Annotated in this window: 48 protein-coding genes (2 of these 48 running past the window's edge); 25 read left to right on the forward strand and 23 right to left on the reverse strand. The window is 68.1% G+C overall.

The features are described from left to right. Positions 1-622: the 5' portion of a GntR family transcriptional regulator gene (locus CAL12_RS14790; protein ID WP_086065180.1), read on the reverse strand. It extends 113 nt beyond the left edge of the window; the window shows 622 of its 735 coding nt (coding positions 1-622); its start codon is at positions 620-622; its stop codon lies beyond the left edge, outside the window. Between the two features lie 196 nt (positions 623-818). On the opposite strand from CAL12_RS14790, the gene CAL12_RS14795 reads away from it, so the two are divergent. The 6 genes from CAL12_RS14795 (at position 819) to CAL12_RS14820 (ending at position 7516) form a co-directional block, all read left to right on the forward strand. Beyond that, entirely contained in the window at positions 819-1787 is a 969-nt protein-coding gene (locus CAL12_RS14795) for a tripartite tricarboxylate transporter substrate binding protein (RefSeq protein WP_086065182.1), read from the forward strand. Positions 1788-1794: 7 nt separating this feature from the next. Next, positions 1795-2937: a mandelate racemase/muconate lactonizing enzyme family protein gene (locus CAL12_RS14800; protein ID WP_086065184.1), complete on the forward strand. Its 1143-nt coding sequence runs from the start codon at positions 1795-1797 to the stop codon at positions 2935-2937. 7 nt (positions 2938-2944) lie between these two features. Beyond that, on the forward strand, positions 2945-3838 hold the full coding sequence (locus CAL12_RS14805; protein WP_086065186.1) for a fumarylacetoacetate hydrolase family protein: 894 nt from the start codon (positions 2945-2947) through the stop codon (positions 3836-3838). Further along, positions 3838-4794 (forward strand): NAD(P)-dependent oxidoreductase, encoded by a 957-nt coding sequence (locus CAL12_RS14810; protein WP_086065189.1) that lies wholly within the window; start codon positions 3838-3840, stop codon positions 4792-4794. Before CAL12_RS14805 ends, CAL12_RS14810 begins: the two co-directional genes overlap by 1 nt. 71 nt (positions 4795-4865) lie before the next feature. Continuing rightward, a complete protein-coding gene (locus CAL12_RS14815; protein ID WP_086065191.1) occupies positions 4866-6008 on the forward strand; it encodes a mandelate racemase/muconate lactonizing enzyme family protein in 1143 nt (380 codons plus the stop codon). Between the two features lie 107 nt (positions 6009-6115). Beyond that, positions 6116-7516, forward strand: coding sequence for an MmgE/PrpD family protein (locus CAL12_RS14820; protein ID WP_086065193.1), 1401 nt, complete (start codon positions 6116-6118; stop codon positions 7514-7516). A 33-nt stretch (positions 7517-7549) separates the two neighbouring features. Here CAL12_RS14820 and CAL12_RS14825 read toward each other — a convergent pair whose 3' ends face one another. Continuing rightward, entirely contained in the window at positions 7550-8254 is a 705-nt protein-coding gene (locus tag CAL12_RS14825; protein ID WP_232464520.1) for an IclR family transcriptional regulator, read from the reverse strand. Positions 8255-8407: 153 nt separating this feature from the next. On the opposite strand from CAL12_RS14825, the gene CAL12_RS14830 reads away from it, so the two are divergent. From CAL12_RS14830 to CAL12_RS14850, 5 genes are all read left to right on the forward strand, one after another. Beyond that, positions 8408-9847, forward strand: coding sequence for an FAD-binding oxidoreductase (locus CAL12_RS14830; protein WP_086065195.1), 1440 nt, complete (start codon positions 8408-8410; stop codon positions 9845-9847). 43 nt (positions 9848-9890) lie between these two features. Continuing rightward, positions 9891-11258, forward strand: a complete 1368-nt coding sequence (gene purB / locus CAL12_RS14835; protein WP_086065197.1) for an adenylosuccinate lyase — start codon at positions 9891-9893, stop codon at positions 11256-11258. A 27-nt stretch (positions 11259-11285) separates the two neighbouring features. Then, positions 11286-12308: a Bug family tripartite tricarboxylate transporter substrate binding protein gene (locus CAL12_RS14840; protein WP_232464521.1), complete on the forward strand. Its 1023-nt coding sequence runs from the start codon at positions 11286-11288 to the stop codon at positions 12306-12308. A 22-nt stretch (positions 12309-12330) separates the two neighbouring features. Beyond that, on the forward strand, positions 12331-13197 hold the full coding sequence (locus CAL12_RS14845) for a sulfurtransferase (RefSeq protein ID WP_086065199.1): 867 nt from the start codon (positions 12331-12333) through the stop codon (positions 13195-13197). A 95-nt stretch (positions 13198-13292) separates the two neighbouring features. Further along, positions 13293-15644 carry a molybdopterin guanine dinucleotide-containing S/N-oxide reductase gene (locus CAL12_RS14850; protein ID WP_086065202.1) on the forward strand — a complete coding sequence of 784 codons (2352 nt, stop codon included), beginning with the start codon at positions 13293-13295 and terminating at the stop codon, positions 15642-15644. On the opposite strand, the gene CAL12_RS14855 is transcribed toward CAL12_RS14850, so the two are convergent. Continuing rightward, positions 15541-16287, reverse strand: coding sequence for a TetR/AcrR family transcriptional regulator (locus tag CAL12_RS14855; RefSeq protein WP_198298248.1), 747 nt, complete (start codon positions 16285-16287; stop codon positions 15541-15543). The two genes, CAL12_RS14850 and CAL12_RS14855, sit on opposite strands and share 104 nt — an antisense overlap. Before the next feature lie 211 nt (positions 16288-16498). On the opposite strand from CAL12_RS14855, the gene CAL12_RS14860 reads away from it, so the two are divergent. From CAL12_RS14860 to CAL12_RS14870, 3 genes are read left to right on the forward strand one after another with little or no spacing between them, the layout of a single operon-like run. Beyond that, on the forward strand, positions 16499-17272 hold the full coding sequence (locus CAL12_RS14860; RefSeq protein WP_086065206.1) for an enoyl-CoA hydratase/isomerase family protein: 774 nt from the start codon (positions 16499-16501) through the stop codon (positions 17270-17272). A 1-nt stretch (position 17273) separates the two neighbouring features. Then, positions 17274-18557, forward strand: a complete 1284-nt coding sequence (locus tag CAL12_RS14865) for a CaiB/BaiF CoA transferase family protein (protein WP_086065208.1) — start codon at positions 17274-17276, stop codon at positions 18555-18557. Positions 18558-18582: 25 nt separating this feature from the next. Further along, positions 18583-19569 (forward strand): tripartite tricarboxylate transporter substrate binding protein, encoded by a 987-nt coding sequence (locus CAL12_RS14870; protein WP_157793004.1) that lies wholly within the window; start codon positions 18583-18585, stop codon positions 19567-19569. 2 nt (positions 19570-19571) lie between these two features. Here CAL12_RS14870 and fahA read toward each other — a convergent pair whose 3' ends face one another. The 14 genes from fahA to CAL12_RS14940 form a co-directional block, all read right to left on the reverse strand. Next, positions 19572-20891 carry a fumarylacetoacetase gene (gene fahA / locus CAL12_RS14875; protein WP_086065212.1) on the reverse strand — a complete coding sequence of 440 codons (1320 nt, stop codon included), beginning with the start codon at positions 20889-20891 and terminating at the stop codon, positions 19572-19574. 107 nt (positions 20892-20998) lie between these two features. After that, on the reverse strand, positions 20999-21328 hold the full coding sequence (locus tag CAL12_RS14880) for a cytochrome C oxidase subunit IV family protein (protein WP_086065214.1): 330 nt from the start codon (positions 21326-21328) through the stop codon (positions 20999-21001). Further along, the gene (locus tag CAL12_RS14885; protein ID WP_157793005.1) at positions 21325-21957 is read right to left on the reverse strand and encodes a cytochrome c oxidase subunit 3; all 633 of its coding nucleotides are present in this window, start codon (positions 21955-21957) and stop codon (positions 21325-21327) included. Before CAL12_RS14885 ends, CAL12_RS14880 begins: the two co-directional genes overlap by 4 nt. Further along, positions 21957-23612, reverse strand: a complete 1656-nt coding sequence (ctaD, locus tag CAL12_RS14890; RefSeq protein WP_086065219.1) for a cytochrome c oxidase subunit I — start codon at positions 23610-23612, stop codon at positions 21957-21959. Before ctaD ends, CAL12_RS14885 begins: the two co-directional genes overlap by 1 nt. After that, the gene (gene coxB, locus CAL12_RS14895; RefSeq protein ID WP_086065222.1) at positions 23609-24580 is read right to left on the reverse strand and encodes a cytochrome c oxidase subunit II; all 972 of its coding nucleotides are present in this window, start codon (positions 24578-24580) and stop codon (positions 23609-23611) included. Before coxB ends, ctaD begins: the two co-directional genes overlap by 4 nt. Beyond that, entirely contained in the window at positions 24577-25383 is an 807-nt protein-coding gene (locus CAL12_RS14900) for an SCO family protein (RefSeq protein ID WP_086065224.1), read from the reverse strand. Before CAL12_RS14900 ends, coxB begins: the two co-directional genes overlap by 4 nt. Then, positions 25380-25709 (reverse strand): hypothetical protein, encoded by a 330-nt coding sequence (locus CAL12_RS14905; protein WP_086065227.1) that lies wholly within the window; start codon positions 25707-25709, stop codon positions 25380-25382. The genes CAL12_RS14900 and CAL12_RS14905 overlap by 4 nt, the downstream gene beginning before the upstream one ends. Further along, positions 25702-26841 (reverse strand): hypothetical protein, encoded by a 1140-nt coding sequence (locus CAL12_RS14910; RefSeq protein WP_157793006.1) that lies wholly within the window; start codon positions 26839-26841, stop codon positions 25702-25704. Before CAL12_RS14910 ends, CAL12_RS14905 begins: the two co-directional genes overlap by 8 nt. Next, entirely contained in the window at positions 26838-27602 is a 765-nt protein-coding gene (locus tag CAL12_RS14915; RefSeq protein WP_086065232.1) for a c-type cytochrome, read from the reverse strand. The genes CAL12_RS14910 and CAL12_RS14915 overlap by 4 nt, the downstream gene beginning before the upstream one ends. Then, the gene (locus CAL12_RS14920; protein ID WP_086065234.1) at positions 27599-28147 is read right to left on the reverse strand and encodes a DUF3341 domain-containing protein; all 549 of its coding nucleotides are present in this window, start codon (positions 28145-28147) and stop codon (positions 27599-27601) included. Before CAL12_RS14920 ends, CAL12_RS14915 begins: the two co-directional genes overlap by 4 nt. Beyond that, a complete protein-coding gene (gene nrfD / locus CAL12_RS14925) occupies positions 28144-29568 on the reverse strand; it encodes an NrfD/PsrC family molybdoenzyme membrane anchor subunit (protein WP_232464523.1) in 1425 nt (474 codons plus the stop codon). Before nrfD ends, CAL12_RS14920 begins: the two co-directional genes overlap by 4 nt. After that, positions 29558-32551, reverse strand: coding sequence for a 4Fe-4S dicluster domain-containing protein (locus tag CAL12_RS14930; RefSeq protein ID WP_232464524.1), 2994 nt, complete (start codon positions 32549-32551; stop codon positions 29558-29560). The genes nrfD and CAL12_RS14930 overlap by 11 nt, the downstream gene beginning before the upstream one ends. Beyond that, complete coding sequence (locus CAL12_RS14935) at positions 32530-33180, reverse strand: cytochrome c3 family protein (protein ID WP_086067898.1); 651 nt, start codon at positions 33178-33180, stop codon at positions 32530-32532. The genes CAL12_RS14930 and CAL12_RS14935 overlap by 22 nt, the downstream gene beginning before the upstream one ends. Positions 33181-33350: 170 nt before the next feature. After that, on the reverse strand, positions 33351-34547 hold the full coding sequence (locus CAL12_RS14940; RefSeq protein ID WP_086065238.1) for a fumarylacetoacetate hydrolase family protein: 1197 nt from the start codon (positions 34545-34547) through the stop codon (positions 33351-33353). Between the two features lie 374 nt (positions 34548-34921). On the opposite strand from CAL12_RS14940, the gene CAL12_RS14945 reads away from it, so the two are divergent. From CAL12_RS14945 to CAL12_RS14960, 4 genes are read left to right on the forward strand one after another with little or no spacing between them, the layout of a single operon-like run. Beyond that, positions 34922-35446 carry a Csu type fimbrial protein gene (locus CAL12_RS14945; RefSeq protein ID WP_086065240.1) on the forward strand — a complete coding sequence of 175 codons (525 nt, stop codon included), beginning with the start codon at positions 34922-34924 and terminating at the stop codon, positions 35444-35446. 20 nt (positions 35447-35466) lie between these two features. Further along, positions 35467-36252 carry a fimbrial biogenesis chaperone gene (locus tag CAL12_RS14950; RefSeq protein WP_232464527.1) on the forward strand — a complete coding sequence of 262 codons (786 nt, stop codon included), beginning with the start codon at positions 35467-35469 and terminating at the stop codon, positions 36250-36252. A 1-nt stretch (position 36253) separates the two neighbouring features. Next, the gene (locus CAL12_RS14955) at positions 36254-38617 is read left to right on the forward strand and encodes a fimbria/pilus outer membrane usher protein (protein ID WP_232464529.1); all 2364 of its coding nucleotides are present in this window, start codon (positions 36254-36256) and stop codon (positions 38615-38617) included. Further along, positions 38614-39588, forward strand: coding sequence for a Csu type fimbrial protein (locus CAL12_RS14960; RefSeq protein ID WP_086065241.1), 975 nt, complete (start codon positions 38614-38616; stop codon positions 39586-39588). Before CAL12_RS14955 ends, CAL12_RS14960 begins: the two co-directional genes overlap by 4 nt. Before the next feature lie 15 nt (positions 39589-39603). On the opposite strand, the gene CAL12_RS14965 is transcribed toward CAL12_RS14960, so the two are convergent. Both CAL12_RS14965 and CAL12_RS14970 read right to left on the reverse strand, forming a co-directional pair. Beyond that, entirely contained in the window at positions 39604-39933 is a 330-nt protein-coding gene (locus CAL12_RS14965) for a hypothetical protein (protein WP_086065242.1), read from the reverse strand. Positions 39934-40032: 99 nt separating this feature from the next. Further along, a complete protein-coding gene (locus CAL12_RS14970; protein WP_086067901.1) occupies positions 40033-40368 on the reverse strand; it encodes an STAS domain-containing protein in 336 nt (111 codons plus the stop codon). Between the two features lie 91 nt (positions 40369-40459). On the opposite strand from CAL12_RS14970, the gene CAL12_RS14975 reads away from it, so the two are divergent. Beyond that, the gene (locus CAL12_RS14975) at positions 40460-40921 is read left to right on the forward strand and encodes an ATP-binding protein (RefSeq protein ID WP_086065243.1); all 462 of its coding nucleotides are present in this window, start codon (positions 40460-40462) and stop codon (positions 40919-40921) included. Positions 40922-40925: 4 nt separating this feature from the next. Beyond that, the gene (alr, locus tag CAL12_RS14980; protein ID WP_086065244.1) at positions 40926-42071 is read left to right on the forward strand and encodes an alanine racemase; all 1146 of its coding nucleotides are present in this window, start codon (positions 40926-40928) and stop codon (positions 42069-42071) included. On the opposite strand, the gene CAL12_RS14985 is transcribed toward alr, so the two are convergent. Continuing rightward, entirely contained in the window at positions 42025-44505 is a 2481-nt protein-coding gene (locus CAL12_RS14985) for an MFS transporter (protein ID WP_086065245.1), read from the reverse strand. The two genes, alr and CAL12_RS14985, sit on opposite strands and share 47 nt — an antisense overlap. A 126-nt stretch (positions 44506-44631) precedes the next feature. Here CAL12_RS14985 and CAL12_RS14990 point away from each other — a divergent pair, with 126 nt between their 5' ends. Both CAL12_RS14990 and CAL12_RS14995 read left to right on the forward strand, forming a co-directional pair. Beyond that, positions 44632-46632: a SpoIIE family protein phosphatase gene (locus CAL12_RS14990; protein ID WP_086065246.1), complete on the forward strand. Its 2001-nt coding sequence runs from the start codon at positions 44632-44634 to the stop codon at positions 46630-46632. Then, a complete protein-coding gene (locus CAL12_RS14995) occupies positions 46629-47825 on the forward strand; it encodes an ABC transporter substrate-binding protein (RefSeq protein ID WP_232464530.1) in 1197 nt (398 codons plus the stop codon). The genes CAL12_RS14990 and CAL12_RS14995 overlap by 4 nt, the downstream gene beginning before the upstream one ends. Positions 47826-47884: 59 nt before the next feature. Here CAL12_RS14995 and CAL12_RS15000 read toward each other — a convergent pair whose 3' ends face one another. Further along, positions 47885-49381: a glutamate-cysteine ligase family protein gene (locus CAL12_RS15000; protein ID WP_086065248.1), complete on the reverse strand. Its 1497-nt coding sequence runs from the start codon at positions 49379-49381 to the stop codon at positions 47885-47887. A 135-nt stretch (positions 49382-49516) separates the two neighbouring features. On the opposite strand from CAL12_RS15000, the gene CAL12_RS15005 reads away from it, so the two are divergent. Beyond that, positions 49517-51325, forward strand: a complete 1809-nt coding sequence (locus CAL12_RS15005) for a uracil-xanthine permease family protein (protein WP_086065250.1) — start codon at positions 49517-49519, stop codon at positions 51323-51325. Here the strand turns inward: CAL12_RS15005 and CAL12_RS15010 are convergent. Next, on the reverse strand, positions 51322-51729 hold the full coding sequence (locus CAL12_RS15010) for a GFA family protein (RefSeq protein WP_086065252.1): 408 nt from the start codon (positions 51727-51729) through the stop codon (positions 51322-51324). The genes CAL12_RS15005 and CAL12_RS15010 overlap by 4 nt on opposite strands. A 163-nt stretch (positions 51730-51892) precedes the next feature. Here CAL12_RS15010 and CAL12_RS15015 point away from each other — a divergent pair, with 163 nt between their 5' ends. Further along, on the forward strand, positions 51893-52930 hold the full coding sequence (locus CAL12_RS15015; protein WP_086065254.1) for a Bug family tripartite tricarboxylate transporter substrate binding protein: 1038 nt from the start codon (positions 51893-51895) through the stop codon (positions 52928-52930). Between the two features lie 42 nt (positions 52931-52972). Then, complete coding sequence (locus CAL12_RS15020) at positions 52973-54115, forward strand: mandelate racemase/muconate lactonizing enzyme family protein (RefSeq protein WP_086065256.1); 1143 nt, start codon at positions 52973-52975, stop codon at positions 54113-54115. Between the two features lie 21 nt (positions 54116-54136). Here CAL12_RS15020 and CAL12_RS15025 read toward each other — a convergent pair whose 3' ends face one another. Next, on the reverse strand, positions 54137-57671 hold the 3' portion of the coding sequence (locus CAL12_RS15025) for an autotransporter domain-containing protein (protein WP_086065259.1). Its footprint extends 2225 nt past the window's final position; the window shows 3535 of its 5760 coding nt (coding positions 2226-5760); its start codon lies beyond the right edge, outside the window — the gene reads right to left on this strand; it ends in the stop codon at positions 54137-54139.

A 57671-nucleotide genomic window follows, 5' to 3' on the forward strand; every position in this document is an offset into this window, starting at 1 on the left:
CTTCGGCGTGGTAGTCCATGCGTTTCAGGTACGGGACGTATTCCGGCAGCACCAGGTTCAGGACCGGACCGCAGCGCAGCCACAGGGTTTCGATGGCGTCCTCGATGATGTCCATGCCGCTCAGGGCATAGATATGGAAGTGGAAGCGGCGATGGACCTCCAGGTAACCCTGGTGTCCGTCCACGTCGATCAGGCGCTTCATGTCGGCCAGCAGGCCGCGTAGCGTCGCGATGTCCTCCGGCGTCGCGTGGGCGGCGGCTTCGTAGGCCGCCCGGCCTTCCAGTTCGGCCCGCATGATCAGCAACTGGTGCAGCTGGGTCGCGTCGACCTCCGGCACGACCGCGCCGCCGCCCTGGCCGCCCGTGCCGCGCCGCAGGATGCGTTCGGCCACCAGGTGGTTCACCGCATCGCGCACCGGCGTCAGGCTGATGCCCAACTCCGCCGCGACGTCACGCAACAGGATGCGGTGGCCGGGTTCGTAGCGGCCGGACAGCAAGGCCTCGCGCAGCGCCGCATAGGCCCGATCCCACAAGGTTTCACGCTCGATCGGCTGCAGCGTCGCCGGCTTCACGGGCGTGCGCGCCTGGCCGGATGCCGCGCCGGCGGCTTTGACTGGGGACATCTCCCACCCTTCCTGGATCGTTGAACCCGCCTATTTTCGCACCTCGGACCGCCAGGCGCTCGCCTCGCGACGGGCCGTCGTCCTCAGCCGAAACGGCGATTGTTATTTGTTATAACGAATGATAGTATGCCTTGGAAACGTCGGCCAGAGAGCCACGCCACGCGCCGTCCACGGCGCTCATACGGAGGAGACCCGCATGTCCTTGCTAACCCGATTGGCAGGCGCCCTGGCCTGCGCCTGCGCAGTAACGGCCGCCACCGCCGCAACCGACGACTTCCCCGATCGCCCCATCCGCTTCATCGTTCCCTGGAACGCGGGCGGCTCCAACGACATCGCCGCGCGCGAGCTGCAGCAGATCATCGGCGAACAGCAGAAGATCACCGTCGTCGTCGAAAACGCCCCCGGCGCGACGGGCGCGATCGGCCTGGGCAAGGTCGTCGCCGCCGCGCCCGACGGCTACGTCGTCGGCATGGGCACCAGCTCGACGCTGGCGCAGATCGCGCAGAACCTGACCCCGCTGCGCAATGAACAGTTCGCCCACATCGCCCGCGTATCGACCGACCCGCTGATGCTGCTCGTGCCCAAGGACGGCCCGGCCAACCTGGAGCAATTCCTGGCCCACATGAAGCAGAACCCCGGCAAGGTTTCCATCGGCACGCCCGGCACCAACAACCTCAACCACATCTTTGCCGAGATGACGGCGCGCGCCGCCGGCGTGGGCTACGTCAACGTGCCCTACCCCGGCGGTTCGCGCGTGATCGCCGACCTGGCCGGCAAGCAGATCCAGGGCGCGGTGCTCAAGCCATCGGAAAGCAAGCCGCAGATCGACGCCGGCTACGTCAGGCCCATCGGCGTCTTCGGCAACGATCGTTTGCAGGTCTATCCCGACGTCCCCACGTTCAAGGAAAAAGGTTACGACGTCTATCCCTACGGGCCGCTCGTGCAGATGGCCTACGTCGTGGCGCCGGCTGGTGTGTCGCCCGAGGTGCGCAAGCGCCTGGTGGATATCTTCTCCAAGGCCATCCAGAGCGAAAAATTCAAGGCCTTCGCCCAGCAGAACGGTTTCCTGGTGGACGACATGAAGGGCCAGGCCCTGGATGACGAAGTCCGCAACGTCCAGGCCACGCTGAACAGCGTGGCCTCCAAGGTATTCAAGCCGCAATGAGGAAACAATGAGCACGATCAAGAAAGTGACCTGCCACGTGGTGGCCGCGCCCGTCGAACGGCCCTTTACGTCCTCGCGCGGCTGGCTGTACAAGACGCGCGGCTCCTGCATCGTCGAGATCGAGACCAACGACGGCGTGGTCGGCTGGGGCGAGTGCTACGGCCCCGCGCAGGTGTCGCGCGCCTATATCGAATCGCAATACGGACCGCGCATCGTCGGCCGCGACGCCTTCGACGTCGAAGTGATCTGGGAAGACCTGTACAACCGCATCAAGGACTACGGCAATTCCGGCATGGCGATCTCGGCGCTCAGCGGCATCGATATCGCGCTGTGGGACATCATCGGCAAGGTCTGCGGCAAGCCCGTCCACAAGCTGATCGGCGGCGCGCACCGCACCGAAGTGCAGTCCTATGCGACGGGGCTGTATTTCATCGACATGGATCGCCTGATCGAAGAAGCCGTTGAAGAAGCCAGGGAGTACGTCGACCAGGGCTTCCAGGCGATCAAGATGAAGATAGGCCTGGGCTCGCCCAAGCTGGACATCCAGCGCGTGGCGGCCGTGCGCGAAGCCATCGGCGACGATATCCGCCTGATGGTGGACGCCAACCACTGCTTCACCGTGCCGGCCGCCATCCGCCTGGGCCGCGAGCTGGAGCAGCTGAACGTCGAATGGTTCGAGGAACCGATCTCGCCGGAAGACCTGGACGGGTATGTGGAAGTGACGCGGGCGCTGGACATGGCGGTGGCCGGCGGCGAAAACGAATTCACCCGCTGGGGCTTCCGCGACATCGTGACCCGCAAGGCCATGGACATCGTGCAGCCGGACGTGTGCGCGGCGGGCGGCATCAGCGAATGCCGCAAGATCGCCGCCCTGGCGCTGGCGCACGGCGTGGAATGCGTGCCGCATGCCTGGGGTTCGGCGATCGGCCTGGCGGCCACGCTGCATTTCCTGGCCGCCCTGCCCGACCAGCCGCCCAGCTTCCGGCCGATGCCGCCGCTGCTGGAATTCGAGCAGTGCGAAAACCCCTTCCGCGACCTGTTGACCGTCGAGCCCATCGTGCAGGAGCGTGGCGTGGTGCGCATACCGACCGGCGCGGGGCTCGGCATCGAGGTCAAGCGCGACGTGCTCGACCGTTACCGGGTGGCCTGAGATCCCTATGCGATTCGTTTCCTTCTATCGCGGCGATGGCCGCGTGGTCCCGGGGTTCATCGACGAGCGAGCCGGCGAACCTTGCGTCGTGGACGTGACCCTGCCCGGCAACGACGCGTGGGCCGCCGCCCTGCCGCCCGACATGCAGTCCTGGGTCGAGATGGGCCTGGAGCGGCTGGCGGCGCAACTGCGCGAGCGCGCTTTCCCGGCGGCGGCGCGCGTCCCGCTGTCGGGCGCGCGGCTGGCGGCGCCGCTGCCCCGTCCGGGCAAGATCGTCGGCGCCGCCTTCAACTACCACGACGCCCTGAAGGAACGCGGCATGCCGCCGCCCGAAACGCCGGTGATCTTCATCAAGTCGGGGCGTACGGTGATCGGCCCCGGCGACCCGGTGCGCCTGGCGCCTGACGTGGGCAACGTCACCTACGAAGCGGAGCTGGCGGTGGTGATCGGCCGCACGGCCTTACGCATCGACGCGGCGCGGGCCATGGAGCACGTCGCCGGCTACCTGACGCTGAACGACGTCAGCGCCAGCGATATGGTGCGGGCCGACAAGGCCTTCGTGCGCGGCAAGAACCAGCCCACCTTCTGCCCCTGCGGCCCGTGGATCGCCACGCCCGACGACGTTCCCGCGCCGGATGCGCTTGACGTCTTCCTGACGCTGGAAGGCAAGGTGCGGCAGTCGGGCAATACCGCGGACCTGGTATTCGGCATCGCCGAGCTCATCGCCTATGCGTCCACCCAGATGCCGCTGGATCCGGGCGATATCATAGCCACCGGCACGCCTGCCGGCGTGGCCATATCCCATCAACCCGCGGCATGGCTGCGGCCCGGCTCGACGATGATCGCCGAAGTCCAGGGCCTGGGCGCGCTGCGCAATCCGATTCTTGCAAGCGAGTCCTGATGAACGCCAAACCCATCGTGTTGCTGACCAGCGCCATCCATCCCGACGAACACGCCCGCCTGGCCGAACACGCGACCGTGCGCGTGGCGGCCGACCCCAAGCCCGCCACGCTGAACGCCGCCGCCGCGGATGCCGTGGGCATCATCGTGCGCAATCCATTGCCCGCCGATATCTTCGAACACGCGCCCCATCTGAAGGGCGTGGTGCGCCATGGAGTCGGCCTGGACATGATTCCGATGGACGCCGCCAACCGTCACCGCGTGCCGGTGGCGAACATCCCGGGGGCGAATACGGCGGCGGTGGCGGAGTACTGCCTGGCGGCGATGCTGCATCTGCGGCGGCGCCTGGCGCAGGTCGACGGCATGCTGCGCACGCAGGGCTGGGCGCCGTCGCGCGCCTACGGCGAAGGCGGCGACGAGCTGGCCGGCACCACCTTGGGTATCGTCGGCGTGGGCGCGATCGGCAGCCGCCTGGCCACGTTGGCGCGGGCGTTGGACATGCGGGTACTGGGCTTGACGCGGCGTCCGGAGACCCTGCCCGACGGCGTGCAAGCCGTCGACAAGGCCACGCTGATGCGCGAGGCCGATGTGATCGTGCTGGCCTGCCCCTTGAACGAGCAGACGCGCGGATTGATCGACGCGCAGGCGCTGGCGCTGGCCAGGCCGGGTGCGCTTCTGGTCAATGTGTCGCGCGGTCCCGTGGTGGACGGCGCCGCATTGTTGGCGGCCTTGCGCGAAGGCCGGCTGGGCGGCGCCGCGCTGGATGTCCATGACGTGCAACCGCTGCCCGCGGACGCGGAAATCCTGCAACAGTCCGGGGTATTGCTGACCCCGCACATGGCCGGCTCCACCACCGCCAGCATGCGCCGCATGAGCCGTGGCGCCGTGGACGAAATGCTGCGCATCCTGCGTGGCGAGGCGCCGGTGAACTGGGTGAACAAAGCGGAAGTCGCCTAGGCCGGCCGTGCCTGGCCGGCCGCGCCTAGGCCAGCCACGCCCCATACGATATCCACCAGAGAGGACGACAAATGCGCATCACCGACATCAAGGCCGTACCCATCTCCTTTCCCGTGCCCGAAAACAAATCCGTGCGGCTGGGCATAGGCCGCAGCGTCAAGCGCGACGCCGTACTCGTGCGCGTGGACACGGATGAAGGCGTCACCGGCTGGGGCGAAGCGCATCATGGGCGCTGCCCCGGCGCCATCGCCAGGCTGATCGACACCACCATCCGTGAACTGGTCCTGGGCATGGACCCGCGCGACGTCAGCGGCGTCACCGCGCGCGTGCTGAAAATGCAATTCGCCAGCCATGGCATGGGCGCCGCATCGGCACTGGCCTTGAGCGGACTGGACCTGGCGTTATGGGATATCCGCTGCCAGCTGACCGGCTGGCCGCTGTACCGCTTGCTGGGCGGCGCGGCCAAGCCCATCAAGGCCTACGCGGGCGGCATCGCGCTGGGCTGGCAGGCGCCGGAAAGCCTGGCGCAGGAAGCCCTGGGGCTGGTGGAACAAGGCTATCGTGCGCTGAAGCTGCGCGTGGGCGACACGGCGGCGCGCGACATCGCGCGTGTGCAGGCCGTGCGGGCGGCGGTAGGCGCGGACATCGATATCCTGGTCGACGCCAATACCAACTACAGCATCGAGGATGTGCGCCGCGTGATGCCGGCCTACGAGGAATGCCAGGTGATCTGGCTGGAAGAACCCTTTCCCGCCCACGACCATCAAGCCTACGGCACCGCCGCCAGGCTGGGACGCGTGCCGCTGGCGGCAGGCGAAAACCACTACACCCGCTACGAGTTCGGTCCCCTGCTGCAATCGGGCAGCGTGGGCTATGTGCAGCCCGACCTGTCCAAGGTGGGCGGCATCACGGAAGCGATGCGGGTGGCCGCCATGGCGGCCGCGCTGAAGCTGTCGGTGAATCCGCACACCTCGGCGACGGCCATCAATATGGCGAATTCCATTCATTACCTGTGCGCGGTGGACAACCCCGGGTATTTCGAGGCCGACGTCACCGCCTTGAACCCCTTCCGCGACGAGATGATGGACCGGGCGCCCTACACGCTGGACAACAATGGCTGCGTGCAGCCGCACGAAGGCATGGGCATAGGCCTGCGTATCGACGCGGCATTCCTGGCGGCGCATCCGCTGATCGAAGGGCCTTGCTACGTGTGAGGAGACTGGCGCGCATCTGGACGGCGGCCTATGAAGCACGGCATCTGGACGGCGGCATAGCTATTTCGTAGAATGAAATCAATTTCATTCTACGAAATACCGCCGCGATGCATCCCATACCCGAAGATACGCTGGTCCGGCACGTCCTGTCGCTGCAGACCCGCCCTATCCCGCCGGCCACGCGGCAGCGCCTGGCGCAGGCCCTGCTGGACTGGTACACCGCGGGCTGGTCCGGCATGCCGCTGGACGCGGCCAGCCGCCTGCGTGGACTGGCGCTGCGGTGCCACCCTGGCGCCGGCACGGCGGCGGTGTTCGGCGCCACATACGCCGGCGAAGGCGGCGGGAGCGGCGCGGGCATGAACGCCATGGCGGCCGCGTTCGCCAACGCGGGCATCGCGCACCTGCGCGAGATCGACGACGCGCATCGCGCGGCCATGCTGCATCCCGCCATCGTCGCGGTATCTCCCGTGCTCGCCCTGGCGGCCGAACGGCACATCACGCAACGGCGCGCGGCCGACGCCATCATCGCGGGATATGAAGTGTCGCTGCGCGTGGGCGAGGCCCTGGGCACGCGGCACGCGGCCAACTTCCACGCCACCGCGACCGCGGGCGCGCTGGGCGCCGCCGCGGCCGCCGGCGTGGCATTGGGGCTGCCCGCCGAGCAGCTGCACCACGCGCTGGGCATCGCCGCCACGCAGGCCGCGGGCTTGTGGCAGCTGGTGGACGACAATGCGCACGAATCGAAATCGCTGCATCCGGCCATGGCGGTACGCAATGGACTGACGGCGGCCCATGCCGCCCAGGCGGGATTCCCTGGCGCACGTGCCTTCTTCACCGGCAAGCGCGGCATGTATGCCTTGCTGGCCGGCGATGGAGACATCGCCGCACTGGACGGCGCATGCGACGCGCCGGAGCGCATCAACACCGCCACCATCAAGGCCTGGCCCTGCTGCGCGCAATTGTTCACACCGCTGGACGCGGCCCAGCAACTGCTTCGGGAGCATGACGTGCGACCCGAGGACATCGCCGCCGTCGAGGTGACGATATTCCCGCACGCCCTGAAGATCGCCGGCGTGCACTGGCCTGCCAAGCCGGCCGAGGCGGCCTTCTGCCTGCGCTACGTCGTGGCGCGCGTGCTGATGACGGGCACCCTGACCATCGAGGACATGGAAGCGCCGGACCTGGATTCAACCGCCTTGCTCGCGCTGGCCGAGCGGATCACAGTCAAGACCGACGAGCGGTTCCAGCAGGTGTTCCCCCGCAAGCGGCCCGGGCGCGTGACGCTGTCGATGCGGGATGGACGCCGCTTGAGCGCGCTGCGGGAGTTGCGGCGCGGCGATCCGGAGTTGCCTTATGACTGGGCCGGGATGCTGGCTCGCATGCGGGCTTTTGCGCCCGCGATGGACGACCGCGCGGCCACGGCGATCGCCACCTGGTGCGCGCGCCTGGCCGATCCGGCGCATGACGCCGAGCGCTGCGATCCCGATCCGGCCCTATTCACCGTGTAGCGTCCGCCGCCGTCGTCCGACGGCGGCTGGGGTTCAGCGCGGAACCGCCGCCGTAAACCCCTGCGCGGCCAGTTCGGTGCGCACGATGTCGACCGCCTTCAACTGCGCCTGCTGGTTATGGCGCGACGCCAGTCCCAGCACCACCATCGAGCCGATGAACGTGCCGTCCGCCTCGAACACCGGCACCGCCACGGAGGCCATCTCGGCGACGCGTTCGGCGCGCGTCATCGCGTAGCCCTTTTCGCGTATGGTCTTCGCCTGCGGCGTATCGCCGCCCGTGAAGGCCAGCAGGATGTGCGCGGAAGATCCGCCATCCTTCAGCGGAATCCTGGTGCCCACTTCCACGTGATGCCGGACCTCCTGCAAGGTGTTCTCCCGGTACAGGCAGATGCGCTCGTCGCCGCTGCGCACGTACAGCGCCACGGTTTCGCCGGTCTGCCGCATCACATTGCGCAGCACCGGCTGGATGCGCGCGCCCACGTCGAACGTCTGCCGATAGAGCATCCCCAGGTGCAGCGTGGCCGGTCCCAGCGCGTAGCTGCCGCTCTCGAAGCGGTGGATGAGGCGCGCGCGCACCAGTACGCCCAATAGCCTCAGCAGCGTGGCCTTGTCCAGCCCGGTGCGTTCGGCGAGCTCGCCCAGCGACAGCTGCAACGCGTCCGCGCCGAAGCTTTCCAGGATGCTGATGCCGCGCTCCAGCACGCCGACGGGCGGCGTAGGGATGTTTTTGCTTGACACGTTGAATCCCTGCTCCTATATTTTCGTTCAATAAAACCTATTTTAACCAATGAAACGACAGTGCGGTATCGCTACGATCGCCCTGTACGCATCAGGAGACAAGTATCGCTTGCAGCGGGGCCCGAGCGGCCTGCGGCAAGCGAGACACCCGCCATGGCCGAACAACCTTCTTCCCTGCTGGCCGCCCTGGCGGCCGTCGTGGGCGATGCCCACGTCCTGACCACGGCGGCCGATACCGCCCCTTTTGTCGCGGAGTGGCGTGGCCATTATCCCGGCATCGCGCGGGCCGTCGTCCGGCCGGCCGACACCGGGCAGGTCGCGGCGGTCGTGCGCCTCTGCGCGCAGGCCGGCGTGCCGCTGGTGCCGCAGGGCGGCAACACGGGCCTGGTGGGCGGCTCCACGCCCGACGAGTCCGGCAGCGAAATCGTCATCAGCCTGGGCCGCATGGCGGCCGTGCGCAACGTCGATCCCGCGGGCAACAGCATGACGCTGGAAGCCGGCTGCACCATACTCGCCGCGCAACAGGCCGCGGCCGAATACCGCCGGCTGTTTCCCCTTTCCCTGGCTTCCGAAGGCAGCGCGACCATAGGCGGCGCGCTGTCGACGAACGCCGGCGGCGAGCAGGTGCTGCGCTACGGCAATACGCGCGACCTGGCGCTGGGGTTGGAGGTCGTGCTCGCCGATGGCCGCGTCCTGGACGCGTTGACCACGCTGCGCAAGGACAACACCGGCTACGACCTCAAGCAGCTTTTCATCGGCGCCGAAGGCACGCTGGGGATCGTCACCGCCGCCGCGTTCAAGCTCTACGCCATGCCGCGGCAGACGGTCACCGGCTGGGTGGCGCTGCCCGGGCCGCAAGCGGCGGTCGACCTGCTGGCGATGCTGACCGACGCGGTGGGCGAGCGCGTGACGGCTTTCGAACTGCTGGGGCGCGAAGCGCTGGACCAGGTCCTGGCCCACGCGACCGCCGGCATGCGCGATCCGCTGGAAGGCGGCTATCCCTGGGCCGTGCTGTTCGACGTATCCGAGACCTCGGCCGCCCTGGACCCGACCGGGCCGGTGGAAGACGTCCTGGCACGCGCGCTCGAACAGGGGCTGGCCACCGATGCGGCCTTGGCGGCATCCGGCCGCCAGGCGCAGGAATTCTGGGCCTTGCGCGAACACGTGCCGGAAGCGCAGCGACTGCACGGCCCGTCGATCAAGCACGATATCTCCGTACCCGTCACGGCCATACCGGCCTTCATCGACGCCGCGGACGCGGCCCTGCGCGACGCCGTGCCAGGCATACGCATCGTCTGCTTCGGCCACGTCGGCGACGGCAATCTTCATTACAACCAGAGCAAGCCCGCCGGCATGGCCGACGCGGCGTTTCGCGCGCGTGCGCCGGAGATCCACGACATCGTCCACGGCATCGCCGCGCGCATGAACGGGTCCATATCCGCCGAGCACGGCATAGGCCGTCTCAAGCAGGACGCCTTCCTGCGGCACAAGTCGCCGGTGGCCGTCGATCTGATGGCCCGCGTGAAGGCCGCGCTCGATCCCCAGGGCCTCTTCAACCCCGGCCGGGTCCTGCCCGCCACGCGCCAGGCCTGATGCTTTCCCGCCCTTTCCAACTTCTTTTTCCTTGAGGTCGACGATGCCAGTTTCAGTATTCGACATGCAATCGCTCCAGCATCTGTGGAGCACGGATGAACTAAGGGCGATCTTCTCCGAGGAGAATCGCGTGCAGAAATGGCTGGACTTCGAAGCCGCCCTGGCGGCTGCGCAGGCCGAGCTGGGCATCATCCCGGCAGCCGCCGCGCGGGAGATCGCCGAAAAAGCCAAGGTGCAGAACATCGACATCGGCAAGATGTCCGCGGAGATCCGCCGGATCAAGCATGCGCTGGTGCCGGCGCTCAGGCAGCTGCAGGCCTGCTGCAGCGCGGAGAACGGCGAATGGGTGCACTACGGCGCCACCACCCAGGACGTGGTCGATACCGGCGTGGCGTTGCAGCTGAAGGAAGTCCATGCGGTGGTGCTGCGCGACGTGCAGGCGGTCGGCAGGGAACTGGCGCGACTGGCGCGCACGCACCGCGACACCCCCATGGTCGGCCGCACCCACGGCGTGCAGGCGCTGCCCATCACCTTCGGCCACAAATGCGCCGTGTGGCTGGACGAGATGGGCCGGCACCACCAGCGTCTGAAGGAATGCGAATCGCGCGTGCTGGTCGGCATGGTGGTGGGCGCGGTGGGCAGCCAGGCATCGCTGGGCGAACAGGCCGCCGAGGTCGAAGCGCGCACGCTGCGCAAGCTCGGCCTGGCCGCGCCGTCCATCAGTTGGGCTTCGGCGCGCGACCGCTTCACCGAATACGCCAACCTGCTGGCCATGATAGGCGCCACGCTGTCCAAGATCGGCAACGAACTCTTCAATATGCAGCGCAACGAGATCGCCGAGGTCGAGGAGGCCTTCTCCGACGGCAAGCTGGGCTCGTCGACCATGCCGCACAAGCGCAATCCGACCTCGGCCGAAAACCTCGCGGCGCTCTCGCGTCCGCTGCGCTACAGCGCGACCCTGATGCTGGAGGGCATGGTGCAGGAAGGCGAGCGCGACGGCATCGCCTGGAAGATGGAATGGAAGGCCATGCCCGAGTGCTGCATCATCGCGGGGGCCATGCTGTTCCAGGCGAAGAACCTGTTGGCCGGATTGCGGGTCGACGAAGCGGGCATGGCCCGGAACCTGGAGCTGATGCGCGGCTATCTCTTGTCCGAACGGGTCATGCTCGAATTGAGCAATCGGGTCGGCAAGCAGACCGCGCATGAATGGATATACGAAGCGTCCATGCACGGCATCACGCACAAGCAGGATTTCGCCGACGCCATGCGCCAGCACAAGGGGCTGTCCGGCCTGCTGGGCGAAGATGAAATCCGTCGCCTTACCGATCCAGCGGGCTACCTGGGCCAGTGCGGCGCGTCCGTGGACCGGATGCTGGAACAGCAGGAAGCAGCGGGCTGGCTGCGGGCCTGACATAAAACATAAAGAGGAGACGACACCATGGACGAGGATCATCCGGCCTTATCACCGGCCCGAAGGCGCCTGCTGGTGAGCGGCGCGCTGGGGGCCGCGGGCATGCTCGGCGCGGGCATTTCCGTGTCGCGCGCCAACGCGGCGGCGACCGCCTTCCCTGAACGGCCGATCACGCTGGCTGTCGGGTTCCCGCCCGGCGGAGGCGGCGACCTGTACGGCCGCCTCATCGCCACCGCCATGGGCCGCACGCTGAAGCAGACCGTCGTGGTCGAGAACAAGGCCGGCGCGGGCGGCAACATCGCGGCCGGGCTGGTCGCCAAGTCGCCGCCGGACGGCTACACCATCCTGCTCGCGATGAGCGGCAACCTGGCGGTGTCGCCGGCGTTGAAGCCCGCGAGCCTGCCCTACAAGGTGCCTGACGATTTCGCGCCCATCGGCCTGATCCTGGAAGCCCCGCACGGCCTGTTCGTCGCGCCGAACGCGAAGTACAAGACCGCCCGCGAATTGCTGGCGGCGGCGAAGACCAAGGAAATGACCTTCGCCTCCACGGGCGCCGGCGGCGCCGCGCACATCGGCATGGAACGCGTCAAGGAGCTCGGCAAGCTGAAACTGCTGCACATTCCCTACCGGGGCTCCGGGCCGGCCATCACCGACCTGCTGGGCGGCCAGGTGGACATGTTCTTCGCCACCGCGTCGCCGCTGATGCCGCAGGTACGCCAGGGCGCGCTGCGCCTGCTTGCAGTGTCCGGCGAAGACCGCAATCCCAGCCTGCCCGACGTGCCCACCTTCAAGGAGCTGGGCGTGGATATGACCCTGACGCAGTGGTACGGCCTGGCCGCTCCGGCCGGCACGCCGCCGGATGTCCTGCGCATACTGTCGGCCCATCTGAGCAAGGCCCTGGCCGATCCGCAGGTGCGCGAGGTCATCCGCCGCGACGCCGCGGTCGAGCGCGATCTGCCGCTGGATCGGTTCACCGCCTATATCGACCGCGACATCGCGCAATACCGTAGCGTCGCCACCCCCGACCTGTTGAAGCAGATCGGCGCATAGCGCCGCGAAGGATAGTGGACCCATGCCATTCGATACCCTGATCTCCGCCCAGGACCTGGCCACGTTGCAGGCGCGGAGCGATGCTCGCCTGCTCGTCGTCGACTGCCGCTTCGACCTGATGGACCCGAACGCGGGAATCCAGGCCTACCAACGCGCCCATCTGCCCGGCGCGCACTATCTGCATCTGGAGCACGACCTGAGCGGCGCCGTCACCGGCCGCAACGGCCGGCACCCGCTGCCCGACCGCGCGGCCCTGGCCGGGCGCCTGGCGGCGCTGGGCATGAATGGCGACACCCAGCTCGTGGCCTATGACGACGCCGGCGGCATGTATGCGGCACGCCTGTGGTGGCTGGCGCGCTGGCTGGGCCATCGGGACGTCGCCGTGCTGGATGGCGGCGTGGCCGCGTGGACGGCCGCCGGCCTGCCCATGACCGGCGCGGCCACGGCCGTGCCGCCCACGCCCGGCAATCTGCGCGCCGGCACGCCGCTGGTGGGCACCGTGTCGCACCAGGATGTGCGCGACAACCTGCGCACGCGCGAACGGCTGGTGGTCGATGCCCGCGCGCCCGATCGCTTCCGCGGCGAAAACGAAACCATCGATCCCGTGGGCGGCCACATCCCTGGGGCGCGCAACCGGCTGTTCCGCGACAACCTCGATGCCACGGGACGTTTCCGTGCGCCGGACGAACTGCGCGGCGCCTTCGCCGCATTGCTGGGCGGACGCCGGCCGGACCGGTTGATCAGCCAATGCGGCTCCGGCGTCACCGCCTGCCATAACCTCCTGTCCATGGAAATCGCCGGCCTGGCGGGCGCCGCGCTGTATCCTGGCTCCTGGAGCGAATGGTGCGTGCAGGATGGCGCGCCCGTCGCCACCGGTCACGCCGAATGAACGCCCCGATGGAACACCGATGGAACACCGATCGAACACCGATCGAACATCGATTGGACGACGATGGAATCCGCCCGAACACCGTTTGAACGCCGATGAAACCTGACTCCCCATCCGATCCTTCCCTGGCCACGATGCGGCCGCACAGCGCACACTGGGGCGTGTTCCAGGCTGCCTGGCGGGATGGCGCCCTGGCCGTGCGCCCGCACCCCGGCGACCCCGATCCGAATCCGCTGATCGACAACCTGACCGATGCCGTGGGCCATCGCGCGCGCGTCACCACGCCCATGGTGCGGCGTGGCTGGCTGGAGCGCGGTCCAGGACCCGACGACCGTCGCGGGCGCGACGACTTCGTCGCCATGCCTTGGGACGAAGTGCTGGACCGCCTGGCCGCCGAGCTCGTGCGCGTGCGCGACCGCCATGGCCCGGAGGCGGTGTTCGGCGGCTCCTATGGGTGGTCCAGCGCCGGCCGCTTCCACCATGCGCAGAGCCAGGTCCACCGGTTCCTGAACACCGCGCTGGGCGGGTATGTCCGTTCGGTCAACAGCTATAGCGCCGGCGCCTCGGCGGTCATCCTGCCGCACATCCTGGGCAGCATGGACGACGTGGCGCGTCGCAACGTCACGTGGGAGCAGGTCGTCGCGCACACCGACGTGGTGCTGTCGTTCGGCGGCATGGCCTTGAAGAACTCGCGCGTGGCCAGCGGCGGCATCAGCCGCCACATCGAGCGCGAGTCGATGGCCCGCGCCGCGGCGCGCGGCTGCCGCTTCGTCTCGATCAGCCCGCTGCGCGGCGACATGCCGCTGGAGTCGCGCGCCGAATGGCTGGCCATCGTGCCGGGCACGGACACCGCCCTGATGCTGGCGCTGGCGTACGTGCTGGCCACCGAAGGGTTGCACGACCGCGGATTCCTGGCGGAGTTCTGCGACGGCTGGGAGACCTTCGAAGCCTATCTGCTGGGACGCGCCGATGGCGTGCCCAAGACGCCCGCATGGGCGGCGCCCATCTGCGGCCTGCCCGCCGACGCCATCCAAGACCTGGCGCGATCGTTGGCCGGCAAGCGCGTGCTGGTCACCGTTGCCCATGCGCTGCAACGCGCCGAACACGGCGAACAGCCGGTATGGATGGGCGCGGTGCTGGCCGCCATGCTGGGCCAGATCGGCCTGCCGGGCGGTGGCTATGCCTATGCGCTGGGTACCCTGGCGCATTACGGCAAGCGCATGAACGCGGTGCCCATCGCCGCCTTGCCGCAGGGCACCAACGGGGTAAAGGCCTTCATTCCGGTGGCGCGCATCGCCGACATGCTGCTGCATCCCGGCGAGCCGTTCGACTACAACGGCAAGCGCCACGCCTATCCGCATATCCGGCTGGCCTACTGGGCCGGCGGCAATCCTTTCCATCACCACCAGGACCTGGGACGCCTGGCGCGGGCATTCCGCACGCTGGATACCTTCGTCGTGCACGAACTGGGCTGGACGGCCACGGCGCGCCATGCGGATATCGTGCTGCCCTGCACGATGACTGTGGAACGCGAGGATATCGGCGCCGCGCCGACCGATCCGCTGATGGTGGCCATGCACAGGATCGCGCCGCCGCATGGCCAGGCGCGCGACGATTACGACATCTTCACCGACCTGTCCGAACGCCTGGGCACCCGCCAGGCCTACACCGAAGGCCGCACCAGCGGCCAGTGGCTGCGCCATCTGTACGAACGCACGCGCGCCGCGCTGCAGGAGCGGGGCCTGGATGCGCCCGACTTCGACACCTTCTGGGCGCGCGGCGAACTCGTGCTGCCCCAGCAGGACGATGACGGCGGCATCCTGCGCGCCTTCCGCGACGATCCGGCGGGAAAACCGCTGCCCACGCCCAGCGGCCGCATACAGATAGCGTCGCCCGTGGTGGCGGGCTTCGGCTACACGGATTGTCCCGGGCACCCCGCATGGCTGCCCGCCAGCGACGCACCCAGCGCGGACCATCCGCTTTACCTGGTGGCCAACCAGCCGGCGACCCGCCTGCACAGCCAACTGGATTTCGGTGCCCACAGCGCCGCCAACAAGCGCCGCGGGCGCGAAGTCTGCACCATGCATCCGGACGACGCGCAGGCCAGGGGCATACGCGAAGGAGACATCGTCGAGCTCTACAACGAACGCGGTCGCTGCCTGGCCTGCGTCACGCTCAGCGATGGCGTGCGGCCCGGCGTGGTCCGGCTGCCCACCGGCGCCTGGTACGACCCGGCGCCGGAACCGGACGCTTCGTCACTTCCCTTCTGCATGCACGGCAATCCCAATGTGCTGACGCGCGACGTGGGCACGTCGGCGCTGGCGCAGGGCTGCACGGGGCAGCTTACCGCCGTGCAGGCCCGCCGCTACGATGGGCCGACGCCGCCGGTGCGCGCTTACGACCCGCCGCCCGCGGCCACTCGGCAGTTACCGCAAGCCGCGTCATGATATCGCCAGCATGCCGGGGGCCGGCGGCGATGCCGCTCAACAGCAGCGACATCGAGAAGTGGATCACCTGCTCGACGTCCACCGGCCTGTCCTCGGCATTCATGCGGTCGCCGATGATCAGCGTCGCCAGGCCGTGCTCGACCGACCAGGCCGCGTGGGTCACCAGCGTCATGTCGGCCGCGGTCCAGCCGTGGTCGCGCGCATAGTCGCGCACCGACGCCGCGAATAGCTCGAAGGATTCGTTGCTGGCTTCGGCCAGCTCCGCATACTCGGTCTTGCCCAGTATGCGCGGCCCTATCATCAGGTCGAACAGGCCTTTGTGGTCCTGCGCGAAGCGGACGTAGATGCGCATCATCTCGTAGGCGCGCGCCAGGCTGCCTTCCACCTGCGCCAGGGCCTGCCTGCGCAGCACGATCAGGTCGCGAAAGCCGCTGGCGGCGATGGCCGCCAACAGGCCCTTCTTGCCGTCGAAATGGCGTGACGGCGCGGCCTCGGACACGCCCACCGCCCGCGCCAGCTGCCGCAGGCTCATGTCGTGGACGCCGGCGGTCTCCAGCTCGCGCCGCGCCTCGGCGATCAGGGCGCTGCGCAGGTCTCCGTGATGATAGGGCGCCGGCGCGGCGCTGCTGCTCTTCTTTGCCAACTGGGCGTTCCTCTGTCTGACCATCGCTCGACTGTAATCCGCGCTGCATTTTATCCACGGCCGCGATCGCCCGCATTGCGCGGGCCCGCGTACTTACCCTGACTTGCAGCTCAAGTTAACGGTGTTATCATCCGCCATAGTTAATGCTGTTAACTTTAAAACGCCGGCGGCCCGCGACCCTGCATGGCCCACCGCCACCCGGAGACACCGTATGGAAGATATCGTCCACAGGGAAGTACGCGGCAACGTCGCCGTGCTGACCATGAATTACCGTCCCTACAACCTGTCCGGCCCGACGCTGAGCGGCGCGCTGATGGCCAGGCTGCGCGAGGCGGTCGACCAGGGCCAGCGCGCCGTGCTGCTGCGCAGCGGCCTGCGCCATTTCTCCGCCGGCGCGGACGTCGACCTGTTCGACGAACGCATCGAACGCGAAGGGCGCGCGCGCCTCGACCCGATCGAGGTGCTGAGCACGTTCGAAACCCTGCCCATCCCCATCGTCGTCGCCGTGCATGGCGTCTGCCTGGGCGGCGGACTGGAACTGGCGCTGGCCTGCGACTACATCGTCGCCGCGCAGTCGGCCAAGATCGGCTCCGTCGAAGTCGCCCTGGGCTTGCATCCCCTGATGGGCGGCATCCAGCGCCAGGTGCAGCGCCTGGGCATGGCGCGCGCCAAGGAGATGTCCATGCTGGGCCGCCGCTACGACGCCGCCACGCTGGAGCGCTGGGGCCTGATCAACCTGGTGGTCGCCGACGACGAACTCGAATCGGCATCGCTGGCCATCGCGCAGGAACTGGCCAACGGCCCCACCGTCGCCCACGCCGCCACCAAGCGGCTGGCGCTGATCGCTGCCAACGACGGCGTCGAAGCGGCCGATCGCGCCATGTTCGAGGAACAGAAAGGCATATGGGCCTCGCAAGACCTGAAGGAAGGCCTGAAGTCCTTCCGCGCCAACGGCCCCGGGCTGGCCATCTTCGAGGGGAAATGACATGACGGGTCCACTCTCCGGCCTGAAGGTCGTCGATTTTTCACGCGTGCTGGCCGGCCCCCTGTGCGGCCGCACGCTGGCCGACCTGGGCGCCGACGTGATCAAGATCGAGCCGCCGCGCCCCGACGTGTCGCGCGGCGCGGTGCCGTCGGGCAGCGGCATGTCCGGCTACTACGCGCAGCAGAACATCGGCAAACGCAACATCAGCGTCGATCTGAACGTGCCGGGCGCGTCCGAGCTGATCGCGCGCCTGTGCGACGACGCCGACATCGTGGTGGAGAACTTCCGCGCCGGCACGCTCAAGTTCTTCGGCTTGGACTACGCCTCGCTGTCGAAACGCAATCCTCGCCTGATCTACGTATCGATCACCGGCTACGGCCAGGGCGGTCCGTGGGCGTCGCGCATGGCCTATGCCCCGACGGTGCAGGCCGAATCCGGCTTCACCCACCATTCGCTGCGCCACTTCGGCGCCAACCTGGCGCAGGCGCAGACCGACGCGCTGTCGCATGCCGACGTGTATGCCGGCCTGCAGGCCACCATCGCGGTGCTGGCCGCCCTGGCCAAGCGCGAAAAGACGGGACGCGGGCAATACATCGATGTCGCCATGGCGGCGGTCCTGCTGTCGACCAACGAACGGGCGCACCTGGATATCGAGGGCGTGGATACGGGCGCCGAACCCGGCATACTCGGGGCGACCGACGGCCCCTTCTTCACTGGCCCCGGCGGCGAACGCTTCGTCGCGGCGCAGAGCCTGGTCGGCAGCCTGACCTTTCCGAACTATCTGCGCGCCATGCGCCGCCCGGACCTGGCGCGGGACCCGCGGTTCGCCACGCCGGAGCTGCGCCGGCAGAACTATGGGGAGCTGCACGCCCTGATACAGACCTGGATCCTGACCTTCCGCGACCTGGGGGCGCTCGACGCCCAGCTGGACGAATCCAAGATCGCCATCGGACAGGTGCGTTCGACCAAGGAACTGTGCGAATCCGAATGGGGCGAGTACTGGGGCGCCGTGCGTACCGTCTCCGACCGCCGGGGCGGCCGCTACAAGCTGCATGGCCATCCCTGGCGGTTTTCCGACGACGACCTGCCGGCCGAACCGCGCGAGCCGGCCTTCCGCGGCGAACACAATGCCGAAGTGCTGGCGATGATGGGCATGAGCGATGGCCAGATACGCGAATACGCCCGGCGCGGCATGTTCGTGGCCGACCCGACGCTGTCCCCATCGCCGCCTCCCATGCCGCCGGACGCACCGGTCCGGCTGGTACAAGGCGCCAAGGCCGCATAAAACAATGACACTGGAGGAGACAACCATGATGAAGCAAACGATGCGGGCCACCCTGGCCGCCCTGGCCGTTGCAGGCGCCCTCGCGGCCCAGGCCAGCCAACCCGCGGCCGCCGCCGATGCCCCGCACTGCGCCGCCATCCGGCTCTACGTGCCCTACGCGGCGGGCGGCGGCACCGACGTCTCGGCGCGCCTGATCGGCAGCAAGCTGGGCGCCGAACTGAAGATCCCGGTCATCATCGAAAACCGCCCTGGCGCGAAATCGGTCATCGCCTACCAGGCCCTGCTGCGCGACCCGCCCGATGGCTGCGCCTATCTGTACGACAATTCCTCGCACAGCCTGCAGGCGGTGTACAAAGGCCTGCCCTACGACCCGGCCAAGGACTTCCGGCCCGTCGCGATGGTGGCCACCGCGCCCAATGTCTTCGTCGTCAACCCCGCCTTCCCGGCCAAGACCATGAAGGAGTTCATCGCCTATGCCAAGGCCCATCCCGGCAAGGTGACCTACGCGTCGTTCGGCGTGGGCAGTACGTCCCACCTGAGCGGCGAAGTCCTGAACTCCGCCGCCGGCATCAACATGGTCCATGTGCCGTATCGCGGCTCGGCGCCCGCCGTGGCGGACCTGATGGGCGGCAATGTGCAGGCCATTTTCGTCGACCCGTTGACGGCCAAGCCGCTGATGGATACCGGCAAGGTGCGCGGGCTGGCCGTGATCGGCGCGCAGCGCGTGCCGTCCTCGCCCGACCTGCCTTCCATGGGGGAACTCGGCATCGAAGACCTGTCCGTGCCGGGCTGGTGGGGCGTGTTCGCCAGGACCGGCGTTCCCGATGCCGTCATCCAGGATATGTCGCAACGCCTGGCACGCATCGCCGCCGACCCGGAGGTGAAGGAAAAAATGGCGGCCCTGGGCGCGCAGGCCTATTCCGGCACCACCGCCGATTTCGCCGCGACCATCGCCAAGGACGCCGCGCGCTGGCAGAAAGTCGTGCGGGAAAGAAACCTGGTGCTGGAGTAGCGTCAGGGCCCGCGATCGGTGGCGCGCGGAACGATCTCGCCTTCGCACACGCCGAAGCCGATGCCGGCATAACCCTCGCGTTCGCAGCGGCCCCGCAGCGCGAGCACGTCGCCGTCTTCCAGGTATCCCCGCGACTCGCCGTTTTCCAGGCGTAGCGGCATGGTGCCGTTGGCGGTGCGCTCCAGCAGGCAGCCGCTATCGACGACATCCGCGCCCGATACCGTACCGCTGGATATCAGGTCGCCGGGCCGCAGATTGCAGCCATTGCTGGCGTGATGCGTCAGCATCTGGAACAGCGTCCAGTACTGGTCCGCGAAACCGGGCCTGGCGATCACTTCCGCCGCCCTGCCCTGGCGCCGCATCGCCGCAGTCGACAAGGACACTTGCAACTGGATGCGGATGGCGCCGTCGGCGGCATGGCTGGCGGACGTCAAGGCCGGGCTGATCGCCGGCTCGTCGGCCGCGCGCGCCGGCGGCGCGGTGCGAAACGGCGCCAGCGCCTCCAGCGTCACGACCCAGGGCGACACGCTGGTCATGAAGCTCTTCGCCAGGAAGGGCCCGAGCGGCAGAGCCTCCCAGCGCTGCATGTCGCGCGCCGACCAGTCATTGACCAGGCACAAGCCGTAGACCTGGCTCGCCGATTCGTCCAGCGCAACCGGCACGCCCAGCGCGTTGCCCGGACCGACGAAGCAAGCAATCTCGGCCTCGAAATCCAGCGCAGCGGACGGCCGATAGACAGCGCCCGCCGCGTCCGGCCCGGTCTGGCCGCTGGGCCGCACGCAATCGGTGCCGCTCACCACCAGGGACGACGCACGGCCGTGGTAGGCGATGGGCAGATGGCGGAAATTCGGCGCCAGTTCGCCGCCGGGACGCATGGCCCGCGCCGCGCGGGTGGCGTGATGGACGGACGTATAGAAATCGGTGAAATCGCCCACGGCCGCCGGCAGTTGCATGCGCGCGTCGGACATCGGCAGCAGGCATTCCCCCGCCCGTGCCGGGGTCGGGTTGCGCGTCGACAGAAGTTCGAAGACCGCGCGCCGCAACCGCGAGCTGGCCCCCTGTCCCAAGGCCATCAGGGCGTTCAGCCGGGGCTCGCGGATGGCGTTGGCGGTGGCATCGTCGACGTCCAGCAGCCCCCGGTCGCGCGTGGCCGCCAGGTCGAGCACGCAATCGCCGATCGCGACGCCGATGCGTGGCGCCGAGTTGTCCCGGGTCGCGTAGACCCCCAGGGGCAGGTTCTGCAACGGAAAATCCGTACCGGGCCGGTTCGCGCTGTCGACCCAGCTGCGGCGGTCGGGATCATGGGTCTGGTTCAGTTGCATGGCGGGCTCCCCGCCATCGGACGCCCCGGCGTCGATGGATGGCGGACGAGCAATGATAACACCGTTAACTTCAAAGCGGAACGCCGGCGCCTGACGTCGTCGGCCCGCTAGGAGGCGACGGCCGGCGGGCGGCCGGACTTGCCGTCCCGCGTGTAGAAATCCACGCCGCTCAAGGCGAACATGACCACCAGCATCGCCACGGCGACGATGCACACCATGCGCGGCACGGCATAAGGACTGGCCAGGTGCATGAAGAACACCCCGATCAGGATGGCCTTGATCGCGGCGATCAGGATATTGATCGCCATATTGGCGGGACCCAGCGGAATATAGGCGGTGGCCACGGTCAGCACGACGCACAACACCAGCGCCAGCCAGACCGCGGCCACCCGCCACATCCGTCGCCGCAGTTCCGCATCGATCGCGCGTTCCGTCACGATGCCCTCCCCGCCAGGTAAAGGATGGGAAACAGGAACACCCACACCACGTCGACGAAGTGCCAATACAGCGCCACGGTTTCCAGGCGGCGCATGACCGGGACGGCGGCCATGCTGCTGGCCTGGCGCGCGACGAGCAGCACCAGGCAGATGCCGATGGCCAGATGAATGGCATGCAGTCCCGTGGCGAAAAAGTACAGGAAGAAGAACAGGCGCCCGCCGTCCGCATCCGGCATGTCGGCCGGATGGAAAGACGCATCCGGCCACAGTCCTTCATGCACGTCCTTGCCGTACTCGTAGCCTTTGATGAGCAGGAAGGCGGCGCCCAGCGCGGCCGTGACCCACAACAGGCGGCGTGCCAGCCGCCCCGCGCCGCTGCGCTGGCATTCCGTGGCCAGGGCAATGGCGGCGCTGCTGCTCAGCAGGACGACGGTATTCAGCGTGCCGAGCAGCACGTCGGTGTGCCGGGCGGCCGAGGCGAACGCCTGCGGCATATGCAGCCGCCCGACGGCGTAGCCCAGGAAGACGGGACCGAAGAACATGAGTTCGGTCGCCAGGAATACCCACATCCCCAGCCGGGCCTGGTAGGCGCGCAGCGTATCCGGCGCATCCAGCGTGACGTCGTTCATCACGCGTCCCGTCCCGCATAGTCGTAGACGTCGTGCTCGCCGTTGGGCGGAGCGTCGAAGTTCTTCTTGGGCGGCGGCGACCGCGTCTGCCATTCCAGGCCGCTGGCCCCCCACGGATTCGCGCCGGCCGGGCGCCCGTGAAACCAGGACCACAACAGATAGCAGAATGGCAGCAGATAGCCGACCGCGAGCACCGCCGCGCCGGTGGAGGACAGGATATTCAACACCTGGAACTCGGGTGGATAGGTATGGTAACGGCGCGGCATGCCGTCGTAGCCCAGGATGTACTGCGGAAAGAACGTCAGGTTGAAGCCGACGAAGATGGTGATGGCGGCGATGCGCCCCAGGGTTTCGGGATACAGCCGCCCGCTGATCTTCGGCCACCAGAAATGCACGGCGCCCAGATAGGCCATGACGGCGCCCCCCACCATGATGTAGTGGAAATGGGCCACCACGAAATACGTATCGGTGACGTGTACATCGATGGCGAGCGTGGCCAGGAAGAGCCCTGTCAGGCCGCCCAGCATGAACAGGCCCACGAAACCCAGGGCATACAACATGGGCGCGCTGAAGGTGATCGTTCCCTTGTACAGGGTCGCCGTCCAGTTGAACACCTTGATGGCGGAAGGCACCGCGACCATGAAGCTCAGCAGCGAGAACGTCATGTTGGCATACACCGACTGTCCGCTGACGAACATATGGTGGCCCCACACCAGGAAGCCGATGACGGCGATGCTCAGGATGGCGTAGGCCATGCTGCGATAAGCGAAGATGCGCCGGCGCGTGAAACAGGGAATGATTTCGCTCACGACGCCCATCGCCGGCAACACCATGATGTAGACGGCCGGGTGCGAGTAGAACCAGAACAGGTGCTGGAACAGCAAGGGGTCCCCGCCCAGCTGCGGGTCGAAGAAGCCGATGCCGAACACGCGCTCCGCCGCCAGCAGCAGCAAGGTGATGGCGAGCACCGGCGTCGCCAGCACCAGGATGATGCTGGTGGCATAGTTGGCCCACACGAACAGGGGCATGCGGAACCAGCCCATGCCCGGCGCGCGCATGGTGTGGACGGTGACGATGATGTTCAGGCCCGTCAGGATGGACGAGAACCCGACGATGAACACCCCGAACAGCGTGACCACTACATTGCTGTGCGAGAACATCGTCGAAAACGGCGTGTAGAAGGTCCATCCGGTATCCACCCCACCCAGTACCAATGCGCCCAGCGTGAAGAGCCCGCCTACCGCATACAGATACCAGCTCAGCAGGTTCAACCGCGGGAAGGCGATGTCTTCCGCCCCCACCATGATGGGAACCAGGAAGTTGCCCAGCACCGATGGAATGGACGGGATCAGGAACATCCACACCATGATGACGCCATGCGCGGTGAACAGCTTGTTGTAGGTATCCGCGCTGACCAGGTCGGCCTGGGGCGTCACCAGTTCCAGGCGTATCAGGGCCGCCGCGGCGCCGCCCAGGGCGAAAAAGGCGGTGATGCTGATGGCGTACAGGATCGCCACGCGCTTGTGGTCGTCGGTCAGCAGCCAGGAACGCAGGCTGTAGCCGTCGGTCAGGTAATTGCGCGGGGCGGGCGCAGATCCGCGCGGCGCGGCGCGCGCGGCGGCGCCCGGCGTGGGGGAAGTCGTGGATTCGCTCATCGCGTCTGTGCCTCTTTGGGACGATCGGACTTCAGGTACGCGACCAGCGCCATGAGATCCGGTTCGCTGAACTGGCCGGCGAAGGATGGCATGATGGGCGCGTAGCCCGCCACGACGTCCTTGCGCGGCTCGACGATGGAATCGCGGATGTAGTTTTCATCGGCGACCACCATCCGGCCGTCCTGCAGGAAGACGCGGCGGCTGAAGAGGTGGTCCAGGTCCGGCGCGTGGACGGTGGAGCGTGCATCGTGGCAGCCGGCGCAGCCATGTTCACGGAACAGCTGGTAGCCGCGCTGGATCAGGCCCGGGCCATCCTTGCCGCGCGCCAGCCATTGCGAAAACTGTTCGGGCGGCATGGCGACGATCCCGCCGCCCATCGTCGCGTGATCGGTACCGCAGAATTCGGCGCACAGCAGATGGTAGGTACCCGCGCGCGTGGCGGTGAACCAGATGCTGGTGTAGCGGCCCGGCAGCACGTCCTGCTTGATGCGGAACTCGGGCACATAAAAGCTATGGATGACGTCCTGCGAACTCATCAGCAGCCGCACCGGCTGGCCCACCGGAACGTGCAATTCATCGATCTCGCGCGCGCCGTTGGCGTGCTGTATTTGCCAGACCCATTGCTTGGCGACCACGTACACCGGCATGGCGTCGGCCGGCGGCCGCGTCAGGGTGGCATAGTCGTAGGCGCCCCACGCGAACAGGCCGATAAAGGCCAGCAGCGGCGCGATCGTCCAGGTCCATTCCAGCCCGTTGGCATGGTCGGGGGCGTTATCGCGGCGCGCGCTGGAACCCTTGCGGTAGCGGATGCAGAACACGACGGCCACGACGGTGATCAGCAGCGCCATCAAGGTCGAGACGCCCAGCAGCGTGAAGAACAAGGCATCCGTGCGCCCGGCGATGGAGGACGCCTCCGTGGGCATCAAGGCGACGCCCGCGCCGTGGTAAAGCGGCGGCGTGCCGTTCATGCGTGGGGCCTCCGGACGTTGCGGCGGCGCAGCCAGAGCAAGCCGGCGAGCAAGGCGGCCAGCGCGCCCAGGCCAGCCGCACGCGCCATCGCCATCGCGGCGACGCTGTAGCGGCCCGTGGCCGGATCGTAGTGGGAACACAGGAGCACCAGTTGGTCGGCCAGGCCCCCGACCTTGCCGCCGGCCGCCTCCACCAGCGCCAGCCGCACGTCTCGCGCACTGAAGTCCAGCCCCAGGAAATAGCGCGAGATTCGTCCGCCAGGCGTCAGGATGACGAAGCCCGCCGGATGATAGAACTGGCCGGTATCCGCATCACGCCGATAAGGAAAGCCGACGGCGTCGGCCAGCGCCGCGATGGCCGGCGGCGATGCGGTCAGCAGATGAAGAGCCGGCGTGCCGCCAGCCGCGCCGGCATCCATCAGGCCACGGTAATACCCATACTTGCGCGCCGCGTCCGCCGGCGTTTCGCTGGGATCGATGCTGACCGAGACGACGGTGAACGGCACGCCAATGCCCCGCACGCGCTCCAGGACGGCGTCCATCAGCGTCGAACACAACATCGGGCAATGGTAGTAGCCCAGCACCAGGATGACGGGCCACTTGCCCAGGTAGTCGGCCATGTCCACGGCGCGCCCTTCCTGGTCGCGCAGGCCCTGGACGAGCGGGATCGCGCGGCCCGGATGCTGCTGAAAAGCCAGCGCCGTCGCATCCGGGGGCGCTCCGGCGGCGGCCGGCCGGGTCAGGCACAGCGCCGCGCACAGCCCCAGGGAACATGCAAGACCGAGCGCACGAAATGGCGTCATGGGCGAGCTCCTTCCGCCACTGCCCGCATGGCTTCCTCGACGGGGATGCGCGCGATACCGGCGCCGCGATCGATCCACGCATAGCTGTCCGTCAACGTGCGCTTGCCCTCCAGGTATTGCGCCATACTGGCCTGCGGGCGCGTTTCCAGCATGGGGCCGGCGATCCAGCCTCGGGGCGAGCCCGCGCTGCCTGGATGGCGGTTCTCGTCCCATCGCGATGCCAGCAGCATGGCCGCCGTCACGGCCAGCACCAGCACCGCGAGCCCGGCCAGGCCGATGCGAACGACACGCCGCACGTCGATGCCATCACGCAAGGCCTCACGCATGGGCTTGCTCCCGCGCGTCCGGCGCCGCGCCATGGATCACGGTGGGAAACAGCACGGCCGCGGCGCGGACGATCAGGCCCATGCCGGCGATCAGAAGCAACAGCATCCACGCCGCATGCCAGCTGACCGGGCCGTCTGGCGGATGCCCTTTCGATGCCGCCCCTGCCGAAGGGAATACCCACCACACGGTTTCGCAGGCGGAGGCGGCCAGCAGCAAGGCCGCCAGCGCGCGCAGGCACACCGCCGATCGCTTGAACGTGCGAAACAGCAGGACGACCAGAGGCACCGCGAAACCGAAGACGGCCAGCAGAATGGCCATCCAGGCCCACCCACCCTGGCGCGCCACGTACCAGGAGATTTCCGCGGGCAGGTTTTCCGCCCAGATGATCTGGAACTGCGTGAAGGCCAGATAGGTCCACGTCAATACATACATCATCAGCAGGTTGCCCAGGTCGCCGCGCAAGGGCGCCGGCGCGTGCCGCGCGCCCGCCCATGCGCCGGCCGCCATCGCCGCCTTGAGCTGCGCCACCAGGACGACGAAGCCGAACGCCGTCGAATACCACGCCGGCGTGAGCGACATCAACAGGTCCACGGCGACCAGGCTGATGGTGAATGCATATGCGATCAGGCCCGCGGCGGCATAACCCTGCCGTCGGGACGACTTGCTACCCGCGCCATCGACCCGCGCCAGCACGCTCCATAGCACGACGCAGGCAATGACGCGCAAGGCCATGCCCGGCGAGCTGAACCACAGTTGCCGGAACGCTGGCTCCTTGGCCGTGTCCACCCAGTCCGCTCGCGCCCAGGGGTACAGCGGCTGCTGCCAGACCAGCACGGGCAGCACCAGCAGGCCCACCGCGGGCAAGGCGGCGCGCAGGGCGTTCAACGCCGCGCCAACCGGGGCGATCCAGTTGCCGCCGGTCAGGCGGTGCAGCCACAAGGTCGCCTGCGCGCCCAGCGCCAGGCCGGCCCAGAACCACCACGCGGCCAGCCACGCCGCCAGGAAGCCGCGCGCATCCAGCAAGGCCCCAAGGGCCGCCACCGCCAGCAGCACGGCGCCCGCCGCCAGCGGCGCCACGCCTTGTCGCTTGATCGACTGCATGTGTGGAATGCGCGGATATCGTCGGTTCATTGAGAGCCCCCTGCCCTTGCGTTACGACCACCCGCGCCGGACGCGCTCCCGCCCGGAGTTCCCGGTTCGCTGCCGGCATCGCCGGCCCGGCCGCCGGGCGACCCGCCCGGCGCCGTCGCGGCGAGGCCGGCTTGCGCGCGTTGCCGCACGTCGGCCGGCAGGTCCGCCACGGCGGCATGCTGGCTGAGCTGCAAGGCGCGCACGAAGGCGACGATGGCCCAGCGATCCTCCGGGCGTATGCGATTACCGTAGGACGCCATGACGCCATAACCATTGCTGATGACGTCGTAGATGTGCCGGTCAGGCACCTGACGCAAGCGGTCGCTGTGATACGTGGGTGGCGCCGGAAATCCGCGCTCGACGATACGGCCATCGCCGTCGCCGGCCGGACTGTGGCACGGCAGGCAGTACACGCCGTACAGCGTCTGCCCCTGCTTGAGCATCGCCGGCGTGACCGGCGCGGGCATCGCGTCGGCCACCTGCGCCCGCGCGTCGCGGGCCACCTGTTCGGTGCCTTCCCGCCCGCTGGACGTCTCGGCGAGGCTGCCCCGCGCGTAGGGCTCCGTACCGGCCGGCGGCGTGCGCGACATGGCGCCGTCCGGAAACAGCGGGCTGGCGCGATACGGCTTGCCGCGCGGCTGGTCGTACATGTTCTGGGCGGCGCGTTCGCAGCCCGCCAGCCCCACCACGAGCAAAGCTGCCGCCAGGCCGCCTCGCAGGACGACGCGCGGTCCATTCCGAAAGCCTGCGCCGCACCTCATGCCGGCACCTCCCGGATGGCGATGGGATCCGACTCCCGCAGGATCGCCCAGGCCCGGCCGTAGATCGGATCGTCCTCCGTGCATGCGTCGGGCAGCCGCACGCATAGAAAGAACCGGTCCCGGCTGGCCAGGTCGAAGTCCGGCGTCGCGAAGACGGGATGATGCAGGCGCGGCAGGCCGTTGGCCCAGAGCATCGCCACGACGGCGCAGATCGCCGCGCAGAGGATCGTCAATTCGAAGCTCACGGGGATGAACAGCGGCCAGCTGTGCAGCGGCCGCCCGCCCACGTTGATCGGATAGGACTGGGTGGCGGCATACCATTGCATGAAGTATCCGCCTGTCCCGCCAACGATCCCGCCGGCCAGCGTGGCGCAGGGGACGGCGCGGCTGCCAGCGTAGCCTACGGCCTCCGGCAGATCCGGCACCGGGAAAGGTGCGTAGGCGTCCACTTGCGGAAAGCCCCGCGCGCGCACTTCGCGCGCCGCCGCCACCAGGGCATCGGGCTGGCGAAACTCCGCCATCAGGCCGTACAACCGCGCTTTCATGGGGAGGGCCTCCCGACGGATGGCGGGCGCGCCGCCGTCCCATCATTGCCGCCTTGATCCGCGGCGGCGGCGCCGTGTTCCTCGTATTCCATCTCACGCACCTCCGCCATGGATATCATGGGCAGGAAGCGCAGGAACAGCAGGAACAGCCAGGCGAACATACCCATGGAACTGAACAGGAAAATCCAGTCCCAGGCGGTGGGCACGAACAAGCCCCAGGAGGAAGGCAGGAAATCCCGATGCGTGCTCTGCACGACGATCAGGAAACGCTCCATCCACATGCCGAGGTTGATGACGATGCTGATGACGAACAGCCATGTCGCGCTGTGCCGCACGCGCCGGCTCCACATGAGCTGCGGGATCAGGACGTTGCAGACGATGATGGCCCAGTACACCGCCGCGTATGCGCCGGTCCAGCGATCCACGGTCATCGCGATCTCGAATTCGTCGCCGCCATAGAAGGCCATGAAGGCCTCCGAGACGTAGCCGTAGGCCACCATGGCGCCCGTGGCCAGCAGCACGCGGGCCGCCAGCGCCAGGTGGCGGTCGGTGATCAGGTCGTGCAGGCGGAAGAAATGCCGCAGCGGGATCGCCAGCGTCAGCACCATCGCGAACCCGGAGTACAGCGCGCCCGCGACGAAATACGGGGGAAAGATGGTGGAGTGATAGCCGGGCGTATTGCCGATGGCGAAGTCCAGCGACACGATCGTATGCACCGACACCACCAGCGGCGTGGCGAGGCCGGCCAGCAGCAGATAGGCGCTTTCGTAGCGCGCCCAGTGGCGCGCGTCGCCGCGCCAGCCCAGCGCGAACAGGCCGTAGGCGATCTGCTTGCCGCGCGTGCGGGCACGGTCCCGCAAGGTGGCCAGGTCCGGCAGCAGGCCCACGTACCAGAACATCAGCGACACCAGCAGATAGGTGCTGATGGCGAAGATGTCCCACACCAGCGGGCTGCGCCATTGCGGCCATAGCTCCATGCGATTGGGATAAGGCAGCAACCAGTAGGCGAACCAGGGCCGCCCCAGGTGCAGGATGGGAAACAGGCCGGCGATGCTCGCCGCGAACAGCGTCATGGCCTCGGCGAATCGATTGATGGACGTGCGCCACTGCTGGCGCAGCAACAGCAACACCGCGGAGATGAACGTGCCGGCATGGCCTATCCCTATCCACCACACGAAGTTGCCCAGGGCATAGCCCCAGGCGACCGGGATGTTCACTCCCCACAATCCCACGCCCACGGTGAACAGCCATGCGCTGGCGCCCAGGAAAACCAGGGTGGCGGCGAAGGTTGCCAGGAACATGGCGCGCCAGCGCCAGTGCCGCCGCCAGCCGCCGCGCGCGCCCATGGGGCCCGCGCGACGCCGGGCCAGCACGATGCCAGAGATGCGGTCGGTGATGCTGCCGTAGGTATCAGGCATCATCCGTCTCCAGCTCGGCATCGGGATCGCGCCGCCGCGCCAGGTAGCGCGTGCGTGGCTGGGTGTTCAGTTCCTCCAGCAGCGCATAGGCGCGTGGCGAGCGGCGCGACGCATTGACACGGCTGGCCGGGTCGTTCAGGTTGCCGAAGACGATGGCCTGGGCGGGACAGACGGCCTCGCAGGCGGTCACGACTTCACCATCGCGCAGCGTGCGGTCTTCCTTCTGCGCCTGGATCCGGGCGCGGCTGATGCGCTGGACGCAATAGGTGCACTTCTCCATTACACCGCGCTGGCGCACCGTGACGTCCGGATTCTGGTGCGCGGCCGACGCTTCCGATCGATCGGAATACTGGAAAAAATTGAAGCGGCGCACCTTGTACGGGCAATTGTTGGAGCAGAAGCGCGTGCCCACGCAGCGGTTGTAGACCTGCGCGTTCAATCCCTCGGAATCATGCACCGTGGCGCCTACCGGGCACACCGGTTCGCATGGCGCTTTTTCGCAGTGCATGCAAGGCACGGGCTGGAACAGGGTTTCCTTGTCCTGCAAGTAGACGTCGACGCGTATCCAGTGCATCTCGCGTCCCCTGCGCACTTCTTCCGCACCGACCACCGGGATATTGTTCTCAGCCTGGCAGGCGACCGTGCAGGCATTGCAGCCTATGCATTTGTCCAGGTCGATCGTCATCGCCCAGGCATAGTCGGGATACTCGACCTCCGGATAGAGCGAAGGCCGGGGTTCTTCGGCCCGGTGCGGCGGCGACCGCAGGTCTTCCACGCGCACGATGTCGCGGCCATGCATGGACAGTTCGGTCTGCACCGAGGCGAAGCGGTGCGTGCGTCCGGTGCGCGCCAGGGTCACGGGCACCGTGGGCAGAGGCGCTCCCTCATCGGAAAGGGCCTGCAGCCCGTACGCATCGAAGCCGACACCGTCGCCGACGCGTCCCGCCTGGCGGCGTCCGTAGCCCAGGTGCAGGGTCAGCACGTCCGGCGCGTGTCCCGGCAGCACGTGGACCGGGCCTTCCAGCGTGGCGCCATGCGACGCCGTCAGCGTGACCACGTCGCCGGAAACCACGCCGTGCGCGCGCGCGGTTGCGGGGCACATATGGACGGCGTTGTCCCAGGTCAGCCGGGTCAAGGGCCGGGGCAGCTCCTGCAACCAGGCATTGTTGGCGAGCGCGCCGCCGCCCAGGTAGGGATCCGGCAGGAACTGCGCCACCAGCGCGTGCGGTGCGTCCGGTGCCTCCGGTGTGCTCGGCGTGCTCGGCGTGTTCGGCGTGTTCGCCGTCTCCACCGAGTCCGGCGCATGCCTGGCGACGCCCAAGCCATGCGGCATGGCGGCACCGCCGGTCATGCCCGGGCCGCGCGGCGGCGCCGCCTCATGGTCCTGGTCCACATAGCCCCGGCGCAGCGCCTGGCGCCAACGTGTGTCGAAGTCCGCCTGCCCCCAACGCGCCCGCCACGTCTCCCGCACGGCATCGTGCGCGCCGGACTCGCTGCCATCCACCAGCAGCTGCAGCAACACGTGCGGCGACACCCCCTGATGCAGCGGCGCGATCATCGGCTGCATGATCGTCGGCGTCCCATCCCAGGCCAGCGCGTCGCTCCAGCTTTCCAGCTCGTGCGCGCGCGGCACATGCCAGGCGCACGCTCGCGCCGTCTCGTCGCGATACAGCCCCATGTGCAGCGACAAGGGCACATGTCGCAGCGCATCGGCGAAGGCTTTCCGATCTGGAAAGTCATGCGCGGGGTTCGTGTCGACGATCAGCAACGTATCGACACGGCCTTCCCGCATGTCGGCGATCAAGGAACCGATGCCCGGCACGGACCGCACGGCCACTGGCATGACGGTCCGGCCGATCGCCCCCAGATGCGCGTTGATGGCCCACGCCACGGCATGGTCCTCCGGCGACAGCACGCACCCTGGCACGACGGCCACGGATCCGGCATGCGCCCGCAATTCCGCGCCCAGCCTGGCCTCCCATGCACTGCCGCCCTTCCCCGCGGGCATCGCGCCCGGCACGTCCAGGGCATGCGCCAGCCGGCGCAGCAAGGCGCCCATCGCAGCCGGCGTCATCGCCCACCGCTGGTCCGCCATGGCCCCCGTCAGGCCGGGCATGGATTCCAAGGCATACAGCCTGAGTCGCTGCGCCGCGCCGTCCGCCCCAGGGACGTCGCCGCGTCCGCGGGCGAAATCGCGTGCATAGCGGACGCCGGCGGGCGTGTCGATGAACAGATCCGCGCCCAGCGACACCACGACGCGGGCCCGGTCCAGGCGATATGCGGCCCGCGCCGGATAGCCCAGGGCGCGTCGCGCGCCCTCCTCCGCGGCCGCGTCATGCGTGGGATCGTGGCGATGCCGCCGCATGCGCGGAAAGCGGGACGCGACGGCATCCAGCTGGCGCTCCAGCGTCGGCGACGTGGTGCTCGCCGTCAGTATGCGCAAGCCCGCGCCACCGTCGGCCACGGATCGCGCAAGACTGTCGATCAACGTATCCCTGGCCGCCGGCCAATCGGCGATGGCGTCGCCGCGCATCACGCTGCGAGAGCGATCCGGGTCCCACAACTGCAGGATGGCGGCCTGCGCGCAGCCATCGGTCGCGCCGCCGCTCATGGGATGCCCAGGATTGCCTTCGATCTTGGTCGGCCGGCCCATGTGCGTTTCCACCAGCACCGGCAACGCGACACCCATGCGCGTCACCGCGCTGGCATAGAACACGGGCTCATCGCCCGGCCCGCCTTCCGGCATGTGCGCATAGGGCACGATGGCTTCGGACGGTGGCCCGCTGCAGCCCGCCGCCGCCAGGGCGCTGGACGCCGCCATCCACTTGAGCAGGTCGCGGCGCCTGGGATCGTCGGGCCCGTCGGCTGGCGGGGCTGCGTCGGAAGGACCGGCGTGGGGCGCCTTCGCGGCCGAGGGCTCGGCATCGATGCGCGCAATGTGGATGATGCGGTCGATGTCCATGGTCAGCGGTGGCAGGTCGTGCAACTGGTCAATCTTTCCTCGCTTTCGAAATGAAAGATGCGCCGCAGCGAAGCGACGTCGTCTTCCGAAAGCGCGGGCGGGTCACGCATGACGAAAACCTGGTCGGGCGGCCCGACTCTTTTGTCCGGTGCGCGGTGGCAATCCAGGCACCATTGCATTTCCAGGGGCTGGTTGCGCACGAGCTGCGGCATCTGGTCGACGCGGCCATGGCAGGTCACGCAGGCCACGCCCTTGGCGACGTGCACGCTGTGGTCGAAGTACACGAAATCCGGCAGGTCGTACACCCGATTCCAATGTATGGGTACGCCCGTGGCCGCGCTGGCGTGCAGCGGCGCCAGCACCGGTGCGTCCTTGAACAGCACCGAGTGACACGTCAGGCAGATTTCAGCCGATGGCATGCCGGCGGACGCCGACGTCTGCACGGACACATGGCAATATCGACAATCGATGCCGTCGTCGCCCACATGATGCTTGTGGCTGAACGGTATTGGCTGCGCCACGGACACGCCCGCGGCGACCGGCGCGTTCATCTGCCACACAACGACGGCGATGGTGACGGCCAGCAGCACGGCCGTCGCTATCAGGACGAGCTTGACGCAAAGGACCGCGGCTTTATCGAATACCTGACTCATCGCCCATACGTCTGCCGGCTGCATCCAAAAACGCGGAAAATTCCGCGCGCTGCCAGCAAACACCATGCCCCGTAAGGGCATGTTTTTATTCAGGTTTCAGTCAGGGCGCGAGCAGCGCCTGTCCGCGGCTGCAGCGGCTGTCTCGAACGACGCGCCGGCCGCGGTCGCGCCTAGCGCAGCAATCCTCGCCGCGCCAGGTTGGCGTACAGCGCGCGCACGCCGAACGTCCAGGGTGGGATCTCAGTGCATTTCTCAACGGTGTTGAGCAGCTTGCCCAGGCCGGGGGATGCAATCGTGACGCGATCCCCCGACTTGTGGGTGAAGCCGCTGCCCGGGGTGCCCCGATCCTGGATGGGAGAAAACATGGTACCCAGGAACAGCATCAGGCCATCCGGATACTGGTGATGCCGGCCGTAGGTCTGCGCCACGAGTTCCAGGGGATCGCGGCTGATCTCGCGCATGTGGCTGACGCCGTTCAGCACGAAGCCGTCGTCGCGCCCTTCGATCAGCAGCGACACGCTGTCGTCGCGCACGTCGTCGATGCCATAGTGCGCATCGAACAGCCGGATGAACGGCCCGATGGCGCAGGACCCGTTGTTGTCCTTGGCCTTGCCCAGCAGCAAGGCGCTGCGGCCTTCGATGTCGCGCAGGTTGACGTCGTTGCCCAGCGCCGCGCCCACGGTTTCGCCGCGGCTGTTCACCGCCAGCACGATTTCCGGTTCGGGATTGTTCCACTCGGAGGCCGGCAGCAACCCGACTTCGGCGCCAAAACCCACCGCCGACATGGGCTGCGATTTGGAAAACACTTCGGCGTCGACGCCGATACCGACTTCCATGTACTGCGACCAGGCCCCCTTGGCGATCAAGGTTTCCTTCAGGCGCAGCGCCCCTTCCGAGCCGGGCTTGATGGCGCGCAGGTCGGTGCCCAGGGTTTCCTGCAGGTTCGCGCGCATGGCCTGCGCGGCGCCCGGGTCGCCGCCCGCGCGCTCTTCGATCAGCCGTTCCAGCAGGCTGACCGCGAAGGTGACGCCGCAGGCCTTGATCGCCTGCACGTCGCAGGGCGCCAGCAAGGTCATGGCCGACGGCGACGCGGCGGCGTCCCCGCCGCCGTGGCGGATGCTGGCCTGCAGCAACGGGCCGACCGGCCCCAGGGATTCGCCGGGCGCCGAGCGGGCGACGTCGGCCGGATCCGGATGATCCAGCAGGTCGGCCATGGTGGGCACCGTCGCCGTGATATCGAATACCAGCCCGTTGCGCACGGCCACGATGCTGGGGCCGTCGATCGGCGCGGGGCGCCAGACCCTGCCCACCAGGGTGGCACGGGCCGCATCATGCGGCAGGAAGTCCTGGCTGTTTTCGCTGGTCATATTGGTTTTTCTCCTCCTGACATAAGTCGCCGAAGCTTATCGGCTAGGGTGCCTGGATGTCCATGGAGGATCCCACCGCGCGAAAGCATAATGCGGTCGTAATGCAGAGCAGGCATCTGCAATAGTATGCAATCAAGTACAATCTCAATTTGTAAACGGTCGCCCACATGCCCCGTCTAGAACCGTAATTTGTAGTTTCACTGTGAGCTGTTTAGTGTCGATTCGGCAGCAATTTGTTGTGAATTGCGGCACTGGTCGGTGACAAATTACGGATCAGGCGACCCGCCTTCATACCGATCCAGGGCGCCGGCAGCCGCGAGACCAGCCAAACAAGGCGAACTGGCGCGGCGCGTATCCACCGCCTGGAGACAGCCATGAAGCCCGTGCGCAAAGCCGCGATCGTCCTGGTCGCCTGCCTCTATTCCGCCGTTCCGGCCGCGAGCTTCGCCGCCGTCTACACCAACGGTACCGCCACGGCGAATTTCGCGGTCACGCTGACCATCGCGGCGAATTGCACCATTGCAGCGACGCCCTTGAATTTCGGCTCCACCGGCGTGCTGGCTGCCGCGGTCAACCAGACCACCACGCTCAGCGTCACCTGTACCAACACCACGCCCTACAACATCGGCCTCGATGCCGGCACGGTGACCGGATCCTCGGTGGCTGCCCGCCTGCTGGCCGGCACCCGGACCGGCAATACCGCCACCACGGTGGGCTTTCAGCTGTACCAGAATGCCGGGCGCACGACGGTCTGGGGCAATACGCAAAGCACCGACACGGTGGCCGGCACAGGGACTGGAACGGCGCAGACGCTGACCGTCTATGGCCAGGTGCCGGCGCAGGCAACGCCGGCGCCGGATACCTACCAGACGACAGTGACCGCGACGGTGTACTTCTAGGCCGCCCCGCGATGCGGCCCATGTCCGGTTTCGCTTCCGACGGTTTTTCCGCCACCCGTCCGACCACCCTGCGCTCGCGAACGAACTGGCCACGGATCGCCTGCATGATGCTGGCTTGCCTGCTGCCGGCAGCCATACCGGTCCGCGCGGCGAACCTGCAGATATCGCCCATCACGGTCAGCCTGGGACCGGACGAGACGGCCACCGCGCTCACGCTCGTCAATGAAGGCGACCAGCCGCTGTACGGGCAGGTACGGGCTTTCGACTGGGACCAGGCCGACGGGGAGGACGTGCTCACGCCGGCGCGCGACCTGATCGCCAGCCCCCCGCTGATCGAAATCGCGCCTCGCGCTCAGCAGATCATCCGGCTGTTGCGCACCGCGACGGGGCCGGTCGCCTCGGAACACTCGTATCGCGTGCTGGTCGACGAAATAGCGCCGCCGGACCAGGCGCAGGCCAGCGGCGTCACGGTCCGGCTGCGCTACTCGATTCCGGTCTTCGTCGGCAGCACCGCCGACGGGCAGCCGGCGCTGACGTGGTCGCTGCGCAAGCAGGCCGGCGGATGGTCGCTCGAGGCCGTCAATAGCGGCACGCGGCGGGCACAGATCAGCGCGGTGCAATTGCGCAGCGGCGGCCGCACGTACGACATCAACAATGGTTTGCTGGGCTATGCATTGGCTGGGCGAGCGCGCCGCTGGAACCTGCCGCTGGATGGCGGCGCCGCACTCTCCAGCCCCGTGCAGTTGCGCGCGCGCGTCAATGCCAACCCGGTGGAAGCCAGCGTAAACACAACATCCGCGCGCTGACGTGTCGGCCCGGCTCCTGCCCGCGCCCAGCTTACGCGTCGCCGCGCGCTGGTCGTCGGGCCGATGGCTGCCCTGCCTTCTGGGCATCATCTGCCTGATGCCATGCATCCCGGCGAGCGCCCAATCGCCGTCCTCGCCGGCGGCACACGAGGTCTATCTTTCCGTGAATATCAACGGCCAGGCCACCACGCTCATATCGCGTTTTCGCGAGCTGAACGGCCGCCTGTTCATCAGTCCGGAGGACCTGGGCAGCCTGGGCCTGCTGACCGGCTCGGCGACGGCGCCGCGCGACCGCGACATCGCGCTGGACGCGATCGCGGGACTGCGCTATCGGTACAACCCGGGACAACAGACCGTGGACATCCAGGCCCCGAATAGCCTGCTGAAGGCCTACAGCCTGGACACTCGCGGACTGGAGCCCGCCGCGCCGGCGGCGTCCGGCCGCGGGCTGCTGCTCAACTACGACGCCTACGGCCAGACCGGCACCAACGACAGTCTGGCTGTGTGGAGCGAAGAGCGCTACTTCGACCCGCGCGGCGTCCTGAGCAACACGGGCATCGCCTACCTGTACGGCCCGTATCGCGACTACGTCCGCTACGACACCTCGTGGTCCCATTCGGACCCGGCCACGCTGCGCACCACCCAGCTCGGCGACACCATATCGTCATCGTTACCCTGGTCTCGCTCGGTGCGCATGGGCGGCCTGCAGTGGAGGCGGAATTTCGGCCTGCGGCCCGACCTGGTCACCTTCCCGCTGCCCGCGCTGAGCGGCACGGCCGTGGTGCCTTCGGCCATCGACGTCTACATCAACAACGTCCGCCAGTATTCCGGCAACGTGCCAGGCGGCCCCTTCGTGGTGAACAACGTGCCGGGCATCACCGGGGCCGGCGTGGCCAGCATCGTCACCCGCGACGCCCTGGGTCGTCCGGTATCGACATCGCTGCCGATCTACATCGATTCGCGCCTGTTGGCGCAAGGCCTGTCCAGCTATTCCGCGGAAGCAGGATTCCTGCGCCGCGATTACGGCCTGCGTTCCTTCGACTACGACAGCTCGCCAGCGGGTAGCCTGTCGGGACGCTACGGCGTGAGCGATGCATTGACCGTCGAAGGCCACGCCGAAACGACGCCAGGCGTGTACAACGCCGGCGCGGGTGCATTGATCCGCCTGGGCACGGACGGGGTGGTGGATGGTTCGCTTTCCGTCAGCGCGGGCCGCCAGGACGGCGCACAGGCCGGCATAGGCTACCAGTACATCCGGCCGGATTTTTCCTTCGACATCCGCACGCTGCGCAAGATCGGGAATTACGGCGACCTCGCGTCCAGCGACGGCACGCCCACGCCCGACGTCGATGACCGCATCACGTTCTCGATCCCGATCGGCAAGCGGCAGACGGTTTCGCTGAGTTATATCGGCCTGGGCTATCCCGGCGTGAGCAAGTCCGACATAGGATCGATCTCGTATGCGGTGAACCTGGGCAACCAGGTCACGTTCAATGTGAACGCCTTCCAGGATTTCAGCGACTCCACGAATACGGGCGTATTCCTGAGCCTGAGCATCGGCTTGGGCGACAACACGGTGGCCAGCCTGAATGCCGGCGAACAGAACGGCCGTTCGACCTATACCGCCGGCGCCGTGCGCACGCCCGACTACGGCGGCGGCTGGGGCTGGGGCGCGCAAGCCGGCAGTACCGGCGCCATCGATTACCAGCAAGGCTGGGCGCAATATCTGGGCCGCTACGGACAGGTCACGGCGACCGCGCAAAACCTGGACGGCCGCAGCGATGCATCGCTGGACCTGAACGGCGGGATCGTCCTGATGGGCGGCCATGTGGAGGCATCGCGCCAGATCTATGACGGCTTCGCGCTCGTTTCCACCGATGGCATCGGCGGCGTACCCGTCTTGAGCCAGAACCGCGTGATCGGCGCCACCGGCAGCGACGGCTACCTGCTGGTGCCCAATCTCAATGCCTATCAGAACAACCAGATCGCCATCGACAGCCTCAAGCTGCCGCCCGACACACGCGTGGAAGCCACCGAAATGGACGTGGTGCCCCAGGCGTATTCGGGCGTCACCGCCAGATTCGCGCTGAGCCGCTATGCGGCCGCGTCCATCGTGCTGCGTGATCAGGACGGCAAGGCGCTACCGGTCGGCACGCGCGTGCATCACGAGCCGAGCGGCAAGGACACCATCGTAGGTTATGACGGCATCACCTTCGTCGACCACCTGCGAGCCGACAACCGCCTGCGGCTACAAGGCAGGCAATTCCAATGCGACGTGGATTTCACGTACCGCCGCCCTGCCGATGGCTCGCTGCCCACCATCGGCCCGCTGACCTGCGTCCGGCGTCCGAGGGTGTCGCCATGAGCCGCCTGGCCTTCCTGCTAAGCGCAATCGTGGCGCTCTACATATGGAGCACGCCGGCCGACGCGCAGACGTGCTCGGCAGCGATGACGCCCATCACGTTTCCGGCCGTCAGCCCCATACGCGGCGCGCCTGTCAGCACCACCGCCACCCTCACGGTGACGTGCAACTGGACCGTGGTGAGCCTGGTCCCCAACGCGCTGGTATGCGTCAACCTGGGCACCGGCAGCGCATCGATCAGCCAGAATCCGCGCACCTTGGGCAATGGCGGCAATCGCCTGCAATACCGCGTGGCAGGCAACACCGCCTATAGTCCACTGTGGGGCTCGACGGCGACTTCCACGACGCCGATCTCGGTGACGCTCGCCAAGCCGGCGCTGGGTACCAGCGCCTCGGCGAACGTGACGGTGAACGCGCAGGTGTTGGGCAACCAGTTCACGGTGCCCACCGTGAACAACGCCACCACCGCCTACACCGAGAGCTTCGGCGGCGTGGCGACGGTGAACTACGGTTATTACCTGCTGGGCGCGCCGACTTGCGCGTCCCTGGCCGCGGGCGGCACGTTCACCCCGACGATCACCGCCAACGTCATCAACGACTGCACGATATCCGCCACGCCGATGAATTTCGGCACGCAAGGTCTCCTGAACCGGCAAGTCGACGCGGTCAGCACGCTCAACGTGCAATGCACGAACAGCGATGCGTACCGGATCGCCTTGAACGGCGGCTACAACGGCACGGTCACCAACCGCCGCATGCTGCGAGCGGGCGGCACGCAGACGGTGGGCTATCAGCTCTACACGGACAGCAGCCGTTCGATTCCGTGGGGTGACGGGACGGCGGGCACGGCCATGTTCGAAAACACCGGTACGGGCGCGAGCCAATCCGTGACGGTGTACGGACGCGTCCAGGCGCAGACGGATCCGGTGCCGGGCGCCTATGCGGATACCGTCACCGCCACCGTGTACTTCTGAAGCGGGCGCCGCCGGTCAGAACGTGACAACCCAGAATTGTCGCCTGGCGTTCGGAATGGCGGGCGCCGGGCCGCTTTCGCTTCCGGTATCCGCGGCGGCGATCACGGGCGCATCGTCGACGAGCAGGACGTTCGCGGGCTCACCGTGCAGGCAGGAAACGCTGGGCGTCGCCGCGGCGGAAAACTCGGCCGCGCTGCGCACGTTGCACTGGGTCGATATGGTGAATTGCACCGACATGCTCGCCAACGTGGTCGCACCGGCGCCGACCAGCACGCCCGCGCCGAGGCCGAACAGGAAGATGCCCGCGGCGAGGCGGCGCGCGAGGAACTGCATCAGGGCGGACATGGGGCGGGGGTAGCTGCGCTGTTTGCTGGGCGGGCCGCCATTATCTCAGAATACTTCTGTTACATGTTGCCGTGACAGATGCGTGTCGGTCGGCGCCCGCTAGGCCATCAGGTCCAACGCGTCGTCGCGCGCGTCGACCACGGTCAATATGGACAGGAAGCCGCTGATGTCGAAAACCTCGCGCACGTGCGGCTGGATGCTGCACAGCGCCAGCGCCCCGCCCTTCTGCTTCAGCCGCTTGGCGGCCAGCAGCATGACGCGCAGGCCGGCGCTGGAGATGTAATCCAGGCTGGACAGGTCCAGCACCACCTTGTTTTCGCCGTTGTCGATCTGGCGCAGCAACTCCGATTCGACCGACGCGGCGTTGGCGCTATTGAGCTGGCCCTGCGGCGACACCACGAGCGCGGGACCGACCTTTTCGATTGCGAGAGTCATGGGTTGCACTTCCTGGATGGATAATCGCGATATTGGCGCCGCGCGCCGCATGCCGCCCGGATCATGCGAAATCATACTATTGCTCATTGCCATGGCTGAAGCTTCCGATACGCTGCGGCTCGTGCCCGGCCACGATTCCGTCGGGCCCGCCATGCAATGGCTGGAGGCGATCGCCGACCGCGAGTCCTGGCCCGCCCGCAGCCGGTTCGCGTTGACGCTCGGCATGGACGAAGCCCTGACCAATGTGCTGTCGTACGCCTTCGGCGCGACCGAGGCCGACGCCGCGAGCACCCCGACGGATGCGGCGGCCGCCGCCGCGCCTGCGGTGGTGCTGGCCTACCGCCGCCTGGGCGACGACCTGTACCTGGAGATCGCCGACAACGGCCGGCCCTACGATCCGACGGCGTGGTCGCCGGCCCCGCTGGCCCGGACGCTGGACGAAGCCATGCCCGGCGGCCAGGGCGTGCGGCTCATGCGCCACTACCTGAAAGACCTGCGCTACCGGCGCGACGATGGCTGGAACCGGCTGACGCTGGTCGCCAGCCACGGCTAGCGCCATGGACGGCAACGCCATCGGTTTGCGCGTGCATGCCCGGGTGGACGCCGCCGCGGTCGCCCACAACCTGGCCGCGCTGCGCGCGCGGCTGGGACCGGCATCGGCGGCACGCATCTGGGCCACAGTCAAGGCCGACGCCTACGGCCACGGATTGCATCGTGTACTGCCCGGCCTGGCAGGCGCCGACGGCCTCGCCGTCAGCCAACTGGCCGATGCGCGCGCCTGCCGCGCCGCCGGCTGGAACGGCCCGCTGCTGGTTCTCGGCGGGCTGCTGGACGCGGAGGAAGCGCAACGCCTGGCATTGCCGGACCTGCACCTGGCCCTGTCGCACGACAGGCCCATCGACTGGCTGGGCGACGCCCCTTCCCGCGCCGCGCCACCCTGGATCTGGCTGCGCTACGCGGGCGATATCGGCTACACCGGCTTCGACGACGCCGGATATGCCGAGGCCTACCGACGCTGCACGGTACTGGCGCGCCAGGGCCGCATCGCGGGCATCGCCCATTTGAACCACTACGGCCGCGCGGAACAACCCGATGGCATCGCGCAGGCCGACGCGCGCTTCCAGGCCTTGATACGCGATCTGCCGGGCCCGCGCAGCTTCTGCAATTCGGCGGCGCTGCTGCGCCATCCCGACGCCGCGCGATCGACGGATTGGGTCCGGCCGGGCATCGCCTTGTATGGCGCCAGCCCGCTGCCCGATATCGATGGACCGGCGCTGGGACTGCGACCGGCGATGTCGCTGCATACACGCATCATCGGTATCCGCGACGTCGCCAAGGGAGAGCGGCTCGGCTACAACGGGTCCATCGTCGCGGCCGCGCCCATGCGCGTGGGCATGGTGGCCAGCGGCTATGGCGACGGCTATCCGCGCCGCACGCCCGCGGGAACGCCGGTGTTGGTCGACGGGCATATCGCCCCCACGCTGGGCGCGGTGACGATGGACCTGATCCCGGTGGACCTGACCGGCCTGCCGCCGGTGGCCATCGGCGCGCCCGTCGTGCTGTGGGGCACGCCGGAGCTGCCGGTGGAAAAAGTGGCGCGGCACATGGGGACCATCGCGGCGGAACTGCTGACGTCGCTGACGCCGCGCGTGCCCGTCATACCGGTGCCCATGGCCGGGCCGGACGACCTGGAGCAAAAATGAAAAAGACCATGGTTGCCGCCAGATACACCACACCGGTAATGGCCAGGCTGGCGCCCATGCCGGCGGTGCCGAACAGCGCCCCCACCATCAGCGGACCGGCCATCTGCCCCAGCTTGTCGGCCGCGCGCATGACGCTGGTCGCGCCGGCGGCGCCATAATCCTGGACGTCGGGCAGCGCCAGCATGTACGGCGACTGCGAAGCGCCGGCAAAACAGCTGGCCAGCGCCAGCAACAACACGGCCAGCGCCGCGGCCGGCAGGCCGCTGTTGAAGTACAGCCCCAGCATGCCGACGCTGCCGATCAGGCCGCCGAGCACGATCCAGCCTTTCTTCGACGGCGACCGGTCGACCAGGCGGCCCATCATAGGCCCGATGTAGATGACGCATAAGCCGTAGATCATCAGCACCCGGCCGATGCTTGATGCCGCCACGCCGGCGGCCTCCAGGTAGAGCGGCAACGCGAAGGACAGCAGGCCGACCTGCGCGATGGAAAACGGAATGACGCTGCCCAGGAGCAGCAGGCCGAAATCGCGCGTGAAGACCAGCCGCGCGGCGCGCGCCAAGGGCCGGGGCGGGTCCGCCCGGACCGTCAGGGGAGCGCGCTGCATATACGGCCGCATCAGGACCAGGATACCCAGGACCGGCACCATCATCATCACGGCACTGATGCCGAACACCAGCCGGAAACCCAGCTGTTCCATCAGCATGGCGCCAACCGCGGCGCCGGTCAGGTGCCCGGCGAACAATCCCGCGATCACGCTGGTCATATTGCGTCCGCGGTACATCGGGCTGCTGCGTGTCACGATGAAACCTTGCAGTCCCATCCAGGCCAATCCGTAGCCCAGCCCGACCAGCCCGCGCGCGGCGGCGAACATCGGCAGATTGGCCGCCAGCGCGCAGGCCAGCATGCCGGCGAAGGACACGCCCAGCCCGATAAGGACCGGCACTTGCCAGCCCTTGCGATCGGTCAGGCGGCCCGCCAGCAAGGCCGTCAACAGGCCGCAACCCATCTCCACCGAAATCGGCAGTGCCAGCAGCAGATTGGCGGGCAGCGCCAGGCCGCCCGTGGGCAGGCTGCGGGCGTAGAGCGGCAGGAACCCCAAGGGCATGGCCCAGGCGAACAGGAAGCCGAACATGACCGGCCGGGCGATGCGGCCGATGTCGGAGGTATTCCGCAAGCCCGCCGGCGCGGCGTCCTCGCCTGGCATGCGGAAGCCGCGATTCAGCAGCAGCGACAGCAGCAACAGCATTTCCACCGCCGCGACCAGCGCGACCGCGACGACGGTCACCGCATCCAGCATGCGGCTGCGCACGCCACGCGCCAGCACATCCTCGGACAGCCTGACCACCAGGCTGCCTTGCGCTTGCGGACGCGAGGCGCCCCGCCCCAGCGGCAGCACCAGCGTCAGGTCATCGGCAACCGCCTTCGACGGCGCGTCGGCCGCCGGCAGGCTGCCGCGGGCATCGGCGCGATTGAGCGTGCGGCCGTCGGCGGCGACCAGGTCGATCTCGCGTATCGCGGGAAAGGTCGCGGCGAGCCGCTGGAACGGCGCTTCGATGCCACGCAGCTTGTCCAGGTCGATGCCGTAGCCAAGGATGCGATCCAGGTCGTGTTGCAGGCCTTCGGCCAGGACGGCGACGTTGCCGCGCGTGACGCTCAGCCAGCCTGTCCGGAAGGCGTTCACGGTATAGGCGGCATAGATGCCCTGCGCCAGTACCAGCGCGACCAGCGGTACGACGAAACGCGACCGGCCGCCCGCCACCAGGGTGTTGAGCGGAACGACGTAGCGGAAGACGGCTGCCAGCGCCAAGCCCACCGCGGCTGTCACGGCCAGCAGCACGGCCAGGTTGCGCAGCAGGATGGCATGCGCGGCGGCGCTGTCGCGCTTGGCGGACACCACCAGCGCGCCTGACGTATCGCCGCCCGTCGTGTCGGCGCCCGCCGCGCCGTCGCCCCGCAAACGCACCGCGACGGTGAGCGTACCGTCGGCCGTACTCATCAATGCGCCGGAAGGCCGCCGCGCGACGCCCTCCGGCAAAGCCAGGGACGAAGGTTGGAACAAGGCGCGGGCGAGCGCCGCCGCGCCGGCCGGCTCGCCCACCGCCGCGACCCCGTCGCCATCCGGCAGCCACACCCCCACGCCGACGATGTCGCCGGCATCGTGAGTGCCCTCGCTGAGCAACTGCCGCAAGCCGAAGAACTGCGCCAGCGGCTTGCCCAGACGCAAGCCGTTTTCGATATTGCCGGCAATCTGTTGCGCGGCAACTTCGACCCGGTCGGCCGTGGTATCCGCGATCAGCCGATTCAGGGCGGACAGGCTCAAGGCGCCTATCAGCGCTTGCGCCAGCAGCAACACGGCCAGGCAGGCCAGCGTGACTTCCAGTACGGGGTGACGACGCAGGCCGTCCAAAACACGCTGCAGCGGCTCGCGCATCGATGATTCCCAAGGCCAATAACGGCACGCAAAACTGACACACACAACGCGTTGAATCTTATTTACACTTGTCGAGTTTTGCATCAGTTTTTTGGGGTGCAATCACAATCTTTCCACCGGCGCCCCATGTTCTCGCGTTCCCTGCGCAGCAAGATCTTCCTACTGGTCGTCGCGATCCTGCTGGTGGTGGCGGCCTTCATCATGCTGACCAGCCGGCGCGACGTCACGCGTACGGTATCCGCCAGCGAGCAGCATGCGGTCAGCAACATCATGGACCTGATCCAGCGCGACATCGAAGCGCGCTGGTCCGCCCTGCTCGACGATAAGGTCAGCATGGTGCGCAACGGTCGCCGCCAGTTGCTGCAAACCGGCAACATCGTGGCCTCGGTGCTGGCCGGCTACGCCGACATGGCGGATCGCGGCGTGGTCGGCCTGGGCGCGGCCAAGGGCATGGCGCGCGCCTGGGTCAACCACCTGAACCTGGGCCAGCGCAGCTACGCCTTCATCTATGACGCCCAAGGGCAAGTCCTGGCCAGCGGCAATCCGTCCATGATCGATGGCGACCTGTCCGGCATCACGGATTTCAAGGGCCGCCCGCTGGCCAGCGCGCTTTACGAGGAAAGCCACACGTCCGGCTACGGTTTCGCCATTTACCGATGGCCGGCCGGCGCGCAGGAGGCCGAGCCGCGCTATGCCTATTTTGCGTACTTCCGCCCATGGGACTGGGTCATCGCGATCAGCGACAGCGTGCAGGACGTCATCGAACAGGTCGATACCCGCCGCGAGCAGATGCGTAGCGCCCTGCGCGATACCCTGTCGCGCCTGACGCTGGCACGCTCCGGTTTCGTTTTCATTACCGCGGACGACGATGAAACCGTTGTGCCGCCGCCGGCGCGCGCCGCCGGGCTGCTCGATACACGCGACATCGGCAGCGGCAAGACCCTGCGCGAGCTGCTGCGCGGGGTGACGGCCACCGAGGCCACGCAGGTCATCGCCTTCGATGCCGGCCGCGATGCGCAGCACATCGAAGCCCTGCGCTTCAAGCCGCTGGGCTGGACGGTGGTCGCGGTGGTGCCCGAACGCGACTTCGCCGCGCCGGCGACGGCCGTGCTGAACCGGCAGGCCATGATCTTCGGCCTGACGCTGTTGCTGGCGCTGCTGTGCGCGTGGCCGGTGGCGGCGCACATCGTGCGCCCTTTGCGCACGCTGACGCGCTATGCGCGCGAATTGCCCAGGCAGGACCTGACCGCGCCTTCGGCGGTACCAGCGCATATCGCCGACCTGCCCCGGCGGTACCACGACGAAACGGGCCGCCTGGCCGCGTCTTTCCTGTTCATGGACAAGCGCCTGCGCGAAAACGTCACGCGCCTGATGCAGGAAACCACTGCCCGCGAACGTTTCGAAAGCGAACTGAACATCGCACGCGCCATCCAGCTGGGCCTGCTGCCCGTGCCGCTGCAGACCGAGGTGCTGGAGCGCGCCGACCTGTATGCCGTCATGCAGCCAGCCAAGGAGGTCGGCGGCGACCTCTACGACTATTTCCTGCTGCCGAATGGCAAGCTGTGCCTGGCGATCGGCGATGTGTCCGACAAGGGTGTGCCGGCCGCGCTGTTCATGGCGGTGACCCGCACGCTGATCCGCGCCACCGCGGAAGACGAGACCGATCCCGCCGCCATCATGGCGCGCGTCAACAATCGCCTATCTGAGAACAATCCCAACCTGATGTTCGTGACGCTGCTGCTGGGCGTCCTGGATTTGGACACCGGCGAGCTGCAGTGGGCCAATGCGGGGCATCCGCCGCCGGTACTGGTCGGTGCCGACGGCACCGTCCGCCTGCTGGAAGGCCGCAGCGGTCCGGCGTGCGGCGTCCAGGAAGACCTCCAATATCGCACCCTGACGGCGCAATTGGACGACGGTGAAACGCTGGTCGGCTATACCGACGGCGTCACCGATGCGACCAACGCGCTGGGCGGCCACTATGGCGCCGAGCGCATGATCAACACGCTGGCCCGCCCGGGCGCCGACGCCGCCCGCCTGACCGAACGCCTGCTGGACGACATCCACGCTTTTGCGAAAAACGTCGAGCAGACCGATGACATCACCCTGATCGTGATACGCCGTCCATGATGAAACGCCTGCTCTGCCTGATGATGTCCTGGGTGCTGGCCCAAGCCGTCGGCGCCCAGCCCGCCACGTCTCCGACGCCCGTGCCATCCCCGGCCGCGGCCACGCCGTCGGCGAAGGCGGCGGCGCAGGTCTTCCCGACCACGCTGAAGCCGCGTGCGGACGGCCGCAAGTGGCGCCTGGGCTATTTCGAAAGCGGCGACTACAGCGAATACCCGCGCACCTTGCGCGTGATCGTCGCCGGCCTGCAGCAATTGGGCTGGATGACGGTCCCGGCCATACCGGAAGGCCTGAGCGGCCACCAGATCTGGCAGTTCCTGGCCGACCATGCGCGCAGCGACGTGCTGGAATTCGTCCCCGACGCCTGGTGGCAGCCCGGCAACTTCGACGCCAGCAAGCGCCCCGCCGTGCGGCAGGCCATCCAGGACCGTCTCCGGCAACGCGGCGATATCGACCTGATCATCGCCATGGGCACGCTGGCCGGCCAGGACATGGCGACGCTGGGTGCTCCCGTGCCGACCGTGGTGGCATCGACCAGCGACGCCGTCGGCGCGCACATCGTCAAGAGTGCGCAGGACAGCGGCCTGGACAATCTGCACGCACGCGTGCAGCCCGAACGCTACCAGCGCCAGGTCAGGCTGTTCCATGACATCGTGCCCTTCAAGACCCTGGGCCTGGTGTACGACGACAGCCCGGAAGGCCGAACCTACGCCGCCGTCGATGCCGTCGAACAGGTGGCGCGCGAGCTGCACTTCACGGTGCGCGGCTGCAATGCGCGCGCCAACGGCATCCCGCAGGAAGAAGCCACGCGCAATGCGCTGGCCTGCTATCGCGAAGTCGCGCCGCAGGTGGACGCGGTCTACGTGACGGTACACCGCGGCATCACGCCCGACAGCGTGGCCGACGTCGCGCGGATACTGCGCCAGGCCAAGGTGCCCAGTTTTTCCATGCTCGGGTCCGAGGAAGTCAGGAAAGGCATCCTGATGAGCCTGGCCCAGGCGGATTATTCATACGTCGGCCTGTTCTATGCCGAGACCATCGCGCGCATCTTCAATGGCGCGCGGCCGCGGCAGTTGAACCAGATATGGATAGACCCGGCGAAGATCGCGCTGAACCTGGAGACCGCGCGCATCATCGGCTTCGATCCGCCTGTCGATATCCTGCTGGCGGCCGACGAGGTCTACGAGGGTCGCTGAAGCTGAACGGGCGGGCCCGGCATCCAGTCTCAGGCACCCCAGCCTCAGGCATTCCAGTCTCAGGCGCCGGGCACGCAAAGCGCCCGCCACGCGTAAACCGCGCGCAGTTTCTCCGCCACGCAGCCCGGCGTGCGCGTCCAGAGCTCCAGCAGCCGATCCGCGCCCGTGCGCCCGCTGGCCAGCACATGGTCGGCATAAGCCAGCCAGGACCGTTCGGCGGGCGGCAAGCCCTGCCCCGCGACGGCCAGCACGTCGGCGGCCAGCGCGCGCACGCGGTCGTCCTCCAGGGCCATGCGGATGGCTGTCGTGCGCATCCCGCGCAAGCGCAGCCACCCCCAGTCGCGCACCAGGTCTTCCGCCGCGTCCAGGTTGCGCAGCACGCCCAGCTGGAGGGCGGATGCCGCCATCGGCGCGCGCCCGGCGACCTCGACGCCCGCTTCGTCGCATAGCTGCCGATCGGGAAACACCGCGCCGGGCGCGCGTCCTTCGATATAGCCATCCACGCCCAGGCTGGCATACAGCGCCTCGATGCCCCCGGGACGCTCCCAGGCCGACAGCAGGTCCTGCAACGGGGGCCGGCTGGCCAGCCTGTAGCGATAGCGCGCATCCAGGAAATGCGCGAACTGGGAATACTCGAAGTGCCCGGCATGCGGTTTCAGCGTCACGGGCGCGCCGTTGTCGGCGCGGCGTCCCATCCATGACGGCGCGCGCAGGAAACGGCCCAGCGAAGGATGGCCGTCCAGGTACACGCTGGCCGCCGACTTGTATTCATCGTCGCCCTGGTCCAGCGCCAGCGGCAGGCCACGGCTGACCGTATCGGGCGCGAACATCCAGCGGAAGTAATCGCCCAGGTCGGCGAACGGCCGTTCCGGCGGCTGCTGCAGCCGGTGGTCGCCGGCGAACCGCGCATGGCGGAACATCCGGTCCCAGAGCAGCATGCGGTTTTCCTTCAGGCCGGTCACGCGGCCATCCTGCAAGGGACTATTGGCGAACAGCGCGACGAAGGCCGGCGCCAGCGCGACGATGACGTTCAGCGCGCGCGCGGCGCTTGCCACCGGCACCGCGGTACATGGTCCATTCTGTGCCTTGGCGTCGATGCCGATCCGATGCAGCCAGCCGCGATGGCGCACGAGCTCGGCGTAGATGGGACGCGGCACGCGCATGCGCAGGTAGTGCTCCGTATCGAGCGCGGCGGCCGGATGTTCGGCGGCGTTCAGCACCGCGGCATCCTCGGCGCCCAGCGCCTCGCGGACGTCCGCCAGTTCAGTGCGGACCGCCGCGGCCAGGCGGTCCAGGCCGCCGGGGCCACCCGCCACCGGCGCAAAGGCCGTTTCCAGCAGGTTGTAGCCGTTGTCGAAACCGCTTTCGCCCAGCGGCCCGGTGGCGCCGATGGCGCGGTCGCCCACCATGGTCAGGCGAATGTCCTCGCCGCGCCCGCGCTTGATGGCGGCCAGCGCCAGGGGATATCGCTCGGCCGCATGGCTGGCGCCGCTGCCGCGGCGAACCACCACCATTTCCATCTCCAGGCCGAGCCTGGCGCCCGCCGGTTCGCGCATCCCCCGCTCCCTGCCCTGACATCATCGAAGACCCGTCTCGCCAACGGACGGGGTTTTACTGATAATACGGGCTGAGCAGCCTGTCCAAAACCTGAATAAACACGGGCGCCATGCCCGAAGGTCGGCCAAACCGCCATGTCATTGCGAACGCTCCTGCGCCTGCCGCCCGTTCAGATCAATCGCCGGCCACCCGACCTGATGTATGCCGTCAACGAGCGGCCTCCCGTGGGCACGCTGCTGGGCCTGGCCGCGCAGCACACTGCCACCGCGCTGGCCTTCGTGGCCTACGTGCTGGCCACCGCGCACATCGCCAATCTTACGCAGGAAGCCACGCAGAGCCTCGTCACGGCGACCGTGCTTGGGATGGCCATCGCGACCATCCTGCAGGCCTACGGCGGCAAGCTGGGCGCGGGCGCGCTCATCATCCATCTGCCCGACCCCATCGTGATGATCGCCGCGGCGTCCGTGATCGCCGTGCAGGGCGGCGGCGTGCTGGCGGCCATCGGTCTTGCCAATGGCGTCGCGGGACTGCTCGTGGGCCAGGCCATTCCGCGCCTGCGCGCTTTCTTTCCGCCCACCATCGCTGGCGTGGTGGTATGCGTGACGGGCATTTCCCTGATCGAGCCGGCCTTCCGCCATGCCACAGGCTTCGCGCCGGCCAAGGCCATCAGCGGCTCGCGCCTGATGATAGATGGCCAGGATATCCTGATCAGCTGCACCACGCTGGCGGTCATCGTGGCCCTGTCGGTATGGGGATCGCGCCGCACCAAGCTGTTCGCGCTGCTGGCCGGGCTGATCGCCGGCATCATCCTCACCGGCGTCCTGGGGCGCCTGAGCGGCGGCGAACTCCTGGAAAACGCGCCCTACTTCGGTCTGCCCAGCGTGCCGGTGCCGGAAGTGCACCTGGATCCCGCGGTGCTGGTCGCAGTGGTGCTGCTGGCCGTGATGGTGCAGCTCGACACATTGGGTACAGTCGTTTTGATGAGCAAAATGGATGACGCCGATTGGCGCCGCCCCGATATGCGGCGCGTCAGCGGCGGCATACGCGCGGGGTCGCTTTCCAACATCCTGGCGGGCTTCATGGGCGGCCTGCCCAGCGCCACCTCGTCGGCCAATATCGCGCTGTGCCACATCAGCCGGTCCACCACGCGCTACGCGGGCCTGGTCGCGGGCGGACTGCTGGCCCTTGTCGCCTTCCTGCCGAAGTCCACCGTCGCCCTGACCTTGATTCCGACGCCGGTGGTGGGCGCGGTGGAAACCTATGCGGCCGCCTACCTGATGGTGTCCGGCATCGAGCTGATCGCATCGCGGGCCATGGATGCGCGCGGCACCTTCATGGTCGGCCTGTCGCTGGTCGCCGGCGTGGGGACGATCCTGCTGCCGGACGTGGCGGAACAGGCGCCGGCCTCGCTACGCATACTGGCCGAAAGCGGCGTGGTGGTGGCGGGCGTGGTCGCCACCCTGTTGAACCTGCTGTTCCGCCTGGGCGTATCGCAACGCGCCGAAAAGAAGCTTTCGCCGCTGCCCGAAGACGCCGGCGGAACGCCGCTGGACCTGGGCACGGCCATCGTCGATTTCGTCGAAGCGTCGGGCGCACGCTGGGGCGCGCGGCGCGATGCCGTGCAGCGCGCCGCCGAAGCCGCCCTGGAAGCGGCGGAAGCCATCATGGCGGCCGGCGGCAACCGCACGGTCACCGCCATCCGCGGCAGTTTCGACGAGTACAACTTCGACGTGGAGCTCACCTACACCGGCGAGCCCTTGCAGCTGGGCGCCGCCGCGCCGGTATCGCCTTCCCTGCTCGACACCAGCGACGAGGAATTCCAGGCCGAGCTGGACCGCACGCTGCGCGGTGTATCCACGGTCCTGCTACGGCGCCTGGCCGATCGCCTGACCACCGGCAGGCGGGACGGCCGCGCCTTCCTGCGCCTGCATTTCGACCACTAGGGTTGGCCTTCTACCGCCGGGACGTCCTCCAGCGGCGGCATCCAGTCGACGCGGCGCCTGGCCCAGATCTGCTTGCTGGGCCGGCCCAGTTCGTTGCGCTGGTCCAGCGCGCCCAGGCGCAGGGAATAGCTGGTGGGATTGTCGACGGCGCTCGAATAGACCGGCGATCCGCAGTGTTCGCAGAAGGCATGTACGCGGCGGGCGCCGCTATCCGCGGTCTTGATGTAACGGCGCGGTTCGCCCTTGACGATGCGGAAATGCTCGGCCGGGGCTGGGATGGAAACACGGAAGATGCTGCCGCTCATACGCTGGCAGTCGGTGCAGTGACAGATCGAGACAGCGGCCGGGTCGACTTCCGCTTCGTACCTGATCGCGCCGCAATGGCACTGGCCCTGGACTTTCATGCTCGTCTCCTGTTGGCTTGGTTGGCGCGCGCCGGCGGTGGCGCCCGGTACATCATAGACGCGCATGTGATACTTGCGGTGTTGCCGCCGATGATCCACCCAGGCAGGCTACCCGGCAGCGTGGATATCGCGCCGCACCAACGACAATAAACAGGAGACTTCAATGAACCATCCAATGCGCAGCGCCCGGCATGATTCCCCTCGCGACTGGAGAAGGCGTGCGTTGGGCACCATCGCCACGCTCGCCATGTGCGGCACGCTGGCCACGGCGCCGCGGCCCGCAACCGCCGCGGACACCTGGCCCAGCCAGCCGATCCGCCTGGTCGTGCCCTTTTCGCCCGGCGGCGCCGTCGATGCGTACGCGCGCATCGTCGCGCCGGCCCTGGCCAGGGAGCTGGGCCAGAGCGTCGTGGTGGACAACCGCCCCGGCGCCAGCGGCATCATCGGCACGGAGGCCGTGGCGCGGGCGCCCGCGGATGGCTACACCCTGCTGGTCGGCAATATCGCGACCTTCGCCATCAACCCGGTGATCTACAAGAACAATCCCTTCGATCCGCTCAAGCAGCTCGCGCCCATTACCAAGACCGTCGTGGTGAACTACGTGCTGGTCGTGAATCCCGACAAGGTTCCGGCGCGCAGCGCCGCCGATCTGATCGCCTACGCCAAGGCCCATCCGGGCAGCTTGAGCTACGGATCCTCGGGCACCGGCAGCATGCAGCAGATGGCCGCCGCGCTGTTCGAGGCGCGCACGCAGACCAAGATGCTGCACGTTCCCTACAAGGGCACCGGCGCCCTGCTGGGCGACCTGGTCGCCGGCCACGTCGACATGATCTTCGCCGACCAGGGCACGATGATGCAGCAGGTCAAGGCGGGCAAGCTGGCGGTGCTGGGCGTCGGCGGCCTCAAGCGCGTGCCCGAGTATCCCGATATCCCCACCATCGCCGAGGCCGCCAAGCTGCCCGGCTTCGAAGTCGTGGCCTGGCAGGGCCTGGCCGGCCCCGCGAAATTGCCGGCCGACATCGTCGATCGCGTGAATCGCGCCATCAACAAGGTGCAGGCCGAGAAGGACGTGCACGCCAAGCTGATGGAGGCCGGCCTGGTGCCGGATGCCGGCACACCCGAGGACTTCCGCCGGTATATCGCCGCCGAATTGCAGAAGTGGGGCAAGGTTGCCGGCGATCTGGGCATCAAGGCGGACTGAAGACCATGTCGAACGAAAAGGCCCGATGAAGGAAAAGCCTGAATGACGATAGAAAACATCGAATGCCATGTGTTCCGCGCGCCCATCGCGACCCCGGTGCGCGCCGCCGTCGGCAGTTTCAGCAACCGGCCCGCGGTGTTCCTGCGTGTCGCCGCCGCCGATGGCGCCTGGGGCTGGGGCGAAGTGTTCTGCAATTTCCCGCCGGTTGGCGCGGAACACCGTGCGCGGCTGGCGCGTGACATGGTGGCGCCCATGCTCATCGGCATGCCCAGCGACGATCCCACCGGGGTGTGGCGCGGCTTGGGCGACCGGCTGCGCCGTATCGCGATCCAGGCCGGCGAACCGGGCCCCTTCGCGCAGATCGCCGGCGCCGTCGACCAGGCCTTGTGGGACATGCGGGCGCGCCGCGCCGGCCAGCCGTTGTGGCGCACCCTGGCGGCCGCCGCCGGCAGCGCGGATACGGCCGACGGGCGCGTGCTGCCCTACGCCAGCGGCATCGGCCCGGACAAGGTGGCCGACACCGCGATGGCGAAACAGGCCGAAGGCTATGCTGCGTTCAAGTTCAAGGTCGGATTCGAACCGGCTCGCGATCTTGCCAACTTTCGCGAGATCCGCGACGCGCTGGGGCCGGGCGCGCGCATCATGGTCGATGCCAACCAGGCCTGGGATCCTGAGGTGGCCGCCGAGCGCCTGGCGGCATTGGAAGCCTTCGCCCCGTACTGGGTGGAAGAACCCATGGCCGCCGACGAGTCGCTCCCCGACTGGCGCCGCCTGGCGCGCGGCACGCCGCTGGCGCTGGCCGCCGGCGAAAACCTGCGCGGCCAGGCCGAATTCGAGGCGGCCATCGACAACGGCCACCTGCGCTTCGTCCAGCCCGACGTCGGCAAATGGGGCGGCATCTCGGGCTGCATGGCGGTGGCGCGCTATGCGCGGATCGCCGGCCTGACCTTCTGTCCGCATTGGCTGGGCGGCGGCATCGGCCTGGCCGCGTCCATGCATCTGCGCGCTGCCCTGGGTCCGGAGGGCATGGTCGAAGTCGACGCCAATCCCAACCCGCTGCGCGAAGCCGTGTGGACCCTGTCGCAAGCCACGAACAAGGACGGCTGGATCACCCTGCCGAACGCGCCCGGCATCGGCATCGAACCGGACCTCGCCGCCCTCGAACGCTATCGCGTCGCTTACTGAAGCGGCCCGCGTGGCGGGTGGCTAGAAGCGGTAGCGCACATCCAGCGTGCCGGTATTCTGCTTGTTGCCATCGCCGAACTGCCCGCCGTACGCCACGCCCACGGTGGTGCTCCTGGATACCGCCATTTCCACACCCAATTGCAGCAACGCCGCGTCGCGGGCGATGGGTGTGCCGGCGACCGTGAACGGCTGGCCGCCATCGAACGCCATGGTGGTGTCCGGCGTCACATCGCCATACGCATGACGCCATCCCAAGGTGCCATGCAGGCTGCCCTGCGCGCCCGCGCTGTCGAACGTCATGCGGGCATGCAAGCCCAGCGTGGTGGCGGCGACCTTGTTGCTTGCGGAGTCGCCACTCAAGGCCGCATCGCCGCCCGACTCCGCGAAACCGCGCGTGCGCAGATCGCTGTAGCTGCCACCGATGAAAGGCTCCAGGGTGACGCGTTCGTTCAGCGGCATGGCATAACCGAGCTCCGTGAACACCTGCGCGGTGCTCGCGCGATAGTCCGCCTTCAGCTCCTGGTCCGCGCCCGCGGCATTCACGTCGCGCTTGCTGCGTATGTCGTGCCAGGTGTACCCCGCGCCGACGCTGAGATTGATCTTGCCGGCCCCCGCATCGAAGGCCTTGCCGCCGTAGACCGTGGCGCTGTAGCTGTCCACATCGCTGGTCGATCCGCGCTGGTGCACGTCGATGTCGCTGTCGGTATAGCCCAGCGCGCCGCCCACGCGCCAACCGTTGCCCACGCCGCGGTCGGCGCCGACGAACAGGCCGGAATCCGTATCCTTCACCTTGGCCGCGTTGCCGTCGCCATCGAGCGTGCGCCAGTTGCCGAACACCTGCGCCCATACCGGCTGCGCCGCCGCGCGCGGCATCGCCGACGCATCGCCAGCGCCCAGCTGCGCGGTCGGCGCGCCGGCCGCCTGCCCGGCATCCAGGTTGGCGCGCAGATGCGCCAGCGGCAGCGTCGCCACGTTGTCCGCCACGCCCAGCAGCACCGATGTCGTGCTTGCGTGGATCTCGCCCGACAGGGAGTCGAACACCGCCGGCGGCGCGCCCTCGGGCAGGTTCAGTACACGCGTATAAAGGGCGCTTGTCGCCGGCAGGCTCTGCAAGCCGTTGGCTGTCGCGCGCTGGTTGCGCGTACGCGCCGCATCTGCGAAGTCGATGCTTGCTCCGGTGCCGTCCTGCTTGAGCTGCATCAGCAGATCGACGTTGTTGGCGTCGTAGTTCAGCGATGGCGTCAGGAACGCCAGGTTGCTGGACACCGAATCGAATTGGCCGTTCACCCCGCCATCGGCCGTCAGCAGCCGGTACGTCGTGGAAGCGGTGTACGTGCCGTTCTCGCCCACATCCACAACGGAGCCGGCCAGATGGGCGGTACCCGTGACATGCACGCTGTCATGCGCGCCGGCCACCGTGGTATCTGCCCTGTAGGTCGAGCCCGGCGCGAAGCTCAGGTTGCCGTTGACGGTAAGGGTCGCGACAGGGGCGTCGGCATTGCCAGGCGATAGCGTGGCGCCGGACGCGATCGACGTCGTGCCCACCGTGCCGGTGCCGCTCAGCGTCGTACCGTTGTCGACGGTCAACGTACCGCCGAGCCGGCCGTTGACCTCCAGGCCGCCCGCAAGCAGCTGCGTGCTGCCGGCGTACGCGCCACTGTCGCCGTTTACCGCGAGCGTGCCGGCGCCTTGCTTCAGCAGGCTGCCGTTGCCCGAAAGCACGCCGCCATAGCTGCCGTCCGCCGGTTGATTGAAGATCACCGTCGCGTTATTGACGATATTGCCCTGCAGGCTGGTACCGCTGCCCACCAGCGTCCCGGCGCTGACCGTGGTCCCGCCGGTATAGCTGTTCGCGCCCGTCAGGGTCAGCGCGCCGGCGCCGAGCTTGGTCATCGAACCGGTACCGGACATCGTGCCGGTGTAGCTGCCGTCGGTGTCCTGCGCGAAGACCAGCGCGGCGTGATTCACGATATCGCCTTTCAGGGTGGCGGTATTCCCTTGCAGCGTGCCTGCCGCAACGGTCGTACCGCCGGTATAGGTGGTGGTCCCGTTCAGCACCAGCGTGCCGGCGCCTTGCTTGACCAGCGCGCCCGTTCCGCTGATCGCGCCATTCCACGAGAACACGTTACCCGCATCGGCCACATCCACCGCGCCGCCGGGCAGCAGCGTCAAGGCGCGGCTGGTCGCCGTATACGCGGTGCCCGTAATGCGCAGATTCCCGCCTTGCAGGCTCACGCCATTGCTGGCGTCGCCCAGGTTGCGGTCATCCGATACCGCGATTGCGCCGCCGCTGATGGTTGTACCGCCGCTATACGTGTTCAGGCCGTTCAGCACCAGCGTGCCGGCGTCCATCTTGTTCAGGCCTTGCACACCCGCCAGGACCGAATCGATGGTGGCGACGTACCCGGCGCCGGTGGCATTGCCGTTGCCCACGCGTATCACGGGCGTCCCTGCGGCGCCCACCAATGTGACAGGCGCGCCGTCGACCCGATAGCCGTCGCTCAGGAACTGCATGCCGCTCGCGACCACCGCGCCCGCCGTGCCGTCCACCGTCACCACGCCGGCCGCGCCGCCGAACACCGCGAAGCCCGGTTGCGGCGTCATGGCGCCGGTTACGCTGCCATTGGCGTCGGTCCATACCGGCGACGTCACGCTCCAGGTCCCGCTGCCGCCGCCCATACGCGTCGGATCGGCCAGGTGATTGGCGTTCCAGTACTGCAGCGTGGTGTTGGTGGCATCGACGATATTGATGCGCTTGTCGCCAGTCAGCGTTTGCAGCTGCAATGTGTGGCCGGCGGGCTGGCTGCCGAAGAAGATCCCGCCGTTGGTTTCGGTCAGCGAGCCGCCATACGAAAAGATGTTGTACACGCCGGGGCCCATGCCGCCGGCGTCGCTGATGTTCAGCGTCACGCCGTTCAGCGCCAGGTCGCCGCCCACGGCCACCTTGTCGCCATTGCCGGCGGCCCCGAGTTCGGCGTCCATGATGCTGCCGCTGGCCATGGAAAAGTTGCCGTCCACGGTCAGCGTGCCGATGGAATTGCCGGGCGACAGCACGGCGCCGCCGGCCAGCGCCGCATTGCCGGCGATGCGGCCGTGCCCGCCCAGCGAGGCGCCGCTGCCCACGGTGACCGAGCCGCCCAGCACGGCGCCGCTGCCCGCGGTGCTCCCGACGACCAGGCCGCCGGCCTGCACCGTGGTGTTGCCGTCGAAGGCCGACCCATCGCCGTCGAACACCAGCTTGCCCGCGCCGCTTTGTATCAGCTGGCCAGTCGCGTTGCCGGTCAGTACGTTGGCGAACGACACGTTGTCCGAACGATCGAAGCGCAGCGTACCGTCGACGGCCGTGTCGGCGACCAGCGAGCCCGTCGTCGCGCCGGCGCCCACGGTCCACGTCGTGCCGGCGCCTATCTGTGCGGTATCGGCGGTGACATTGCCCGTGATGGTGACGCCCTGGGCGCCGGCCAGCACAAGCGAGCGCGCGTTGACGGTGCCATTGACCGTCAGCGGAGCCGTACTGGCGATCGCGACGTCCTGCGCCGTGATGTCGCCAATGTTC

The sequence above is a fragment of the Bordetella genomosp. 8 genome (assembly GCF_002119685.1).
GTDB lineage: Bacteria > Pseudomonadota > Gammaproteobacteria > Burkholderiales > Burkholderiaceae_B > Bordetella_C.

What these genes read in the sequence shown, in the direction of transcription:
- CAL12_RS14965 (WP_086065242.1), bottom strand. Translation starts at nt 39,933, where the DNA reads ATGTCCGCCCTGATGCAGTTCCTCGCGCGCCGCCTCGCCGCGGGCATC.
- coxB (WP_086065222.1), bottom strand. Translation starts at nt 24,580, where the DNA reads ATGAACGGCACGCCGCCGCTTTACCACGGCGCGGGCGTCGCCTTGATG.
- CAL12_RS14870 (WP_157793004.1), top strand. Translation starts at nt 18,583, where the DNA reads ATGATGAAGCAAACGATGCGGGCCACCCTGGCCGCCCTGGCCGTTGCA.
- CAL12_RS14915 (WP_086065232.1), bottom strand. Translation starts at nt 27,602, where the DNA reads ATGAGGTGCGGCGCAGGCTTTCGGAATGGACCGCGCGTCGTCCTGCGA.
- CAL12_RS14945 (WP_086065240.1), top strand. Translation starts at nt 34,922, where the DNA reads ATGAAGCCCGTGCGCAAAGCCGCGATCGTCCTGGTCGCCTGCCTCTAT.
- nrfD (WP_232464523.1), bottom strand. Translation starts at nt 29,568, where the DNA reads ATGATGCCTGATACCTACGGCAGCATCACCGACCGCATCTCTGGCATC.
- CAL12_RS14795 (WP_086065182.1), top strand. Translation starts at nt 819, where the DNA reads ATGTCCTTGCTAACCCGATTGGCAGGCGCCCTGGCCTGCGCCTGCGCA.
- CAL12_RS14910 (WP_157793006.1), bottom strand. Translation starts at nt 26,841, where the DNA reads ATGAACCGACGATATCCGCGCATTCCACACATGCAGTCGATCAAGCGA.
- CAL12_RS14800 (WP_086065184.1), top strand. Translation starts at nt 1,795, where the DNA reads ATGAGCACGATCAAGAAAGTGACCTGCCACGTGGTGGCCGCGCCCGTC.
- CAL12_RS14805 (WP_086065186.1), top strand. Translation starts at nt 2,945, where the DNA reads ATGCGATTCGTTTCCTTCTATCGCGGCGATGGCCGCGTGGTCCCGGGG.
- CAL12_RS15005 (WP_086065250.1), top strand. Translation starts at nt 49,517, where the DNA reads ATGTCATTGCGAACGCTCCTGCGCCTGCCGCCCGTTCAGATCAATCGC.
- CAL12_RS14950 (WP_232464527.1), top strand. Translation starts at nt 35,467, where the DNA reads ATGTCCGGTTTCGCTTCCGACGGTTTTTCCGCCACCCGTCCGACCACC.
- CAL12_RS14960 (WP_086065241.1), top strand. Translation starts at nt 38,614, where the DNA reads ATGAGCCGCCTGGCCTTCCTGCTAAGCGCAATCGTGGCGCTCTACATA.
- CAL12_RS15000 (WP_086065248.1), bottom strand. Translation starts at nt 49,381, where the DNA reads ATGCGCGAACCGGCGGGCGCCAGGCTCGGCCTGGAGATGGAAATGGTG.
- alr (WP_086065244.1), top strand. Translation starts at nt 40,926, where the DNA reads ATGGACGGCAACGCCATCGGTTTGCGCGTGCATGCCCGGGTGGACGCC.
- CAL12_RS15010 (WP_086065252.1), bottom strand. Translation starts at nt 51,729, where the DNA reads ATGAAAGTCCAGGGCCAGTGCCATTGCGGCGCGATCAGGTACGAAGCG.
- fahA (WP_086065212.1), bottom strand. Translation starts at nt 20,891, where the DNA reads ATGCAACTGAACCAGACCCATGATCCCGACCGCCGCAGCTGGGTCGAC.
- ctaD (WP_086065219.1), bottom strand. Translation starts at nt 23,612, where the DNA reads ATGAGCGAATCCACGACTTCCCCCACGCCGGGCGCCGCCGCGCGCGCC.
- purB (WP_086065197.1), top strand. Translation starts at nt 9,891, where the DNA reads ATGCCAGTTTCAGTATTCGACATGCAATCGCTCCAGCATCTGTGGAGC.
- CAL12_RS14905 (WP_086065227.1), bottom strand. Translation starts at nt 25,709, where the DNA reads ATGCGTGAGGCCTTGCGTGATGGCATCGACGTGCGGCGTGTCGTTCGC.
- CAL12_RS15020 (WP_086065256.1), top strand. Translation starts at nt 52,973, where the DNA reads ATGACGATAGAAAACATCGAATGCCATGTGTTCCGCGCGCCCATCGCG.
- CAL12_RS14995 (WP_232464530.1), top strand. Translation starts at nt 46,629, where the DNA reads ATGATGAAACGCCTGCTCTGCCTGATGATGTCCTGGGTGCTGGCCCAA.
- CAL12_RS14850 (WP_086065202.1), top strand. Translation starts at nt 13,293, where the DNA reads ATGAAACCTGACTCCCCATCCGATCCTTCCCTGGCCACGATGCGGCCG.
- CAL12_RS14985 (WP_086065245.1), bottom strand. Translation starts at nt 44,505, where the DNA reads ATGCGCGAGCCGCTGCAGCGTGTTTTGGACGGCCTGCGTCGTCACCCC.
- CAL12_RS14830 (WP_086065195.1), top strand. Translation starts at nt 8,408, where the DNA reads ATGGCCGAACAACCTTCTTCCCTGCTGGCCGCCCTGGCGGCCGTCGTG.
- CAL12_RS14840 (WP_232464521.1), top strand. Translation starts at nt 11,286, where the DNA reads ATGGACGAGGATCATCCGGCCTTATCACCGGCCCGAAGGCGCCTGCTG.
- CAL12_RS14815 (WP_086065191.1), top strand. Translation starts at nt 4,866, where the DNA reads ATGCGCATCACCGACATCAAGGCCGTACCCATCTCCTTTCCCGTGCCC.
- CAL12_RS14885 (WP_157793005.1), bottom strand. Translation starts at nt 21,957, where the DNA reads ATGAACGACGTCACGCTGGATGCGCCGGATACGCTGCGCGCCTACCAG.
- CAL12_RS14940 (WP_086065238.1), bottom strand. Translation starts at nt 34,547, where the DNA reads ATGACCAGCGAAAACAGCCAGGACTTCCTGCCGCATGATGCGGCCCGT.
- CAL12_RS14820 (WP_086065193.1), top strand. Translation starts at nt 6,116, where the DNA reads ATGCATCCCATACCCGAAGATACGCTGGTCCGGCACGTCCTGTCGCTG.
- CAL12_RS14935 (WP_086067898.1), bottom strand. Translation starts at nt 33,180, where the DNA reads ATGAGTCAGGTATTCGATAAAGCCGCGGTCCTTTGCGTCAAGCTCGTC.
- CAL12_RS14860 (WP_086065206.1), top strand. Translation starts at nt 16,499, where the DNA reads ATGGAAGATATCGTCCACAGGGAAGTACGCGGCAACGTCGCCGTGCTG.
- CAL12_RS14970 (WP_086067901.1), bottom strand. Translation starts at nt 40,368, where the DNA reads ATGACTCTCGCAATCGAAAAGGTCGGTCCCGCGCTCGTGGTGTCGCCG.
- CAL12_RS14865 (WP_086065208.1), top strand. Translation starts at nt 17,274, where the DNA reads ATGACGGGTCCACTCTCCGGCCTGAAGGTCGTCGATTTTTCACGCGTG.
- CAL12_RS14900 (WP_086065224.1), bottom strand. Translation starts at nt 25,383, where the DNA reads ATGACGCCATTTCGTGCGCTCGGTCTTGCATGTTCCCTGGGGCTGTGC.
- CAL12_RS14845 (WP_086065199.1), top strand. Translation starts at nt 12,331, where the DNA reads ATGCCATTCGATACCCTGATCTCCGCCCAGGACCTGGCCACGTTGCAG.
- CAL12_RS15015 (WP_086065254.1), top strand. Translation starts at nt 51,893, where the DNA reads ATGAACCATCCAATGCGCAGCGCCCGGCATGATTCCCCTCGCGACTGG.
- CAL12_RS14975 (WP_086065243.1), top strand. Translation starts at nt 40,460, where the DNA reads ATGGCTGAAGCTTCCGATACGCTGCGGCTCGTGCCCGGCCACGATTCC.
- CAL12_RS14990 (WP_086065246.1), top strand. Translation starts at nt 44,632, where the DNA reads ATGTTCTCGCGTTCCCTGCGCAGCAAGATCTTCCTACTGGTCGTCGCG.
- CAL12_RS14810 (WP_086065189.1), top strand. Translation starts at nt 3,838, where the DNA reads ATGAACGCCAAACCCATCGTGTTGCTGACCAGCGCCATCCATCCCGAC.
- CAL12_RS14920 (WP_086065234.1), bottom strand. Translation starts at nt 28,147, where the DNA reads ATGAAAGCGCGGTTGTACGGCCTGATGGCGGAGTTTCGCCAGCCCGAT.